We start from the raw sequence: 41,132 nt of genomic DNA, 5'->3' as shown, positions 1-41,132 counted from the left end.
GGGCAGGCCGTGCCAGCGCCGCGCCAGGATCTCGCTGGCGAGGGCGAACTGCCGCCAGGCGGCCGAGCGGCGCGTAGGGGCCGGGCTCATTTGGCGGCGTCCGGCTTGGGCGGCGTCGGGGTGCTCGCGCCGGCGCCTTCGGCGGCCTTGCTGAGCGACTTGGCGAACTCCGCGAGATCGCCGTCCGAGCAACCCACGCTGCTGGCGTCGGCCCGGGCCAGGCGCAGGCGCTCGTCGTGGCGGGCGCTCCATGCCGCGAGGGCGGCCATGGCCTGCTTCAGCGCCACGCGCTCGGTGGTCCAGAAGGCGATCATGTCCTTGCGGGACGCGTCGTCCAGGTCGGCGAGGTTGGCCTGCGTGGGCAACCAGTCTTCACCGCGCGCTGTGCCGGACTCCTTCTTGATGCGATCCGCGAGCTTGCGCTCCGATGTCATGCCCGCCTCGAAGGCCTGGGCGATCTGGGTCGCCACCGCGCTGGGCTGCTGCAGCGCGGGCGTGCGCTCGTTGAGTTCCCGGGTCAGCGCCGACTCGATGGCGATGCGCTGGCGGCGCAGGCGCGAGCCGGCGTCGTCGAGCTGCTGCTTGAGCTTGCGCCCCGTGCCGAGCTGATCCTGCGCGCGGACGAGCAGCCCCTCGGTCTCGAAGGCGAAGTCCTTGCTCGGGTCCTTCTGCGCCTTGGCGGCGCGGGTCAGGCCCAGGGCGTCGAGGCGCCGCTTGTCGGCCTCGGTCCGACCGGCTGGGGCGGTCTTCTGCGTGGCCAGCTTCAGTCCGACCAGCACCTCGTCGCGCCTCGCGCCGAAATCCATGGCGGCCTGGTCGAGGGTGTCCAGCCGCTCGACGAGGGTGTCGCCGACGCCGGCACGGCGACGCCGGTCCGGGGTGATCTCGGTCTTCTTGTAGAGGTCCGCGTCGAACAGGGCCATCGAGCAGGCCATGCGCGCGGCCGTCTTCACGTACAGCTGGTCGCGGTCCGGGATGCCCGAACTCAGGAAGCCATAGGAGGCGGTGGCGATGGCCGCCACGTCCAGGGCGCTCCAGCTCGGCCTGCGGATCTTCTTCTCGATGAAGTAGGCGCCCAGGGGCCAGAGCAGGGCGTTGTAGGCGGAGTTGATGTTGGTGTGCTCCGCGGCATGGCCGATCAGCTCGCGGCGACGCAGGTCCGTTTCCCAGAGCGCACGGCCCAGACCGCCGTGGAAGGCATCGATGTCCTCCTCGAGGGGTTGGCATTCACCCGGCGTGGCGGGATTGATCGGCGTGCACGGCGTCGTGCCCTTGCCGGCGTCGCCGCTCAGCGGGAAGCGCCGGTCCGCCTGCGGCGTCTGCACGGGTTGCAGGATCGTGCAGCCGGTCGTCAGGACCAGGCAGGCAGCGGCCAGCGAGGGTATCCCCACGTGGCCGGTCTTTCGCCGACGTTCAGACAGGCACATGACGTCCTCCCATTCTTCTTTTCGTTCGTACCCTCGTGATCTGGCGGATTCTGAGAGGTGGCCGCCCAAAGGAAATCATCTCGATTGAGGACGCGCCCTGGACATCGCGCCGATCGCCGGGCCTCGCGAGCCCGCCGTGAGCACGATCGCTGCCACCCCTAGCGCCGCCCCCGCCGGCACATCCAGCACATGGTGCTGATACGTCGTCAGCACCGACACCCCGATCAGCGCGAACCACGCATGCAGGCCCACCGCCCACGCGCCGCGCAGCACCGGCGCGAAGCGCGCCCACAGCAGCACCAGCACGCCGATGTGCAGCGACGGCGCGCGGTTGTAGGGCATGTCGCAATGCCCGAGCACCTCGAACATGAGCCCGATCAGGCCCTCCGTCGGCGGCCGCTCGAAGGTGAAGCGCAGCGGGAACGCCGCATAGCAGAGCACCGACACCACCAGCACGATGAGCAGCCGCTGCACATGGCGGCGCAGCCGCCCGGCGTCCGCGTCGATGAAGAAGGACAGCGCGAAGAAGACGCAGATCGACAAGTAGGGCACCACCGTCCAGCCCACGAAGGGAATGGCGCGTTCCCACGCGAACACGCCCGCGCCGACATCGGTGCGCAGACTGGTCAGCTGGTTGGACAGCCCATACAGCGCGATGTAGGCCGCCGAGGTCGCCACGCCGCAGGGCAGAGGGCGCCAGCGGAACGCGGTGGCTGTCTGCGTCTGCGCTGCCGTTGGCATCGGCATTGGCGTCGACGCTGGCGCTGCCGTCTGGCCGCCGCCGGACCACGGGATCGGAAAACTCATCGGGATCTCCGCCGCGGATGCCGTCATCCGCCTATCCCTGATTACGAGATCCCGACTCCAAAGCGGACATCGCCGCGCGTCATCACGGCGACTGGACGGGCTTGCGCTGGGCCGCGCGGAGCGTGCGGACCTGTTCAAGCAGGCGGTCAGCCTCGGCGTCGTTGCGCAGCGCGCGCTGGGCCTGGGCCAGCGCGCTGAGCGCTTGCGCCACCTCGGGGCTCAGCGCCGGGTCGTAGAGCAGCCGGTGCAGGCGCACGGCCTCCTGCAGCAGCGGCAATGCCGCCTCCGCCTTGCGCTGCTGCAGCAAGGCCTGACCCAGCACCAGCGTGGCGAGGGCCTGGTTGTCCCGCTGGTAGTCGGCATTCCCGCCGCGGTCGATGGCGGCGAGCGCCTGCCGCGCCTGCGCTTCTGCCACGTCGAGATGGCCCGCGTTCAGTTCGAGCCACGCGGACTCGGCCTGCTCCGTCACGGGCTCGCTCGGGGTGGGGGCGGGCGGCACCTTCCTCGCGGCGCGTTGCGCCTGCAGCCCGGCCAGCGCCTCGCGCGCCTGACCGCTTTGCACCTGCCAGCGCCGCAGCGCCAGGCTGTAGAGCCTGCCCGGCGGCTTGCCGGCAGGGGTGGCCTGTCGCTGGCGCTCCAGCAAGGTCTGGGCCTCGGCCAATCGACCGAGGCTCGTCAACGCAACGGCCCGGTCCGTCAGCACCTGCTCGTCCATGCCGTCCACCGGATGAGGTTTGCCCAGCACCACCACGTCGTCGCTGCTGACGGCCAGCGCGGCTTGCGTATGACCGTAGTTCGCCAGCGCGCGCGCCTGCCACATGCGGACCCAGCGGCGCTGCGGGAGGTCGGCCGGCGCGGTCTCGCTCCAGCGCCATGCCGGCGCCAGCGCCGTCAGGCTGTCGCGGAAGCGCCCGCCCAGGTTGAGGAAGATCGCGAGGTGCGTCTGCGTCTCCGCCACGCGCACCGCGTTGGCGTTGCGCGCGACCTCCGCCTCCATGCCCTTGCGCATGCTGGTCTCGGCCTCGGCGTACCGGCCCAGCGCACGCTGCGAATGCCCGAGGAATTCGTAGAGCAGCGACAGCTCGCCGGCGCCCAGCGGCGGATGCGCTTCGCAGAGCTGGACGGCTTCCGCGTAGGCCGCGCGCGCGCGCTCGAACGACCGGTCATACAAGGCCGCATCGCCCAGGATGTGCAGCACCAGCAGCAGGTCGGCGTTGGAGTCGCCGCGGCGGGCGATCGTCAAGGCGCGTTCGGCGAAGGCCATCGCCAGCACCGGTTCCGCGCGTCGGTTCAGCGAGGCCTGGCCGATCTCCACCTGCAATCGCGTCGGCGAGCTGTTGTCCTGCCGCGCATCCAGCAGGGCCGTGGCGTCCTTCAACTGCGCCGCGGCTTCATCGCGCTTGCTGTCCTGGGCCAGGGCGTTGGCCAGCGCCGCCATCGCCCGCACCGCCTCGTCGCTGGCGGAGCCGTGCAACTCGCGCGCCACGCCCAGGCGCTGGCGCTGCAGATCGACCTCGCGCGCGTACAAGCCCAGGTCCTGGTACATCGAGGCCAGCACCGTCAGCAGCCGCAACCGCGCGGCGGGCGCGTCCTTGAGTTCGGCGTTGATGCGCTCCGCGCCGCGGTCCAGCAGCTCGCGCGCGGTCGTGTCGCGCGCCTTCGCCGGGTCGGCCTGGTCGGCGGTGTTCACGCGGAACACGCCTTCCAGGAAGCCCTGCACGGCGCGCGCCGTGGCCGCCTCGGCCTGCGCGCGTTGTGTCTGCAGCCCGGCCTGATGTGCCTGCCACAACGCGACCGAAGCGCCGCCCAGCAGCGCCAGCGTGGCGACGGCGCCCGCCGCCACCGGCAGCCGGTGGCGCCGGACCAGCTTGGCCATGCGATACGCCCAGCCGTCGGGCCTCGCCTGGACCGGCTCGCCGTCCAGCCAGCGGCGTAGGTCCTGCGCGAAGGCATCCATCGTCGGATACCGCTCGGCGGGCGACTTCTTCAACGCGTGGTTCAGGATCGCATCGAGGTCGCCTCGCAGTTGCCGGCGCAGCGCCCGATCCGCGGCGGGATCGGTCTCGCCGGGGCCGATGGCGAGGGCGATGCTACTGGCCATCGGCACTTCCGCGGCTTCGATCACTTCTTCCAGCTCGGCCGCGCTGCCCCGCTTCAAGCGATACGGACGCACACCCGCCAGCACCTCGTAGGCCACCACGCCCAGGCTGTAGACGTCGCTGGGCGTCCCCAGCGGGTCGCCGCGGATCTGCTCGGGGCTCGCGTAGTCCAGCGTCAGCGCGCGGCCCGAGAGCTCGGTCAGCGCGGTGCGCGCCGTGCTGTCGCCTTCGAGCAGCTTGGCGATGCCGAAGTCCAGCAGCTTCACCTGGCCCTGCGGCGTCACCAGGATGTTGCTCGGCTTCAGGTCGCGGTGCACGACGAGCCGCGAGTGCGCATGCCCCACCGCCGCCATCACCTGCAGCAGCAGCACGACCCGCTCGCGCACCGGCAGCGCGTGGCTGCGGCAGTAGGCATCGATGGGTATGCCGTCCACATGCTCCATCGCCAGGAATGGTCGGCCGTGCCCGTCGACGCCGGCGTCGTACAGCCGGGCGATGTGCTCGTGCTCGAGCGTGCTCAGGATCTGCCGTTCCCGCGCGAGCCGCTCGGCGAGGCTGTCGCCCCAGACGATGCGCGGCAGCTTGAGCGCGATGCGCCGGTTCACGAGACCGTCCGCCCGCTCGGCGAGCCACACCGTGCCCATGCCGCCGCGGCCGATCTCGGTGATCAGCCGGTAGGCGCCGACGCTGCTGCCCGCGACGACGCCGTCGAACGGCCCGGCCTGGTCGGCCGGCCCTTCCGCCGGGAACAGCCGCGGCAGGGTGTCGAGGAAGTCGTCGGTCTCCACCTCGGCCTGGTGCGCGAGGAGCGCGCGCAGCGTCTCGCGATGCACGGCGTGTTCGCCGATCAGGCCTTCGAGCCAGGCCTTGCGCGAGGTGGGCGAGAGGTTGAGCGCCTCGTCCAGCAGGGCGCTGATCGCGGGCCAGTCGCCTTCGAGTTTCGAGAGGGTCGTCATGTGCTCATCCGACCCGCGACGGCGGCGTCAGTCCCGCAGCGCGTGGGCCAGCAGCAGCCGCGCCTTGTCCCAGTCGCGGCGCACGGTGCGCGAGGACAGGCCCAGCGCCTCGGCGATCTCCTCGTCCTCGAGACCGCCGAAGTAACGCATCTCGACCACGCGGCCCAGCCGCTCGTCGACGCGGGCCAGGTCCTCCAGCGCCGCATGCACCGCGAGGATCTCGTCGGATGCCGCGGGCAGGGCGCCGATGAGCTCGGAGTCGAACGTGACCTGCTGGGCGTCGCCGCCGCGGCGGTCCGTCTTCGCCAGGCGTGCCGCGTCCACGATGATCGATCGCATCACCGTGGCCGCGTAGGCCAGGAAGTGCGCACGGTCGGAGGGCGTCAGCGACTCGCGCTGGAGGAACTTGAGGTAGCACTCGTTGACCAGGGCTGTCGTCGCCATCAGGTCGTCGCCGGACCCGCGCGAGAGACGCCGGTGCGCCACCTGCCGGAGCTCGGGATAGAGCAGCTCGAAGATCCTGTCGAAGGCGTCGCGGTCGCCGTCGCGCGCCCGTCCGATCAACTGCGTCACTTCCCCCATGCCGTGCTTCCGTCCAAAACGAGGTTGGTGACGGCGATGGTAGCGCGCGCTCCGAGCGGTCCGTGCCGCCGGGCGTCCCCAAGTCCTGACAGGCTTGTGTCATCTCGTGTCACTCCGCCCGGCGCGAGGCGCGGGTCATCGGTCGCAGCAGTCGCAGCGGGGCCATCTGTTGCCCCGGTTTCAATGACCACCAGGCGGGGCTGAGCGACGGCAACCGTAACCGTACGGTGGACAGCAGGCACGCGCAGGCGCAGGCGAGCGACAGCGCCGCCACGGCGCCCGTGCGGGGCGCGAGCAGGACGAACAAGGTGCCGAAGGCCGCCTTGCCGAAGAGTCCGCCGACATAGCCGCGCAGGAAGTGCGCGGCGGCGCGGTGCCCGCCGTTGGCGTGCTCCGCCATGGCGACCGGACCGGTGATCAGCGGCAGCGAGGACAGCAGCCCGCAGGCGAAGCCGCCCAGGGCAGGGCCGAGGAGGGTCGCGATCGCGGTGAGCGCGCCGGCCGTCGTCGCGACGAACCAGGGTGAGCACCACGTCGAGCCCTCGGGCTGGGGGCAAGACCGCGGGTCGGGCCGCTGGCGCGACACGATCTCCGCACCGAGCCGGGGCATCGCGGCGAAGGTGACCGCGCAGCTGCCGAGCGCCAGCATCAGCGCGGTGCCCAGGTCGGCGCTGGCCGCCTTCGCAGGCAGCGCCATGGCCAGCGCGCCGCCCACCCCGCAGGCCAGCGCGACGGCGCCGCCGCGGTAGCGGGCGGCGCGCGCGTACCCCAGCGCGAAGACCGCCAGCATCGCGCAGGCCGCGACGCTGCCGATCGCGGCGCTGATCGCGAAGCCCATCCCTTCGTCGTACGCCAGCCAGGCCAGCGTCGGCGCCGTGATCGTCGGCAACGCGGCGACAAGACCTGCCACCCGGCGCCCGCCGTGCCGTGCCGCCGCCATCACCAGCATCACCGTGCCTGCGGTCAGCAAGCCCTTGAACAACTCGTCCATCGCGCTCCCCTTGGGGACGACGGGAGAAATCACGTCGTCCTGCCCAGGTGAACGAGATGGGCGATCGGGGATGGACAGCGCGCGGGAACCTCAAGCAAGGGACAAGGAAATCGCTCGCCGGTGTCCTTCGCGTGTCCGGCTCATGTCCGGCTCATGTCCGGAACTTCGTTCAGTGAGGGAGCAGGCGCTGCGTCGGTGACCGTTTGAAGGCTTGACGGTGTGACGACGCGGCGCCCCCCTTCCCGTCATTGCGGAGTTGCCATGTTCAGTGTTGACTGGTTCCCGGTGGAGCGGCGGCTGCAGGCCGTCCTCGTCGCCGTGCTGTGTGTCCTCCTGGTCGCGTGCGGGGGCGGCAACGATCTGGCGTCTCCCGATGGCGCGGCGCCGACGGCGCCACCCGTGGTGACGCCGCCCGTCACACCGCCTGTCGTGACCCCGCCGGTCGTCACGCCGCCTGTGCTGACCGTCACCCAGCAGCCCACCGATGCCGCGGTGGTCGCGGGCGCGCAGGCGACTTTCGTCGTCGCGGCGACGTGCAGCAGCGGCACGCTCAACATCCAGTGGCAGCGCAACGCTGGCGCCGACGGCGCCTTCACCGCCATCCCCTCGGCGACGACGCCGAGCTACGCGTTCACCAGCGCGATCGCTGACAACGGCGCGAAGTTCCGCGCCGCGCTCGACTGCGGCGGCGAGAGCGCGACCACCAGCGCGACGGCCACGCTGACCGTGACCAGTCCCGCAGTCAGCGTGCTGGCGCCGATCGCGGTGACCGGCCTGCGCCATCAGGCGCCGATCGCGTTCTCTCGCGGCATCGTGCGGGAGCGCTCGGGCAGTTACGCCTTCGTGTCCGGTAACGCGGTGCTGCGCCTGTCGGCGGACCTGCAGTCGATCACCCCGATCGCCGGCTCGGTCGCCGACATGTCAGGCACCACGGTGGACGGCCAGGGCGCCGTCGCGAAGTTCAACGTCCCGTACGGCATCACGGTCGACGCCGCCGGCATTCTCTATGTCACCGAACGGTTCGGCTACGTGATCCGCCGCATCGACACCGGTGGCACGGTGACCACGATCGCGGGCGCCGCGGGTCAGTTCGGCAGCGCCGACGGGACCGGCACCGCGGCACGGTTCTACCTGCCCAGCGCCATCGCCGTCGGTCCTGACGGGGATCTGTACGTCGCGGATCGCAGCAACCATCTGATCCGCCGCGTCACGACCGCCGGGGTCGTGAGCACCTATGCCGGCTCGGCGGGCCTGGCCGGTTACTTCGACGGCGCCGCCGGCGCGGCGAAGTTCTTCTACCCGTCCGGCCTCGCGGTCGGAAGCGACGGCACGGTCTATGTGTCCAGCGAAGACGGACGCATCCGCCGCATCCTGCGCAACGGCAACGCCGCGGGGGCCGTCCAGACCCTGGCCGGCAGCGGCAGCGGGACGGTGTCTCCGACGATGGACGGCACGGGCACGGGGGCGATCATCGTGGCTCCCCAGCAGATGGCCGTTTCCGGGAACACGCTGTACGTGCGTGACAGCGCCGGCCTGGTGCGCACGATCGACACCGCCACCGCCGTGGTCACGACGCTGGCGGGAACGGCCGGCGCGACCGTGCCGAGGGACGGCCCGAAGGGGGCCGCCACCATCGAGTCGGCGCTCAACGGGGGCGGTCTGACGCCGACCGCGGACGGCGGCTTGATGCTCACGGAAACCAACCTCTTCCTGGGGGCGGTTCGCCGGATCGACGCGAGCGGCGTGGTCACCACGCTGGCCGCCGCGTATCCGTTCGGCTTCAACGGCACGACGGCGGGCACCGGCGTGCTTGCACAGCTGCCGTTCGCCTGGTTCCCCGAGGACGCCCTCACCGACGGGCTCAGTCACTTCAGCCGCGCGGTCGCCGTCGCAGGCGCGCCCGACGGCAGCCTGGTCGTCGGCTCGATCGCGTCGCTGCGCCGCATCGCGCCCGGCGGTGCCGTCTCGCCCATCGCCGGGCTCCTCGGCGTCGGCAGCTTCGACGGCACCGGCAGCGCTGCCGACGTGTTGAACGCGAGCCAGGCGATCGTGGTTGATCCGGCCGGGGTGATCTACTTCTCCGACGTGTCGACGATCCGCGCCGTCGATGCGACCAACACCGTGCGGACGATCGCGGGCACGCCCTCGGTCTTCGGCGATTCATCGGGGCAAGGGCAGGGTGCGGTGGATGGCCTCGGGACGACCGCGCGCTTCACCAACGTGACAGGTCTTGCCCGCGCGGCCAACGGCGATCTGTTCGCGTCGGATTCGATGAACTACGCCATCCGCCGGATCGACCCGGCCGGCAACGTCACCACCTATGCCGGCGTGATGGGCCAGAAGGCCGCGATCGACGGCGCGCGCGCGACGGCGCGGTTCACGATGCCGCTGGACCTGTCCCTGGCGCCGGACGGCTCGCTGTGGCTGCTGGACGGCGGCAGGAACGAGACGCCCACGGTCCGTCGCATCGCGCCAGACGGGACCGTCAGCTCGCTGCCCGCGAAGGTCCGGCGGCTGACCGTGGACCCCGCGGGGAACGTCTATGTGATCTCCGAGGGCGGCGACCTGGCGAGCCTGGATCCGGCCACCGGCGCGATGACGGTGCTGGTCCCGCTGGGAGCCCGGCTCACCTTCGGCAGCGATCCGCGCCTGGGCGGCGACAGCGGCTGGGCGTTTACCGCGGTCGGGATCAAGCAGCTGGTGCTGATGTCGGAGCATCAGTTGATCCGGGCGACGCTGCCGTGAGCGTCCGGTACCGCTGGCTGGTCGGTCTCTCCGTGTCTGCCGGCTTGGCATCGAGCCACGCGACATTCGCGCAGTCGGCCGCACCGGCCGAACTGCTCTGCAGCATGCGCACCAGCGGCACGACCGCCACGCTTCGCGTGTCGGCGGGCATCGATCCGCTGGCGACGTCGAAGGTCCTCGTGGGCGAGAGCTTCGAGCTGCGCGCTGTCGCGTTGGCGGGCGCGTCGGGAAGCACGTCGGGTGTGGAGATGATCGACCGCGTCGTCGTCACGGTGCTGGGACGTAGCGGCGAAGGACGAGGCATCGTGCTCTCGCAGAGTCGGTGGACGACGGCGAGTCAGGAAGTCCTCGGGCAGGAGGCGCGATGGCGGCCGACGGTCTCAGGCTGGCAACGGGCCTATCTGCCGGGCCTCGGGCGGGAACTGGCCTGGGGCTGCGCCCTGGTGCGACCGGGCGCGACGCCGGAGGGTTGGGACCGCGCAGACGCCACCGGCGATGACGCACTGCCGGCCCAGCCGTTGTCCCGCGTGGCGCGGCCCGCGCCGAGCACGGCTGCGGTGCGCGTGGCGTGGATGGGCGACGTGATGCTGGCGGACGGCCCGGGTCGCGTGATCGCCAACGGCCGCGATCCTTTCGCGGCCGTCATGGGGACGATGAAGGGCGCGGACCTGCGCATCGCCAACCTCGAATGCGTGATCGCCACCGGCGGCAGCCAGGTCGACAAGCCGTGGACCTTCCGGGCGCATCCGCGCGTGCTGGACGTGCTGCGGCGTCACGTGGACGCGGTCTCGTTGGCCAACAATCATTCGGGCGATTTCGGCCCGGCGGCCTTCGCGCAGATGTTGACGCGGTTGGATCGCGCCGGTCTGCCGCACTTCGGCGGCGGGGCCGATCTGCGCTCGGCGCATCGGCCCGTCATCCTCGAGCGCCAGGGCTTGCGCATCGCCTTGCTGGGCTACAACGAGATGTTCCCCCGCCAGTTCGAGGCCGGCCCCGACAGTCCCGGCATCGCTGGGCGGACGAGGAGCAGATCGTCGCCGACATCGATGCGGCGAGAGCGCAGGCCGACGTGGTGATCCCCTTCATGCACTGGGGCGAGGAGCACAGCGAGACCTCGCACGCCCGCCAGCGCGCGCTCGCCCGGCTGATGATCCGGGCCGGCGCGGACGCGGTCGTCGGCACGCATCCGCACATCCGTCAGGACACGGAGATCATCGACGGCAAGCCGGTGATCTACAGCCTGGGCAATTTCGTCTTCGACGGCTTCAAGGATGCGGACAACAACACCGGATCGATCTTGTGGATGACGGTCACCGCTGAAGGCGTGAAGGACTGGCAGCTGCAGGAGGTTCACATCGATGCGGCCGGGCGGCCGCATCCGGGGCGGGTGGCGGCAGCGCCTTGAACGGAGGCTCGCCGCCGGGCGCACTCAGCCGTAGGCGTAGAACAGCGCCGCGAAGAAGTGGCAGACGCTGCCGCCCAGCACGAACAGGTGCCAGACGAAGTGAGCGTAGCGCAGCTTGTTGTCGAGCAGGAAGACGACCGCGCCCAGCGTGTAGCTCAGGCCGCCCGCCACCAGCAGCGCAAGACCCGGCCCCGGGGTGCGCTCGATCAGCGGCCCGATGGCGAAAACCACCACCCAGCCCATGGCGAGGTAGAGCGCCGTCGACACCAGCGGATGGCGCAGCCGGTTCAGCAGCTTGATCGTGACGCCGAAGGCGGCCGCGGCCCAGACGGCGATCAGCAGCGTCACGCCCGGCCCCGAGTGCAGCACGCCCAGCGTGAAGGGCGTGTAGCTGCCGGCGATGAAGACGTAGATGGCGGCGTGGTCCAGGCGCATCAGCCAGGCCTTCAGGCGGCCGTTGGCCAGCTTCGCGGGCAGCGCGTGGTACAGCGTGGAGATGCCGTACAGCAGGATGCCGGTGGAGGCGAAGATGGCGGCGGCCGCGACGTCCGCGGCCTCGCCGTGATTCATCGCGCGGATGACGAGGATGGGCAGGGCGGCGATGGCCAGCAGCGCGCCCAGCCCGTGGCTGATGGCATTGGCGATCTCTTCGCCCAGGGTCTGGGGACGATCGGCGGGGATGGTGCGTTGAGTCATGACCCGATGCTACTGCGTGCGGCATCGCACCGACGCGGCGGGCCGCCGGCAAGCTGCGCACCCGGGCGTATCCCCACTGGCACCGCGAAGCGGTGACAGGACGCGGCGCACCCGCTTCCTATCGTGGACGTTCCGACAACCAGGGAGCGCTCACATGAAGCCGATCGGAATCCTCGCCGTCCTCATGACTGTCATGGCCGCCATGGCTCACGGCGCCATGGCGCAGACGCCGGTGCAGCCCTTCACGCCGGGCGGCGTGGTCATCACCACGGTGGCCGACCAGCGCGAGTCCAAGGACGTCGACGGCGTCGGGCTCGTCACTTCCACCGTCACGGCAGCGGGCGTGGACAGCAACACGGGCGCGCCGTACAGGGCCTGGGCCTCCGGCCGGAGCTTCATCGGGCCGGGCACGATCCAGGCCGCCAGCGCCGCGTCCTATGCGGGCTCCCAGGTCTACGCCGCGACATTCGCGAGCGTGAGCCTGTCGGACGCGCTCACCTTCGACAGCGGCGTCGCGGGACAGGCGTTGAAGGTGACCTATCGCATCCAGGTGGTGGGCAGCGCCTCGCTGGCGCAGGACGCGGGAGGCTCCACCCGCTACGACACCACGAACGGATTCTGGAGCTGGCAGCTGGCGCAGGGCCTCAACGGCAGCGGGACCCGGATGTTCACCGGGGCCTACGCGAACGGCGACGGCACGACCTCGCCCTACCTGTATGGCGACCGGCCGCTGGGCGGCGGCGATTCGGGCTTCGGCTGGTACGAGGTCACCGCCGATGTCGTGTCGGGTCAGGCCGCCCAATTGAGCTTTGACATGCGCACGACGCTGTCATCGCCGACCATCGAGGGCGGGCTGTCCGGAGGCGGGCACGTCGACGTCAACGCCTACTGGGGTGGCATCCGCTCGGTCACGACGGCCGATGGCGACAGCGTCGCGTACGCGCTCAGCGCCGACAGCGGCTTCGATTACACGCGCTCGTATGCGATCGCCGTGGTGCCGGAGCCGGCGAGCATCGTGTTGATGGGGCTTGGCGCGTTGGCGTTGATCGCCGGGGGATACGTGCGACGTCGGCGGTCCGTCAGCAAGTAGACGAATCGAGTGAGGCAAGCGCGCTCATCGCGGGGACGCCGTCATCAGTGCTTCATACGCCTTCCGCTTGAACCTCAATCCATACGGATGCGCGTAGCCGAAGTAGCGCTGCGTCAGCAACACCGCTGCGACGTTCAGGCGCGGATTGATCCACCACAGCGTGCCCGCGAGGCCGCCCCAGCCGACTTCCCCGGCCGCCTCGGCGGGCTCGCCCCGATCGGCGAAGGCGCGCACCGCGGAGCCCAGTCCGAACAGCCGGCCCGGCGTCTGCGGCGCGTCGTCGAAGCGCACGTGCAGCCCTGGCGCGAGCTGGTTGCTGAACATCATGTCCAGCGTGGCGGGTTTGAGCAGTGTCGGACCGCCGGGGATCAGGCTCTGGATCAGGCGGATGGAGTCGTCCAGGGTGCTCACGAGTCCGCCGCCGCCGGACTCCAGCGGCGCGCGCTGGACATAGGCGCCGGGATAAGGTTTGTCGTCGACGCGCGGCAGGCCGGGCTTGTCGGGGTCGTTGAAGTCCGCGCCCTCGTAGAGCACCGTCAAGCGGTCGCGCTTCGAAGGCGGCACCCAGAAGTCCGTGTCCACCATGCCGAGCGGCTCGAAGATGTGCCGCGCCAGGAACTGGCCGAAGCGCTCGCCGCTCACTACCTCCACCAGGCGCCCCAGCACGTCCATGGACACCGAGTACTCCCACTGCGTTCCGGGATGGAAGATCAGCGGCAGGTCGGCCAGCGCCGTCATCATGCCGGCCAGGTCGCGGCGGTGGTCGAGGACGCGGGCGCGGTTGTAGGCGTCGAACATCGGCGAGCCGGGATCGAAGACGCCGTAGGTGAGGCCCGAGGTGTGCGTCAGCAGGTGGCGCGCGGTGATCGGGGTGCGGGCGGGCTCGGTGTCCGACAGGTCGCGCGCGCCGGGGCGCAGGACGCGGCGGTTGGCGAGCTCGGGAAGATGACGGTCGACGGGATCGTCCAGGCCGAGCCGCCCCTGTTCCACGAGCAGGAGCACGGCGCAGGCCGTGATCAGCTTGGTGCTGGAGAACATCCGGAAGAGATGATCCTCCCGCAGCGCGATGCCGGCCTCGCGGTCCGCTTCGCCGTAGCAGAAGCGATCCACCACCGTGCGCCCGCGCAGCAGCGCGGTCGCCACGTTGGGCAGGAACTGCTGGTCGACCTCGGCGCGCAAGGCGGCGTGGAGGGCGTCGAAGGGGCGATCCGTCATCTGGGTTTCCCGGCGTTGAAGCGGGGACTGTAAAGGCCGCCGCGTCCTTCCCCGGCATCAACACCTGACCCCGTGCGGACTTGGATCGCCGCCATGATTCGCAACGCGTCCTTGGCGGGCGGCATTCCGAACGCGCGCCCGTACTCGCGGCTGAACTGCGTCGGACTTTCGTATCCCACCTCGTGCGCGACCGAGGTGACGTTCCCGCCCGTGGCGACCAGCAGCTTGCGCGCCTGCAGCAGGCGCAGCTGCTTCTGGTACTGCAGCGGACTCAGCGCGGTGACCGCCTTGAAGTGCCGATGGAAGGCGGAGACGCTCATCGCGGCGTGCTCGGCGAGATCCTCCATCGCGAGCGGCTGGTCGAACTCGCGGCGGATGCGCTGGATGACGCGGTTGATGCGGGCCAGTGCCGTGTCCGGCGTGGCGACGTCGCGCAGCATCCAGCCCATGGGGCCCTGCAGCACGCGGTAGAGGATCTCGCGCTCGAAGGCGGGCGCGAGCGCGGGAATGTCGCCGGGGTGGTCCATCAGCCGCAGCATGCGCACCCAGGCGTCGAGCAGCTCGGGCGTCACCGCCGCGATCGAGAACGCACGTGGGTCGCTCGCGGCAGCGGCAGGATCGGGCAGGTCGGAGAGCAGGTCCGTCAGCACGCCCGCGTCGAGTGTCAGGGCGACGGCCAGGTAGGGCGAGCCGTCAGCCGCCGGCCTCACCGTTCCGGCCGCGGGCAGGTCCACCGACATGACGAAATAGGTGGCCGGGTCGTAGTCCAGCGCCTGATCGCCCACCACCAGGGTCTTTCCTCCCGTGAGGATGAGGTTGACCATCGGGTCGTAGACGGCCGCCAGCTCGTGCTCGGGAATGCGGCCCTGGACCATGAAGACGCGCGGGATGCCCGTTTCCGTCGGGCGGTTCCGCGCCCGGCCGGCCAGGGACCGGAGCTCGTCGAGTGGCTGCTGCATGGCGGCATTGGACCCTGCCTCTACGTCGTGGCGCAAGCCGGAAAGCAGGATTGGGCAGGAATGAGGCAGGAACCGTTGCGACAGGCGACGGCCATTTTTCTATCGTTCAGTCACCCCGTCCACTGAACTTCTGGAACCTGGAATGAGCATGAGCAACAACACCCGCGCCGCCACCACCGCCGACACCATCGTCACCACCGGCGACGTCGTCGTCATCACCGGCGGCAGCCGCGGCATCGGCGCGAGCACGGCCCGGGAGGCGGCGCGCCGCGGGTTCGGCGTGATCCTCACCTACAACGCCAGTCCCGATGCGGCGCACGCGCTGGTGCGCGACATCGCTGACCGGGGAGGCAAGGCCGTCGCGCTTCGCCTGGACGTCGCCGCCGTCGAGGCCTTCGGCGCTTTCCGCGCCGAGGTGGAACAGGCGCTTGCGACCGTCTGGGAAACGACGCATCTGGCAGGCCTGGTGAACAACGCCGGCTACGGCCTGTTCCAGCCGATCGCCGGCGTCACGCAGGCCCAGTTCGACGGCCTCCTCAAGGTGCACCTCAAGGGCCCGTTCTTCCTGACGCAGACCCTGCTTCCGCTGCTGCGCAAGGGCGCGAGCATCGTCAACCTGACCAGCGCCACGACGCGCGTCGCGACCGCCGGCGTGGCGCCCTACGCGGCGTTCAAGGCGGGCCTGCAGGTGCTCACGCGCTACATGGCCAAGGAGTTCGGCGAGCAGGGCATCCGCGCCAACTCGGTGTCGCCCGGCGCGATCCGGACCGAGCTGGGCGGCGGCCTGAACGACGAGTTCGAGGCGCTGCTGTCGTCCCAGACAGCGCTGGGCCGCGTGGGCGAGCCGGAAGAGGTCGCACGCGTGATCGCCTCGCTGCTGAGCGAAGACGGCGGGTGGATCAACGCGCAGGACATCGAGGTCTCGGGCGGCTACGTCGTCTGACGTGCGATCGCCACGTACATTCCGTTCCCCGTCCGATTCCTTCCTGGAGGCCCTGTGCTGGACCATGTCTTCCTGTCCGTGAGCGACACCGATCGCGCCGTCCGTTTCTACACCGCGAGCCTCGCGCCGCTGGGCATCGTCGACCGCCTCGACTACGACGGGCGCAAGGGCCCGCCGGGCCATCCCGATTTGAAGGGCTTCGGCGCCCACGGGCGCATGTTCTTCTGGCTGCGCCAGGGCACGGCGAACGCTCAGTCGACCCACGTCGGTTTCGTTGCCGACAGTCGCACCGCCGTCGATGCCGCCTACGCCGCGGCGATGGCGGCCGGCGCGACCGACAACGGCGCCCCCGGTGCGCGCCTTCACTACGACCCGCGCTACTACGCGGCCAACGTGTTGGACCCCGACGGCCACAGCCTGGAGTTCGTCTACAAGCCTTGGCAGCATCCGAACGGTTCGTGATCCAACGGACGCGGCAGGTCCGCCGCGCGCCGGATCAGACCAGCAGCAGCCCCAGCACGTGCTCGTCGACGTAGTGCGCCTGATCGGCGCGCTTGTAGAAGTCGCGGAGCGTTCCTTCCACCACGAAGCCGAGCCGCTGGTAGAAGGCCAGCGCCTGGGCGTTGTCGGTCTCGGCGTAGAGCTCGACGCGGCGGATGCCGGCGTCGCGGAAGTGGCGCAGGGCGTCGTCGATCATGGCGTGGCCGACGCCCCGGCCGTGGCGGCGAGGATCGACGGCCAGCGTGCCCAGCAGGAGCACGTGGTTCACGCGGCCGGGATAACGCGTCGCCCGGTAGAAGCCGGCGATCTCGCCGTCCACTTCCCAGATCCAGAAGGCGCCGCTGCGCACGAGTTCCTCGAAGATCGGCACGAAGGACGCGAGGTCCATCGGCTCGTAGGTCAGGTAGGGAACGACCTGGGGATGCGAGTAGATCGCGAAGACTGGTTCGAGGTCTTCGGATCGGGCGAGGCGTCGCGCGGGACTGGTCATCGGGGACTCTGCGGATTCAGACGTGACCTCAGTGTCCCTCAGCTGGAAGCGGCCGCAGTCCGCCTCAGCCCGCTTCCGGCAGCTTCGCGATGACCTTGATCTCGAACTGGAAACCCGCCAGCCAGGTGACGCCGATGGCGGTGGCGGTCGGGTAGGGCGCCTCGCCCCAGAACTCGGCGGCCACTTCCCAGGCGCGCTCGAAACGCGTGTGCGGGTCCACCATGAACACCGTCACGTCGATGACGTCGGCGAAGCTGCAGCCGGCTTCCGCAAGGATGGCATTGAGGTTCTTGAAGGCAAGACGTACCTGGGCATCGAGGTCCGGTTCGGGAGAGCCGTCGGACCGGCTGCCGACCTGGCCCGAGACGAAGAGCAGGCCGTTGGACCGGATGGCGGGCGAGTAGCGGTGCAACTCGTAGAGGGCGTGGCGGTCGGGCGGGGAGACGACGTCGCGGGTGGTCATGAAAGGCATTCCTTCAGGGTGATTGCAGATGCAGTCACTGTAGGAATTCGACGGTCGCCGATAAACAGGCGGTTCGCACAATCACTGTTTGGGGATGCCAAACAATGGAAGGCGTGGCAGGGCACGCAGACCATCGCGGCGACGCCCGGAGATCCAGATCGCCTCTCCCTGCGTATAGGGAGCGTCCTCCGCTTCCGGGCGTCTCCATGGATCTCGATATCTCCTCGATTGCCGTCCGGCTCGCCGAACGCGGCCTGCTGCCAGAGGCCGCCGTGCGGCTGGGCATCCGCCGCCTGCTGCGCCAGCGCCTCGACGAATCGCATCACCACGAATACGAAACCGCCGCCGCGTTGACGCAGGCCTTCCTGGCGTCTCTGCGCGCCGCGCCGCTGGCCGTGCAGACCGAGAAGGCCAACGAGCAGCATTACGAGCTGCCCGCTTCGCTGTTCGAGGCCATGCTCGGCCCGCAGCGCAAGTACAGCTGCTGCTGGTGGCCGGAGGGCGTCGACACGCTCGAAGCCGCCGAGGAAGCGGCGCTCGAAGCGACCGTCGCGCGCGCCGGGCTCGCCGACGGGCAGACCATCCTCGAACTCGGTTGCGGCTGGGGCTCGCTGAGCCTGTGGATGGCGGCACGTTTCCCCGCGGCGCAGATCCTGGCCGTGTCCAACTCCGCGTCGCAACGCGCCTTCATCGAGGGCCAGGCCCAGGCGCGCGGACTGCGCAACCTGCGCGTGCTGACCTGCGACTTCAACGCGTTCGGCGAGGACGGCAGCCTCGACCGCCGCTTCGACCGCGTCGTGTCGGTCGAGATGTTCGAGCACCTGCGCAACTGGCCGCGCGCGTTCCGCAAGGTCGCCGGATGGCTGCGCGACGACGGCCGCTTCTTCATGCACGTCTTCGCCCACCGCGAGGCGCCTTACGCCTTCGAGGTCCGCGACGCCACCGACTGGATGAGCCAGCACTTCTTCTCCGGCGGCATGATGCCCAGCGACGACCTCGCGCTGCTGTGCCAGGACGACCTCGCGCTGCTGCAGCGCTGGCGCTGGGACGGGCGCCATTACGCGCGCACCGCCGCCGCCTGGCTGGAACGCTTCGACGCGCATCGCGCCGCGCTGTGGCCGGTCTTCGAGTCCGTCTACGGCGTCGCCGACGCGCCGATGTGGTGGCAGCGCTGGCGCCTCTTCCTGCTGTCCGTCGAGGAACTCTTCGGCTACGACCGCGGGCAGCAGTGGTGGGTCAGCCACTACCTCTTCGCGCCGCGGCGTTGAGGCCGTCCCCATGGCCTTCCTCGACGCGCTCCCCGCCACGCCCGCGCTGGCGCTCACCGGCCTGCTGATCGCCGTCGCGATCGCGGTGCCCACCTGGCTCGCGAGCATCCCGCTGCGCGATGCGAGCCTCGCCGATCGCGTCTGGTCGGCGTTCATCGCCGTACCGGTCGCGTGCTACGTGTGGCAGGCCGGCGGCGATGCGCGCGCGTTCGTCATGCTGGCGATCACGCTCGCGTGGGCGCTGCGGCTCGGCCTCTACGTCACGGTCCGCAACTGGGGCCATGGCGAGGACCGTCGTTATCAGGCGATCCGCGCGCGCAACCAGCCGCACTTCGCGCTCAAGAGCCTGTGGCTCGTGTTCCTGCTGCAGGCGGTGCTCGGGTGGATCGTCGGCTGGCCGATGCTGGTGGCCACCGCGTCGGAGCGGGCGCCTTGGGGCGCGTGGGATGGCTTCGGTGCCGCGCTCGCGGTGGGCGGGCTGCTGATCGAGACGATCGCCGACGCGCAGCTCGCGCGGTTCCGACGCGATCCCGCCAACCGCGGTCAAGTGATGGACGCCGGCCTGTGGCGGTACTCGCGCCATCCCAACTACTTCGGCGAAACCTGCGTCTGGTGGGGCCTCGGCGTGATGGGGCTGGCCGCCGGCGGATGGGCAGGCGCATGGACACTGGTCTCGCCGCTGCTGATGACGATCCTGCTGTTGAAGGTCTCCGGCGTCACGCTGCTGGAGCAGGACATCGGCGAACGTCGTCCCGCGTATCGCGACTACATCGCCCGCACGAGCGCCTTCATCCCGTGGCCACCGAAGCGCGGGGCGGCGCGATGAACGCGGCCTCGTCGCCGCGATCTTTTCCCATGGCCGCCCGCGTCGCGGCCTTCGTCAGTCTGGTGGCCATCTGCAGTCTCGGGCTCGCAGCAACGGCGAGGGCCGACAGCTGGAACTTCGACGTGCGCCTGGACGGCAAGCCGATCGGCACGCATCGCTTCATCGTCGATGGGCCGGCCGAGGCGCGCGTGGTCACGAGCACCGCGGCGTTCGACGTCAAGCTGCTCGGCATCACGGTTTTCCGCTACCGCCACGAGGCGCGCGAGCGCTGGCGCGGCGATTGCCTGCAGGAGATCCGCAGCAGCACCGATGACGATGGGAAGCCTGTCCAGGTCGACCGTCGCCTGGATCCCGCAGCGCTGGCTGCTTCCACCGCGACCGGCACCGCCGGCGAGTCGACCTGCTTCATGAGCTACGCGTACTGGCATCCGGCGTTGATCCGTCAGCAGCGATTGCTGAATCCCCAGACCGGTGAGATGGACGAGGTCCGCATCGAGCGCCTGCCCGATGCATCGATCCCGGTTGGCGGGCGGGACGTCGATGCATCGCGGTGGCGCATCACGTCGACGGCTACGTCGACATCGACATCGACATCGACATCGTCCGGCAAGCCCGCGTCGGCCCGTCAGGTGCTCACACTGTGGCGCGATCGCGCGGACGGGCGCTGGATCGGCCTCGACGCGCAGGTGAAGGGCGATCGCGCGTTGACCTATCGCCTGCCTTGATCCGGAGATCCTCATGAGCTTTCGCGACGACCCGATTCCCACGCGCGCGCCGGCCTGGCGCTGGCCGCTGGCCTATGTCCTGACGCTCGTCGTTTTCCTGGCGATGGACGCGGTCTGGCTGAGCCTCAGCTCGGGCGCGTTGTACCAACCCGCCATCGGCCATCTGATGGCGCCGGCCATCGACTGGCGCGCCGTGGCGGTGTTCTATCCGCTGTATGTCGGCGGGCTGGTGTTCTTCGCGGTGGCGCCGGCCCGGTCGGGCCGGCCGGTCGTCGGCGCGCTCGGCCGCGGCGCGCTGTTCGGCGTCCTCGCCTATGCGACCTACGACTTCACCAACCAGGCCACGCTGCGCGACTGGCCCTGGCACGTGACGTTCATCGACCTCGTGTGGGGAACGACCGTCAGCGGGGTGTCCGCCGCGGTCGCCTCGGCGCTCACCGCCGTCACATGCCGACGAGCGATCCGAACCAGCGGGCGATGAGCCCGTCGAAATGCAGGCGGCCGTCGACGGCCGCCACGCAGATGCACTCGCTGCCGTCCTGCACCACCGGTTGATGGTGGACGTCGTCGTCGGCGAGGTCGAAATCCCCCGGCCCGAACAGCGCCCGGCCGTCGTGGAAGCGGCCGTAGATGATCTGCGTCAGCTCGGTGCCGCGGTGCGTGTGCTGCGGCAGGTACTTGCCGGCGCCGATGCGCAGCAGGAAGACGTTGGCCTCGGGCGCGTCCGGCACGGTCACGCGGCTCCAGCGCATGCCGGGGCCCAGCCAGCGCCAGCGCGTCGCGCTGCAGCCCGCCAGGGCCTTCGGCCAGACCGCGCCGGCCGGCAGCGGCGGCGGCGCCGGGACCTTGCGCGGCGTCGGCGTTCCACCGGCCCGTTCGGCCTGCTCGAGCTGATCGATGCGACCGAAGGCCCGCGCCAGCGCGTCCGCGCGCATCGGAGCCTCCGGTTGTTCATCGAGCACCGCGCCGCCGAGCGCGCGCAGCATCGCCACGCGCTCCCGGCAGGCCGGGCAGAGCTCCAGGTGGGTCTGCGTCACCAGCCGCAGGCCGATCGGCAACGCGCCGCTGACAAGCGACAGCAGCAGCTCGTCGGCGGGGTGATGGCGGATCTCGAGGGGCGGCAGCATGGTCGGGGAGGGCAGCAGGAATCGGGACATCACAGATCGATCAGCCGGCGCAGGTGCGCCACGGCCAGCCGGATCCTGGACTTGACGGTGCCCAGCGGCAGGCCGAGCTCGGCCGCGATGCGGGCGTGCGGTTCGTCGTCGTAGAAGGACAGGCGCAGCACCTGCGCCTGCTCGGGCGGGAGCTGGTTGAGCGCCTCGCGCACACGGCGCGCCTGACGCGTCGCGTCGGCGTGTTCGGCGACGCCGGGCTGGTCGGCTTCGAGCCGGTCGAATTCGAAACACTCGTCGCCGGCGCCGTCCAGCTGATGGCGCCGCGCGGCGTCGATGCGCAGCCGGCGCGCGATGGTGAAGATCCAGGTCGACACCGCCGCCTGCGCCGGATCGAAGAGCGCCGCCTTGCGCCACACCATCACCAGCGCGTCCTGCGCCAGGTCCTCGGCGGCGCCGTCGGTGCTGCCGGTGCGGATCAGGTAGCTCTTCACCCGGGGCGCGAAGTGCGAGAACAGCCGGCCGAAGGCCTCCCGGTCCCGCAGGTCCGCGACGCGGTGCATGAGCGCGGGCCAGTCGTCTCCGGGCGGGGACGGCGGCGCGCTGCGGTCGGGATCGATCGGGACGATCTTCAAGTGACGGGCTTTCGGCGCGGAGACGGCGGTCGACACAGAGATCGCCCCGACATTCAACGGCACGGACAGGGACAGGGACGCGGCCCCCGGCTGGATGGCCGGGGCCGAGGGAAGTTCGTCGCGTCGCAGGGTGCCCATGGACGCTCTTACGCGGCGAACGGCGTGCCGGATCATCGCTCGACTCGGCGCGGGTCGCCATGCGGGCGAATTTCGCCCGGGCGGCGGGGGGCCTTCACGGGGGAGGAATCCAAAACGCGGACCCACGCGTAGAAGCGCCAAACAGTCAGACAACCGAACAACCAGAAAGTACTGGACGCGCCCATGGACCGCCCCGACGACCGACCCAGCCCGCCGACGCCGCTCCTCGACGAAGGACGGCGGTTGCGGGTGGCTGTCGTCGGCGCGGGCATCTCCGGTCTGTCCTGCGCGTGGCTGCTGTCGCAGCGCCACGAGGTCCAGGTCTTCGAGGCCGACGGGCGTATCGGCGGCCACAGCCACACGGTCGACGCCCCCTGCGGCTCGCTGCAGGTGCCGGTGCCGGTCGACACCGGGTTCATCGTCTACAACGAGCCGGCCTATCCCAACCTGAGCGCGCTGTTCCGCCACCTGGACGTGCCGACGCGGGCGTCGGACATGTCCTTCGCCGTGAGCCTGAACGGCGGCGGGCTGGAGTACGCGGGCACCGACCTCAATGGGCTCTTCGCCCAGCGCGGCAACCTGATCCGGCCGCGCTTCTGGGGGATGCTGCGCGACCTGATGCGCTTCTACCGCGAGGCGCCCCGGGACGCCGCCGAGTGCGGCGATCTGCCGCTCGACGACTACCTCGACGCGCGCGGCTACGGCCGCGCCTTCCGCGACGATCACCTGTACCCGATGGGCGCGGCGATCTGGTCGTCGTCGGCGGCGGACATCGGGCGTTATCCGGTGGCCGCGTTCGTGCGCTTCTGCGAGAACCACGGGCTGCTGAAGCTGACCGACCGCCCGGTCTGGCGGACCGTCGACGGCGGCAGCCGCGAGTACGTGCGGCGCCTGGTGCGCGGCTTCGAGGACCGCGTCCACCGCGACGAGCCGGTCATCGCCGTTGCCCGCGAGGCCGACGGCGTGCGGCTGCGCACGCGGCGCGGCGCGTGGACGGCCAGCTTCGACCACGTCGTGCTGGCCACGCACGCGGACCAGTCGCTGCGCATGCTGACGGCGCCGACGGCGGCGGAGCAGCGCTTGCTCGGTGCCTTCCCCTACACCCGCAACCTCGCGGTGCTGCACCGCGATCCCGCGCTGATGCCGCGTCGGCGGGCCGTGTGGTCGAGCTGGAATTACCTGGCCGGGCAGAGCGACGACACGTTCCAGTTGCCGCCGACGGTGACCTACTGGATGAACCGGCTGCAGCCGCATCTGCCGCAAGGGCGCGATGCGTCGCCGCTGTTCGTGTCGCTGAACCCGTCCGTGGCGCCGCGGCCCGAGCACCTCATCCGCACCGACGTCTACGAGCATCCGCGCTTCGATGCCGGCGCGATCGCGGCGCAGCGCGAGCTCTGGTCGCTGCAGGGGCGGCAGCGCACCTGGTTCTGCGGCGCCTACTTCGGTTCCGGCTTCCACGAGGACGGCTTGCAGGCCGGGCTCGCGGTGGCCGAGGCGCTGGGCGGCGTGCGCCGGCCGTGGACCGTCGCGGGCGAATCGGATCGCATCCACCTGCCGCGGGCGGTGTCCGCATGAGCACCCGGCCGGACGCGGACCTGCATTCCGCGATCTACCGGGGTCAGGTGATGCATCAGCGCTTGAAGCCGCTGCGGCACCGGCTGCAGTACCGGATGTTCTCGCTGCTGCTCGACATCGACGAACTGCCCGCGCTGCACGCGCGGCTGCGGTGGTTCTCGGTGGGGCGCTTCAATCTCTTCAGCTTCCGGCCCGCCGATCATGGCGACGGCACGGCCACGGACGTCCCTGGTCTTCGTGCCCACATCGACGCGCGTCTGGCGCTGGCGGGCCTGCCGATCGGCGGCGCGATCCGGCTGCTCGCGATGCCGCGCCTGCTCGGCTACGCCTTCAATCCGCTGAGCGTCTGGTTCTGCGACGCGCCCGACGGCACGCTGCGCGCGATCGTCTACGAGGTCAACAACACCTTCGGCGAACGGCACAGCTACCTGATCGAGGTCGACGAGGCGCAACGCGAGGCCGCCATCGTCGAACAGCGCAGCGGCAAACAGCTCTACGTGTCGCCGTTCCTCGGCATGGCCTTGACCTACCGCTTCAGGATCGAACCGCCGCGTGAGCGGCTGTCGATCGGGGTCAGCGTTCACGAGAACGGCGGACATGAGCGCGGTGAACCCGAACGCGAACGCGGGGGCGACCGTGGCGATGACGGCGCGGCGGTGCTCAACGCACGACTCGACGCGACCCGCGTGCCGTTGAGCGACGGCGCGCTGCTGCGCCTGCTCGTGACGCATCCGTTGTTGACGCTGAAGGTCGTCGTCGGCATCCACTGGGAGGCGCTGCGACTCTGGCTGAAGGGCGCGCGCCTGCATGAACGGCCCGCGGCTCCGGACCGCCCGATGACCATCATCCGCGCCGATGGCTCCACCCGAATTGAAACGACGCCCCATGCATGACGAGAGCTCGTTCATGACCGCGCCCGCGGTCCTCGAGATCGCCCCCGCGACCCTGGGCGGCGATCGTCTCGGCGCACGCCATGAGTCGCTGCGGCGCGTGCTGTCGCGCATCCAGCTGGGACGGTTGGCGCTGACGCTGCCCGATGGGCGCTGCGTCGAAGCCGTCGGTCCGTACCCCGGTCCGGTCGCGGCGCTGCACCTGCATCGCTGGCGACCGGCGATCCGCCTGCTGCTGCAGGGCGATCTGGGCCTGGCGTTCTCCTACCGGGACGGCGACTGGAGCACGCCCGACCTGACGGCGCTGCTGTCCTTCGGGATCGCCAACGAAGCCGCGCTGGGCACCGTCGCCGAGACGCGCGGGCCGGCGCGCTGGTTCTCCCGCCTGCTGCATCGCGCGAATGCCAACACGCGCAGCGGCAGCCGGCACAACATCGCCGCGCACTACGATCTCGGCAACCGCTTCTACGAGCGGTGGCTGGACGACAGCATGCTGTACTCGAGCGCGATGTACGAGGATCAGCACGAGGAACACGGGGAGGCGCTGCCCGACATCGACGTCGATTCGCTGGAGGGGGCCCAGGCGCGTCGCCTCGATCGCATCATCGAGCTGCTGGACCTGCGCGCAGGCCAGCGCGTGCTGGAGATCGGCTGCGGCTGGGGCACGCTGGCGGCGACGCTGGCCAAACGCTGCGGTGTGGAGGTGGTCGGCGTGACGCTGTCGACCGAGCAGTTGCGTTTCGCGCAGGCGCGCGCCGAGCAATGGGGCGTAGCGGACCGGGTCGACCTGCGGCTGCAGGACTATCGCGACGTCGAAGGCCGCTTCGACCGGATCGTGTCGATCGAGATGATCGAGGCGGTGGGCGAGGCCTACTGGCCCGTCTACTTCTCGACCTTGCGCGACCGGCTGAAGCCCGGCGGCCTGGCCGTGCTGCAGGCCATCACGATCGACGAGCAGCATTTCGAGCGCTATCGCGCGAATCCGGACTTCATCCAGCGCTGCATCTTCCCCGGCGGCATGCTGCCGACGCCGGAGCGGATGGCCGAGGAGGCGCGCAGGGCGGGACTCGGCTTCTCGACGCAGGCGCGCTTCGGGCGCGGCTACGCGGCCACGCTGGTCGAATGGCGCCGCCGTTTCCTCGCCGAATGGCCGGCCATCGAGGCGCAGGGCTTCGACCTGCCGTTCAAGCGGCTGTGGGAGTACTACCTCTGCTACTGCGAAGCCGGCTTCCGCTCCGGGCGGGTGGACGTCGGCCTGTACCGCCTGGCCCCGGCGAGTTCCTACAAGCTGTAACTTCCAAGGCGGCCCGCTGGGCCGGTGACGCCGGCTTGGGTAGCATGTCCAGGCCGATCCGGTACCTCCAACTCCAGCCTTCCAGCCGCCCAGGCTCGCGCCCCGATGTACGACCGTCCGTTCACAGCCCATTCCCTCGACGTCGCCATTTCCGAACTGCTTGCCGCCACCGCGGATGGCTTCGATCCGGACCTGGACGCCCGGATCACCGGCGTGCTGAAGGGCCTGCGCGAGCAGCTCGACATGGACGTCGTGTTCGTCTCGGAATTCCAGGACGGGGAGCGCGTGTTCCGCTTCGTCGACGGTGCGTCGGCGATCGACGTGCAGGTCGGTGATTCGGCGCCGCTGGAGCAGAGCTATTGCCAGCGCATCGTCGAAGGCCGCGCCCCGGAGCTGATGACCAACGCCGGCGCCGTGGCCGCGGAGTTGAAGCTGCCACCGACGCCGGTGCCCATCGGCGCGCATCTGAGCGCGCCGGTCGTGCTGTCGGACGGCCGCATCTTCGGCACGGTCTGCTGTTTCAGCCTCCAGCCGAATCCGGGGCTGCGGTCCGAGGACCTCTCGCGCCTGAAGGGTTGCGCGCGTCTGGTGGCGCGCAAGGTCGAGGCGCAGGACTTCCTGGACACGCTGCCGTTCGAGAACGATTGAGCGGTCATCGGGGTCCTGTCATCGGGTTTCGGTCAACGGGGTCCGGGGTCAGGACTTGAGGTCCGACTGCGGCGTTGCCCAGCGATAGAGCTGCTCCTCGAATCCGGCCAGCGCGACGACGCGCAGCAGGATGTCGAGTTCCTCGAGTACCTGGACGATCACCGCATGGTCGTGGGCCTGCCGGGAGGTGGAGTCGTCGGGACGCATGACTTCCACGTGCTGTTGCAGCAGGTGGATGCGGTCGCAGAGGCCGTCGAAGGCGGCGCGTGTCGTGATCTTGCGGTTCAGCATGATGAGCTCATGAGAAGGACAGGTTGATCCGCGCGATCGGGTGGGCGAGATGTCGAAACACGTTGGGAAGCTCCGTGTGGCCGTCCTCGCGGAGAGGCCCATCTCGCCCCATGAACACGCGGAATTGGGGGCGAAAGTGGCCGCTCTCTCGGGGTGGCCTGCCGCTTCCTTGGAGGTGCTTCGAACACCTGGGACCTATCGTCGCGAATGACGGCGATTCGCGCCATGACTGACTTCAGTGCAAGTCGAAGGTCCGATGCCTGGGATCAGTAGGGGCGCAGACTTGGATCCGGGAGGACTCGCCGATGGCGGCCCTCGCAGGGCTTGAACGCCGTGCTCACAGCGGAGCGCTCACTGCAACTTGTGATCCTCGCCCTTCGCCTCCTGCATGGCCTCGGGCTCGAGCTCCTCGGCGGAGCGGTTCAGATGGATGAACAAGCCCCAGCCGGTGAGCAGCGCACCGACGGCGAAGACCATCGCCGCGGCGTGGAGCAGGAGCGTCGAGTCCGAATGCGCCGCGCGGAAGGTGGCCACCAGCGCTTCAATGGCGAGCGCGACGACGATGACCACCATGAACCGCGACAGGAAACGCCGCACCCGCGTCGGCGCGCTGATGTGGGCCGTGCGGATGACCTCTTCCTCGGTGATCGTCTGGGCGATCTGCAGCGCGACCACCGCGGCGGCAAGCACGCCCATCGCCTCGATGACCAGTTGCGCGGCCTCGTCGTTCCAGTCGAGGTGGAGCGCCATCCAGGCCTCCTTCGCCGCGATGGCCAGGAGCAGCAGCGCCATCGCCGTGAAGAGCAGCGCCAACGCGCCGTGCACGACGGAGAAGCCGCGCAGGAGCAGCGGGACGGTGTCCTCGTCGGAGGAGGTCGGCTTGCTGTCGGGGGAGGGGGCGCTGGGCTTCATCCCACGACAGTAGGCGCCGCGCAGGCTGAAGTCTGTAGGAAGGGCGGCCATCCGGGTGACGGACGCGGTGTGATTCGCAACGGATCGTCCCGCATACTAGCCACCGGTCGGTGTCGCGGAACGGTAGACGCACTGCGCCAGCAGTCCCCGCCAGGGGTGCAGGTTTCGACACCTGCCTCCGACCCCACACAAGAAGGAATTGCGCAGTGAAGACGATCGACGAGATGTTGAACCTGGACCTGATCACGGTGGCGCAGCACCAGGAGATCGATGCGTGGATCGCGAGAGCCAGCTCGCCGGAAGAGATCCTGCAGATGCCGGCCGAGCTCTGGCAGGCCGTCGAGCGCGCCAGCGAAGCGATGGGCGTGGACGTGGACCTGATGCGCCCGCCGGCGTTGGACGCCGGCGGTCACGCGGTCGAGTAAACCTCAGCGCTTCAGGCTGGCCGACAGCTCGGCCAGTCTGGCGAACTCCGCGCGGTGGCCGTACCGGTCCTCGCCGCGCGCGCCGCGGGCCAGCGGCACGAACTGGTCCGGGCCGTAGTCGCCGATCAGCGTGCTGCCCCGCAACCACTGGCCCCAGGCGGCCACCGCCACGGCGAAACGCGTGTCGGCGTCCTGCGCGGCCAGCGCCGGCATCGTCGTGGGCTTCACGACCGGCAGTTCCACCAACTGGCTGGTCTCCTGGCCCGGCGGCTTGTAGCGCAGCTTGATCCACGCCAGTTCGCCGTTCTTTCCGACACGCGGCGTTTCCTTGGCGGCCTTGTCCTCGCTGCCGTAGCGCAGCGGATCGAGGTTGCTTCTCGCGCCTGCGGGCACGAACTCGTACAGCGCCGTGACCTGGTGACCGGCGCCGATGTCGCCCGCGTCGACCTTGTCGTTGTTGAAGTCTTCGCGCTTGAGCGCATGCAGCTCGTAGCCGATCAGCCGGTACTCCTGCACCGTCGCCGGGTTGAACTCGACCTGCAGCTTCAGGTCCTGCGCGATCGTGGCCAGCGTCGAGGTCATCTCGTTGACCAGCACCTTGTGCGCTTCCTGCAGCGAGTCCAGGTAGTGGTAGCTGCCGTTGCCGGTGTCGGCCAGCTTCTTCATCAGCGCTTCGTTGAAGTTGGACTGGCCCACGCCCAGCGCCGTCAGCGTGACGCCGCTCTTTCGCTCACCCTCGATCATCTTCCTGAGCGTCTCCTGGTTGGTCTCGCCGATGTTCAGGTCGCCGTCGGTGGCCAGCAGCACGCGGTTGATGCCTTCCGGGATGAAGGACTCGCGCGCCTGCGCGTAGGCGAGCTTCAGCCCGCCCGCGCCGTAGGTGCCGCCGCCGGCCTGGAGCTGGTCGATCGCGTCGTTGATCGCCGTCTTGCGGTCGCCCGGCGTCGGCGGCAGCGCGACGCGCGTGCCGCTGGCGTAGGTCACGACGCTCACGCGGTCCACCGGACGCAGCTGCGCGGTCAGCAGCTTCAGCGCCGACTTCACCAGCGGCAGCCGATCCTCCGGCCCCATCGACCCCGACACGTCGACCAGGAACACCAGGTTCGCCGGCGGCAGGCTCGCTTTCGCGATGTCCTTGCCCTTGATCGCGATGCGGATCAGGCCGCGCTCGGCGTTCCAGGGCGACGCCAGCACCTGCGCGCGGACCTTGAACGGATCGCGCTCGCCGGCCTCGGGGCCGGGTGCGTCGAAGCCGAAGTAGTTGACCAGTTCCTCGACCCGCACCGCGTCCTGCGGCGGCAACTGGCCGCGGTTGATGAAGCGGCGGACGTTGGCGTAGCTGCCGGTGTCGACGCTGGCGCTGAAGGTGGAGACCGGCTGTTCGGTGGCGCGCTGCCAGGGGTTGTCGGAGAAGGCGGTGTACTTGGCGGTGGAGACCGGCGGGGGCGGTGTCCATTGGGGCGCATAGGCGGGGGCACTGACCGCCGCGCGTGCCCGGTAGTCCGCGACCGCGGCAGGCGCCGCCGGGGAGGGCGTGGGCGGCACGCGAGCGGGGTAGACCGGATCCGGCATCGCAGGCGTGGTGGCGACGGGCGAGGTCGACCGGGTCTCGGCGGGCGCCTGCTGCTCGACGGGCGAGTTGCCGGCCTGCCGCGGGATGGTCGAGCAGCCGATGAGCGTGGCGACCGCGGCTGTCAGCAGGACGGCCTGTGCGACCGCGGATCGGGACGGAAATGACATGGTTTCTCCCTCTGTGGTGCGACCGGCCGACGCCTCTGGCGCCGTCCTGGCCGGATGCGGATCATCCTCGCGACGACCTGCTCGACGGTCAACGGGCGCGAGGGGGGATGGTTGACAGGCCGCCGTCCCCGTGGAGGGGGAGAGCGAAGACCCCTCCGGCGCGTGTAAACTCCCGCCCTTCACCGTATTTCCGACGCTGCTCCAGGCAACCGGTCGCCCATTCGGGTCCGAGGCCGGCGAGTCTGTGACTTCGGGCAGGTGTTTTTCAGTTCATTTACCGGAGCCAACATGGGCAACAAGATCATCACCGAAGCCGATCGCAAGGCTTCCCCCCGTCCCGTCGCACCGAACGGCGTGACCGTCACGTCGCATCGCGGCCAGAAGAGCAGCCTCGAGCGTGGTTCGCACACCCGCTCGAAGAAGAACCCGGGCAAGCGTCCGCACTCGGGTTGAGGTCGCGGGGAGCCTCTCCCCATCGATCCGACAACAGGCCCATGCCCTCCGGCGGGGCCTGTTTTGTTTTCAGCGAGGCTCATGGATTGCGCTCATGACCTGACCCTCGCGCCGCTGCCCGATCAATCGCCATGATCCGCATCAACGAACTCCGCCTGCCCCTCAACCACCCCGAGGAGGCGCTGCGCCCCGCCGTCGTCGAACGGCTTGGCATCCCCGACGCGCAGCTCACCGCCTTCACCGTCTTCAAGCGCAGCTACGACGCCCGCAAGAAGACCGCGATGGTCCTGATCTATTCCGTCGACTGTGAAATCAACGGAGGCAGCGATGCCGCCGCCGAAGCCGCGCTGCTCGAGCGCCACGCCGGCGACACGCACATCAAGCCTTCGCCCGACACCGACTACCAGTTCGCCGGTCATGCGCCGGCCGACTTCTATGCCGCCAGCGACACCGACGCCGGCGAACGCCCGCGTCCCATCGTCATCGGCTTCGGCCCCTGCGGCCTCTTCGCCGCGCTGATCCTGGCGCAGATGGGCCTGCGGCCCATCGTGCTCGAGCGCGGCAAGCAGGTCCGCGAACGCACCAAGGACACCTGGGGCCTGTGGCGCGAAAGCGTGCTCGACCCGGAATCGAACGTCCAGTTCGGCGAGGGCGGTGCCGGCACCTTCTCCGACGGCAAGCTCTACAGCCAGATCTCCGATCCGCGCTTCCTCACGCGCAAGGTCCTGACCGAGTTCGTCAAGGCCGGCGCGCCCGAGGAGATCCTCTTCGTCAGCAAGCCGCACATCGGCACCTTCCGCCTGGTGAGCATGATCATCAAGATGCGCGCGGACATCGAGAGCCTGGGCGGCGAGATCCGCTTCCAGCAGAAGGTCACCGATCTGCTCATCGAGCCCGGTGCCGACGGCCAGCGGCACGTGCGCGGTGTGACGCTCGCCTCGGGCGAACAGCTGCGCGCCGACCACGTCGTCATCGCGCTGGGCCACAGCGCGCGCGACACCTTCACGATGCTCCATGAACGCGGCGTCCACATGGAGGCCAAGCCGTTCTCCATCGGCTACCGCATCGAGCATCCTCAGTCGATCATCGACAAGGCCCGCTTCGGCCCGAACGCCGGTCATCCGATCCTCGGCGCGGCGGACTACAAGCTGGTCCACCACGCGGGCAACGGCCGCTCGGTCTACAGCTTCTGCATGTGCCCCGGCGGCACCGTGGTCGCGGCGACCTCCGAGCCGAACCGCGTCGTCACCAACGGCATGAGCCAGTACTCGCGCAACGAGCGCAACGCGAACGCGGGCATCGTCGTCGGCATCACGCCCGAGGATTACCGCCAGGATGGCAAGAAGGACGGCAGCACCGTCAATCCGCTGGACGGCTTCGCGTTCCAGCGCTTCTGGGAGTCGCGCGCCTATGAGCTCGGCGAGGGCAACTACCTGGCGCCGGCCGCGCTGGTGGGGGACTTCGTCAAGCGCCAGCGCAGCACCGCGCTGGGCAGCGTCGAGCCGAGCTACAAGCCCGGCGTCACCATGACCGACCTGCAGCAGAAGGGCAACGGCAGCCTGCCGAAGTACGCGCTCGACGCGATCCGCGAGGCGCTGCCCGCCTTCGAGCGCCAGATCCGCGGCTTCGCGATGAACGACGCGGTGCTGACGGGCGTCGAGACGCGGACGTCCTCGCCGCTGCGCATCACGCGCGGCAAGGACTACCAGAGCCTCAACGTCCGCGGCCTGTACCCGGCCGGCGAGGGCGCCGGCTACGCCGGCGGGATCATGTCCGCCGGGGTGGACGGCATCGAGGTGGCCGAGGCGGTGGGGAAATCGCTGCTGGGCCTCTGATCCGTTACAGAGGCAGGGCCGCCAGTTCTTCCGGAGCCGACGCCCGGCGCGCGGTGGCACAATTCCTGGCACTCTCGCTGCACGTCATGGCTACCACCTCTCTCAAGAAGTCCGATCCGCAGAAACCCGTCAAGGCTTTGACGGTCAAGGGCACGGCCATGGCCGTGTTCTCGGGCGGCATGGCGCTTGTCGACACATCGAGTGGAAGGTTCATCCCCGTCAAGCGCACCAAGCGCGACGAGCAGACCAGCAGCTTGATGAAGAAGGTCGGTGAGGCGCTGGAGAAGCCGGGGGTGTCGCGCAAGACGGTGTTCCCGCCGGGGGCCAACATCAGCTTTGTCTACTCCGCCGATCCCAGCGATCCGTCGATCCTCGTGCGGAAGTCCGCCGACGGCAAACGCGAGCGAGGGCGCCTGGTCCACGGCCGTTTCCAGGCGCTGACGAACAAGTGACAGGGCAAGTCCCGCCGTCTTTGTCCGGGCTGCTCAAAGGCCTGGGAAAAGGGCAGACGAAACCCATGGCCATCGTGCTGGCCGGGCATAACGGGTCGGGCAAGTCCACGCTGTGGCGCGACAAGCTGGGTCCGACCTTGCAAATGCCGCTGATCAACGCGGACAACCTGACCTCGTCCATCCTGCCCAATGAATCGCCGCTACCGGCGTGGGCGCAGAGGCTGCGCAACGACGACGACCGCTGGGCTCGCCTGTCGCAGGAGGGTGTTCGCGCCTTCAAGACGCTCGTCATGCGCGATGGCTTGCCCTTCGCGTTCGAGACGGTGTTCTCGCATTACGTCGAACATGCGGACGGGCGGATCGAGTCAAAGGCGGACGACATCGCGGAGATGCAGAACGAGGGCTACTTCGTGGTGCTGGTCTTCGTCGGCCTTGCGCACGTGAATCTGTCCGTGACGCGTGTGGCGCAACGTGTCGAACAGGGTGGGCACAACGTGCCGCTCCGCAAGCTTCAGACGCGATTTCCGCGCACGCGTGCGGCGATCGGCCACGCAGCACCGCTGGCCGATGCGACGTTGATGTTCGACAACAGCCTCGATGGCCGGCTCGGCTTCTCACTGGCGCGCGTTCAGCGTCGCGAGGAGGTGCTGTTCGATGTCCGCGCCGCAGGGTCCAGCGTCCACCCGCACATCAAGCGATTGGCGGGTGGATGGCTCGACATCGTGTGTCCGACAAATCAGGAGCCCGCTCCCGCGGACTCCTGAAACACGAGGGGCGCAGGCGTCAGATCGCCTGCCAGAGCGTCGCTGACACCGGCGGATTCCAGCCCGCGCCGGCCCAGGCCGTGTGCGCTTGCAGGCAGCGGTACTGCTTGCCCTGGTAGCTGACGATCTGCCCGGTGGTGTAGCTCGCGCCTTCGCTCCACGTGGTCGCACCTGGCGGCGTGGTCGGAGGCGTCGTCGGCGGCGTCGTCGGCAGGATGACGTCCAGCGCGTAGCTTGCGCCCGAGTTGGCGTTCTGCAGGTAGACGTCCATCACCGTCGCGCCGCCCGGCACGACGACGCTGCCGCCTTGCAGGGTGCCGACCTTCACGTAGCCCGAGGTCTGGTTGACCTTGGTCGCGAGCTGGCCCAGCCATGCGGCCTTGGTCGTCGCGGCGGTCAGCGACACCGGGATCGTCTCCAGGTCGTTGCCCGCGCTGTTGAACACGCGCAGCTTCACCTGGCTGCCCGATGGCAGGTCCTGCGCGGCCGAGACCTGACCGATCTGCTTCAGGCCGGAAGGCGTCCCAGGCGGCGTCGTGCCGCCGCCGAAGTCCACGTCCGAGCAGGCGTAGAACGCCTCGGTGCTGTCCGCCCGCTGCCAGGCCGAGAACAGCACGTGCTTGCCCGTGCGTCGCGGCAGGCTCAGCTTCATCGTGTAGGTCTTGCCCGATGCCGCCGTGACGATCTGGTCCGGGCCGAGCTGCTGGACCTGCTCCAGGTCCGACCAACGCAGCGGCGAGGTCGTCGGGTTCCAACCGTCTCGCGTCAGGAAGAAGGTCCAGTTCAGCGAGCGGTGCGGCGCGGTGGCGTTGTAGCGGTACTCGTACTTGCCGTCGGCGCCCGGGGAGTAGGCCGTGCTCGGCCAATCGGCGCGGGCCAGGTCGAAGCCCTTGAACTTCTCCTGTCCACCGGCGCAGATCTTGAGGTCGGGCACCACCGCCTTGTGGTTGCCGTTGGCGGCCGCCTGGTTGACGCCGTTCCAGTCGTAGATCGCCTGCTCCCCGCCGAACGCGATCGCGGCCTGGCAGGCCGGCAACGACGGGTTCTTGTAGCAGTTGTACTGGCGCGAGATCGGGAACTCTGGCGCGCCGTGCGCGAACACAGCGCTGGGTGTCAGCGCGGCAGTCATGGCGGTCGAGAGCGTGGCCAGTGCGGCGGCACCGGCGGATCGGGCTCGGAAATTCATTCAGGTCTCCTGAAGTGTTGAGATGAGCACCTTCAGTGCGATGGGCCCGACATCGCACCAAAGAAGTACCACCATAGGACCTGATGAATACCAAAACAAGCCAAACAACGGTAACGGCCGTCGCTGAAGATTTTCCAGCTTTCGTTTCAGGCGAAGGGATTATCATGAACGACCGCAGTCTTGCTCTCTGAGCGAAGGCTACAGTTCAACCCAGCTGCCGCCACACCATGCGCCTCGACCTCACCACCTTGAATCTCGTGCTGGCGATCGAACAGACTCGATCCATCACCCGCGGGGCCGAGCGCGAACATCTGGCACTCGCCGCCGCCAGCAAACGGATCTCGGACCTGGAGACGCGCCTGGGGGTGCAACTGTTCGAGCGCCGCGCCCGCGGCGTCGAGCCCACCGAGGCCTGTCGCGCGCTGGTCCGCCACATCCGCTCGCTGCATGCCTCGCTGCATGCGCTGGAGAGCGAGGTCGTCGAATTCGCCCGCGGCATCAAGGGCCACCTGCGCATCGCGGCCAACGCCGGCGCAATCGCGGAAGCGTTGCCGCCGGATCTGGCCGCGTTCTCGCAGGCCCATCCGCAGATCCGCATCAGCCTCGAGGACCAGACCAGCGCCGAGGTGCAGGCCGCCGTCGCCGAAGGCCGCGCCGATGTCGGCGTCTTCACGACGCCGCTGCTGGACAACCGGCTGCAGACCTGGTCCTACCGCACCGGCCGTCTCGCGGTGCTGGTGCCGGCCGGCCATGAACTCGCGGGGCGCGAGTCCGTCAGCTTCGACGACCTGCTCGATCACGACCTCGTCGGCCTGCACGGCGGCGCCGCGGCGCAGGAATTGATGATGCAGGAAGCCATGACCCGCGGTCGCACGCTCAAGGCGCGGCTGCAGGTGCGCGGCTTCGACGCGATCGCGCAGCTGGTCGAGGCCGGCCTGGGTGTGGCCGTGCTGCCCGACGCGCCGTCGCGCCGCTTCGCGCAGGTCTTCGACGTCAAGCGCCTGACGCTGGATGAAGCCTGGGCCCAGCGCGACTATGTTCTGGGGGTGGCCCGCCAGGAGCGCCTGCCGACCGTCGTCCAGCGTTTCGTCGACGCGCTGTGCCCGGCCGCCAAGGAGGCCGCCGCCGCGGGGGCCTCCGCCGCCCCGGCCATTCCCGTTTCCAAGGCCGGCTCGAAGTGAGCCGTCCTGTCCGCAGCCGATTGAGCAGCTTTTCCCTGAAGTGATGGAGAGCCATCCCATGACCGCCAACATCTCCAACGCCGCGAACGCCGCTCCGGCCGGTTCAGCGCGTACCCTCTACGACAAGCTCTGGGACGAGCACGTGGTGCACACCGAGGAGGACGGCACGTCCGTCCTCTACATCGACCGCCACCTCGTCCACGAGGTCACCAGCCCGCAGGCCTTCGAAGGCCTGGACCTGGCCGGCCGCAAGGTCTGGCGCCTGTCGGCCAACCTGGCCGTCAGCGACCACAACGTGCCCACCACCGACCGCAGCCAGGGCATCGCCGATCCGGTGTCGCGCCTGCAGGTCGACACGCTGGACAAGAACTGCGACCGCTTCGGCATCACGCAGTTCAAGATGAACGACAAGCGCCAGGGCATCGTCCACGTGATCGGGCCGGAGCAGGGCGCCACGCTGCCCGGCATGACCGTCGTCTGCGGTGACAGCCACACGTCCACGCACGGCGCCTTCGGCGCGCTGGCGCACGGCATCGGCACCTCCGAGGTCGAGCACGTGCTGGCCACGCAGACGCTGCTGGCCAAGAAGGCGAAGAACCTGCTGATCAAGGTCGAGGGCCAGGTCATGCCCGGCGTCGGCGCCAAGGACATCGTGCTGGCGATCATCGGCCGCATCGGCACCGCCGGCGGCACCGGCTACACGATCGAGTTCGCCGGCAGCGCCATCCGCGCGCTGTCGATGGAAGGCCGCATGACCGTCTGCAACATGGCGATCGAGGCGGGCGCGCGCGCCGGCCTGATCGCCGTCGATGACACGACGATCCAGTACGTCAAGGGCCGTCCGTTCACGCCGACCGGCGTCGAATGGGACCAGGCCGTCCAGTACTGGCGCACGCTGCACACCGACGCCGGCGCGAAGTTCGACGCCGTCGTCGAGCTCGACGCCGCGCAGATCCGTCCGCAGGTCACCTGGGGCACTTCGCCCGAGATGGTCCTGTCCATCGACGACCGCGTGCCCGATCCCGACAAGGAGAAGGACGCCGTCAAGCGCGGCGCCATCGAGCGCGCGCTGCAGTACATGGCGCTGGAGCCCAACAAGGCGATCAACGACATCCGCATCGACAAGGTCTTCATCGGCAGCTGCACCAACAGCCGCATCGAGGACATGCGCGAGGCCGCGGCCGTCGTGAAGCGCCTGGGCGGCCGCGTCGCCGGCAACGTCAAGCTGGCGATGGTGGTGCCGGGCTCCGGCCTGGTGAAGGCGCAGGCCGAGGCTGAGGGCCTGGACCAGATCTTCAAGGCCGCCGGCTTCGAATGGCGCGAGCCGGGCTGCTCGATGTGCCTGGCCATGAACGCCGACCGGCTGGAGCCGGGCGAGCGCTGCGCCTCCACCAGCAACCGCAACTTCGAAGGCCGGCAGGGCGCCGGCGGCCGCACCCATCTGGTGAGTCCCGCGATGGCCGCCGCTGCCGCGATGGAAGGCCACTTCGTCGACGTCCGCCGCATCGCCTGAGCCCCCAGGACCGACAGTACCGACAGGACACCCGCCATGGACAAGTTCACCGTGCACAAGGGCCTCGTGGCCCCGATGGATCGCGAGAACGTCGACACCGACGCGATCATCCCCAAGCAATTCCTGAAGTCGATCAAGCGCAGCGGCTTCGGCCCGAATCTCTTCGACGAGTGGCGCTACCTCGATCACGGCGAGCCGGGCCAGGATCCGGCCAGCCGCAGACCCAACCCGGACTTCGTGCTGAACCAGCCGCGCTACCAGGGCGCCTCGGTGCTGATCGCGCGCAGCAACTTCGGCTGCGGCTCCAGCCGCGAGCACGCGCCGTGGGCGCTGCAGCAGTACGGCTTCCGCGCGCTGATCGCGCCCAGCTTCGCCGACATCTTCTTCAACAACACCTTCAAGAACGGCGTGCTGCCGATCGTGTTGCCGGAGCGCCAGGTCGCGCGGCTGTTCGACGAGGTGTTCGCGTTCCCCGGCTACCAGCTGACGGTGGACCTGGAGCGGCAGGTCGTCGTCAAGGCCGACGGCGAGGAACTGCCTTTCGACGTGCAGCCCTTCCGCAAGTACTGCCTGCTCAACGGTTTCGACGACATCGCGCTGACGCTGCGTCACGCCGACAAGATCAAGGCCTTCGAGGCCGAACGCATCGCCACCAAGCCGTGGCTGAACAACCGAATTACTCGCTGAGGACCTTATGAAGATCGCAGTCCTGCCTGGTGACGGCATCGGCACCGAAATCGTCGCGGAGGCCGTCAAGGTCCTGAACGTGCTCGACCTCCCGTTCGAACTCGAGACCGCGCCCGTCGGCGGCGCCGCCTACGAGGCCTCCGGCCATCCGCTGCCCGAGGCGACGCTCAAGCTCGCGCAGGACGCGGACGCGGTGCTGTTCGGCGCCGTCGGCGACTGGAAGTACGACAAGCTCGAACGCGCGCTGCGCCCCGAGCAGGCCATCCTCGGCCTGCGCAAGGCGCTCGGCCTGTTCGCCAACTTCCGCCCGGCGATCTGCTACGAGCAGCTCACCCATGCGTCGAGCCTCAAGCCCGAGCTGGTCGCCGGCCTGGACATCCTGATCATCCGGGAGCTCACCGGCGACATCTACTTCGGCCAGCCCCGCGGCCGCCGAACCGCCGTCGACGGCCACTTCCCCGGCAGCGAGGAAGCCTTCGACACGATGCGCTATTCGCGTCCCGAGATCGAGCGCATCGCCCACGTCGCCTTCCAGGCCGCGCGCAAACGCAACAAGAAGGTGACCTCGGTCGACAAGGCCAACGTGCTGGAGACCTTCCAGTTCTGGAAGGACGTCGTGACCGAGGTCCACAAGGACTATCCGGACGTCGAGCTCGACCACATGTACGTCGACAACGCCGCGATGCAACTGGTGAAGGCGCCCAAGAAGTTCGACGTCGTCGTCACCGGCAACATGTTCGGCGACATCCTGTCGGACGAGGCCGCGATGCTGACCGGCTCCATCGGCATGCTGCCCAGCGCCTCGTTGGACAAGAACAACAAGGGCCTCTACGAACCCAGCCACGGCAGCGCGCCGGACATCGCCGGCAAGGGAATCGCCAATCCGCTGGCTACAATCCTTTCCGCTGCCATGATGCTCAAGTTCTCCCTCAACCAGCCCGAAGCCGCCGCTCGTATCGAGTCGGCGGTTCAAGCCGTGCTGGCCCAGGGTCTGCGTACCGCGGACATCTGGAGCGAGGGCACCCAGAAGGTGAGCACCCGCGAGATGGGTGATGCCGTCGTTGCCGCCATTGCTTCCAGCAAGGGCATGGGCACGTCCGCCATTACCACGACGACCAAAACCATCAAGAGCTAGTCCGCTCCGGTTCGTCTCGCCCCACCTCACACACCCGGCGAAGCGAGCCGGGCAGGCTCCCAGGGTGTGTGACGGTGTTTGGGCGATGCCCGGCCAGCAGTGCCGGGCCTTTCAATGAACGAAGGTACGCAAATGACGACATTGGTTGGTTTGGTGGGATGGCGCGGCATGGTCGGCTCGGTGCTGATGGACCGCATGGCGCAGGAGCGCGATTTCGACCTGATCGAGCCCCTGTTCTTCAGCACCTCGAACGCCGGCGGCACCGCCCCGTCGTTCGCGAAGAACGAGACGGCGCTGCAGAACGCCTTCGACCTCGAGCAGCTCAAGCGCTGCGAGATCATCATCACCTGCCAGGGCGGCGACTACCCCCGCGAGGTCTACCCCAAGCTGCGCGCCGCGGGCTGGAACGGCCACTGGATCGACGCCGCCTCCACGCTGCGCATGGCCGACAACGCCGTGATCGTGCTGGACCCGGTCAACATGCCGGTCATCAAGAACGCGCTGGCCAAGGGCGGCCGCGACTGGGTCGGCGGCAACTGCACCGTCAGCTGCATGCTGATGGGCGTGGGCGCGCTGTACAAGGCGGGTCTGGTCGAGTGGATGTCCACGCAGACCTACCAGGCCGCCTCGGGCGGCGGCGCGCAGCACATGCGCGAACTGCTGACCCAGTACGGCACGCTGAACGCGGAAGTGAAGGCGCTGCTCGACGACCCCAAGAGCGCCATCCTGGAGATCGACCGCAAGGTCATCGCCAAGCAGCGCTCGCTGTCGGCTGAAGAGATCGCCAACTTCGGCGTGCCGCTGGGCGGCTCGCTGATTCCCTGGATCGACAAGGACCTGGGCAACGGCACTTCCAAGGAAGAGTGGAAGGGCATGGCCGAGACCAACAAGATCCTCGGCCAGGGCGAGGGCTTCGGCACCGCCGCCATCCCGGTCGACGGCTTCTGCGTGCGCGTCGGTGCGATGCGCTGCCACTCGCAAGCCCTGACCCTCAAGCTGCGCAAGGACGTGCCGCTGGACGAGATCGAAGCCATGATCGCCGCGGACAACGAGTGGGTGAAGGTCGTGCCCAACACCCGCGAGGCCACGATCAAGGACCTGACCCCCGTCGCCGTCACCGGCACGATGACCATCCCGGTCGGTCGCATCCGCAAGCTGGCGATGGGGCCGGAGTACGTCGGCGCGTTCACCGTCGGTGACCAGTTGCTGTGGGGCGCGGCAGAACCGCTGCGCCGGATGTTGCGCATCCTGCTGGATCGTTGATCGGTCCGGCGCCGGCGCTGGCCGGCTGTCGCTGGCGGCGTGCCGGTCATCTCCTTCGGGATGCCGGCTGGCGTACGGCACGAAGAAAGCGGTGGCGCTGCCACCGCTTTTTTTCATCCTCATTAGGGATTGCCAGGGGCGCGTCGCGTTGCCTTCAAGCGACAAGGCCGTAACCACCTGTGAATCAAGACTAGCTCATCGTTGTTATTCATGAGCTACCTCAGCAACGATGCGTATATGCTTGCCACCGTTGTGATTTTCTACCGCGGGAATGGGTGGGAGCCTGCCCGGGCGCATCAGTCGCACAACAACAATACGTCAGACAGGCGGTCCTTTGGATGGGCCGCCTTGTTGCTTTGGGGGACGCCTTGAAAAAACATGCGAGCGCATATGCGCGATTTGCGCTGAGCCAGGTGGCCGCGGTCACCGCGTTGGGACTGGCGGCGGGTTCCGCCTACGGCCTGGGGCTTGGAAAACTGACGGTGCAATCGGCGCTCGGCGAGACGCTGCGCGCGGAGATCGACGTCAGCAGCCTCAGTCCCGAGGAGGCCAGCTCGCTCAAGCTGCGCGTCGCGCCGCCTGAGTCCTACCGGGCGTCGGGTCTGGACTACAACGCGGTGCTGGCCAGCACGCAGGTGCAACTGGCCCGTCGCCCCGACGGCCGGCCCTATCTGCGCCTGACCAGCGACCGCTCGGTCCAGGAGCCGTTCGTCGACGTCATCCTCGAGGTGAACTGGTCGAGCGGCCGCCTGACCCGCGAGTTCACGCTGCTGTTCGATCCGCCGAGCAACCCCAACGTCGCCCGTTCGAGC

41 protein-coding genes are annotated in these 41,132 nt (G+C 69.4%); 25 read left to right on the top strand and 16 right to left on the bottom strand.

The window, feature by feature from the left end:
- Positions 1-86 precede the first annotated feature (86 nt).
- The 5 genes from VF536_RS18150 to VF536_RS18130 all read right to left on the bottom strand — a co-directional run bounded on the left by VF536_RS18150 (position 87) and on the right by VF536_RS18130 (position 6,862).
- The gene (locus VF536_RS18150) at positions 87-1,427 is read right to left on the bottom strand and encodes a hypothetical protein (RefSeq protein WP_331616265.1); all 1,341 of its coding nucleotides are present in this window, start codon (positions 1,425-1,427) and stop codon (positions 87-89) included.
- Between the two features lie 75 nt (positions 1,428-1,502).
- Positions 1,503-2,234 (bottom strand): hypothetical protein, encoded by a 732-nt coding sequence (locus VF536_RS18145; RefSeq protein ID WP_331616264.1) that lies wholly within the window; start codon positions 2,232-2,234, stop codon positions 1,503-1,505.
- 82 nt (positions 2,235-2,316) lie between these two features.
- Positions 2,317-5,289, bottom strand: coding sequence for a serine/threonine-protein kinase (locus VF536_RS18140; protein WP_331616263.1), 2,973 nt, complete (start codon positions 5,287-5,289; stop codon positions 2,317-2,319).
- A gap of 27 nt (positions 5,290-5,316) precedes the next feature.
- On the bottom strand, positions 5,317-5,871 hold the full coding sequence (locus VF536_RS18135; RefSeq protein WP_331616262.1) for an ECF-type sigma factor: 555 nt from the start codon (positions 5,869-5,871) through the stop codon (positions 5,317-5,319).
- A gap of 109 nt (positions 5,872-5,980) precedes the next feature.
- Positions 5,981-6,862 carry a hypothetical protein gene (locus VF536_RS18130; protein ID WP_331616261.1) on the bottom strand — a complete coding sequence of 294 codons (882 nt, stop codon included), beginning with the start codon at positions 6,860-6,862 and terminating at the stop codon, positions 5,981-5,983.
- A 261-nt stretch (positions 6,863-7,123) separates the two neighbouring features.
- Between VF536_RS18130 and VF536_RS18125 the strand changes: the two genes are divergently transcribed.
- Genes VF536_RS18125 through VF536_RS18115 form a run of 3 tightly spaced genes read left to right on the top strand, consistent with a single transcriptional unit; the run spans position 7,124 to position 11,012 of the window.
- Positions 7,124-9,607, top strand: coding sequence for a hypothetical protein (locus tag VF536_RS18125; protein ID WP_331616260.1), 2,484 nt, complete (start codon positions 7,124-7,126; stop codon positions 9,605-9,607).
- Positions 9,604-10,683: a CapA family protein gene (locus VF536_RS18120; RefSeq protein WP_331616259.1), complete on the top strand. Its 1,080-nt coding sequence runs from the start codon at positions 9,604-9,606 to the stop codon at positions 10,681-10,683. The genes VF536_RS18125 and VF536_RS18120 overlap by 4 nt, the downstream gene beginning before the upstream one ends.
- A complete protein-coding gene (locus tag VF536_RS18115; RefSeq protein WP_331616266.1) occupies positions 10,638-11,012 on the top strand; it encodes a CapA family protein in 375 nt (124 codons plus the stop codon). The genes VF536_RS18120 and VF536_RS18115 overlap by 46 nt, the downstream gene beginning before the upstream one ends.
- A gap of 24 nt (positions 11,013-11,036) precedes the next feature.
- On the opposite strand, the gene trhA is transcribed toward VF536_RS18115, so the two are convergent.
- Positions 11,037-11,708, bottom strand: a complete 672-nt coding sequence (gene trhA, locus VF536_RS18110; RefSeq protein ID WP_331616257.1) for a PAQR family membrane homeostasis protein TrhA — start codon at positions 11,706-11,708, stop codon at positions 11,037-11,039.
- 154 nt (positions 11,709-11,862) lie between these two features.
- On the opposite strand from trhA, the gene VF536_RS18105 reads away from it, so the two are divergent.
- Complete coding sequence (locus VF536_RS18105) at positions 11,863-12,798, top strand: PEP-CTERM sorting domain-containing protein (RefSeq protein WP_331616256.1); 936 nt, start codon at positions 11,863-11,865, stop codon at positions 12,796-12,798.
- Positions 12,799-12,822: 24 nt separating this feature from the next.
- On the opposite strand, the gene VF536_RS18100 is transcribed toward VF536_RS18105, so the two are convergent.
- Both VF536_RS18100 and VF536_RS18095 read right to left on the bottom strand, forming a co-directional pair.
- Positions 12,823-14,013 carry a serine hydrolase domain-containing protein gene (locus VF536_RS18100; RefSeq protein ID WP_331616255.1) on the bottom strand — a complete coding sequence of 397 codons (1,191 nt, stop codon included), beginning with the start codon at positions 14,011-14,013 and terminating at the stop codon, positions 12,823-12,825.
- Positions 14,010-14,972 (bottom strand): AraC family transcriptional regulator, encoded by a 963-nt coding sequence (locus VF536_RS18095; RefSeq protein ID WP_331616254.1) that lies wholly within the window; start codon positions 14,970-14,972, stop codon positions 14,010-14,012. Before VF536_RS18095 ends, VF536_RS18100 begins: the two co-directional genes overlap by 4 nt.
- Before the next feature lie 148 nt (positions 14,973-15,120).
- Here VF536_RS18095 and VF536_RS18090 point away from each other — a divergent pair, with 148 nt between their 5' ends.
- Together VF536_RS18090 and VF536_RS18085 are read left to right on the top strand one after the other, a co-directional pair.
- Positions 15,121-15,915: an SDR family NAD(P)-dependent oxidoreductase gene (locus VF536_RS18090; RefSeq protein ID WP_331616253.1), complete on the top strand. Its 795-nt coding sequence runs from the start codon at positions 15,121-15,123 to the stop codon at positions 15,913-15,915.
- A gap of 54 nt (positions 15,916-15,969) precedes the next feature.
- Positions 15,970-16,377, top strand: coding sequence for a VOC family protein (locus VF536_RS18085; protein ID WP_331616252.1), 408 nt, complete (start codon positions 15,970-15,972; stop codon positions 16,375-16,377).
- Between the two features lie 34 nt (positions 16,378-16,411).
- Here VF536_RS18085 and VF536_RS18080 read toward each other — a convergent pair whose 3' ends face one another.
- Positions 16,412-16,906 carry a GNAT family N-acetyltransferase gene (locus tag VF536_RS18080; protein WP_331616250.1) on the bottom strand — a complete coding sequence of 165 codons (495 nt, stop codon included), beginning with the start codon at positions 16,904-16,906 and terminating at the stop codon, positions 16,412-16,414.
- Positions 16,907-16,970: 64 nt separating this feature from the next.
- On the bottom strand, positions 16,971-17,369 hold the full coding sequence (locus VF536_RS18075) for a RidA family protein (protein WP_331616249.1): 399 nt from the start codon (positions 17,367-17,369) through the stop codon (positions 16,971-16,973).
- Positions 17,370-17,575: 206 nt separating this feature from the next.
- On the opposite strand from VF536_RS18075, the gene VF536_RS18070 reads away from it, so the two are divergent.
- Genes VF536_RS18070 through VF536_RS18055 form a run of 4 tightly spaced genes read left to right on the top strand, consistent with a single transcriptional unit; the run spans position 17,576 to position 20,669 of the window.
- Positions 17,576-18,637 carry a cyclopropane-fatty-acyl-phospholipid synthase family protein gene (locus tag VF536_RS18070; RefSeq protein ID WP_331616248.1) on the top strand — a complete coding sequence of 354 codons (1,062 nt, stop codon included), beginning with the start codon at positions 17,576-17,578 and terminating at the stop codon, positions 18,635-18,637.
- 10 nt (positions 18,638-18,647) lie between these two features.
- Positions 18,648-19,463 carry a DUF1295 domain-containing protein gene (locus tag VF536_RS18065; RefSeq protein ID WP_331616247.1) on the top strand — a complete coding sequence of 272 codons (816 nt, stop codon included), beginning with the start codon at positions 18,648-18,650 and terminating at the stop codon, positions 19,461-19,463.
- Between the two features lie 29 nt (positions 19,464-19,492).
- Positions 19,493-20,188 carry a DUF6134 family protein gene (locus tag VF536_RS18060; RefSeq protein ID WP_331616246.1) on the top strand — a complete coding sequence of 232 codons (696 nt, stop codon included), beginning with the start codon at positions 19,493-19,495 and terminating at the stop codon, positions 20,186-20,188.
- Between the two features lie 13 nt (positions 20,189-20,201).
- Positions 20,202-20,669: a DUF2177 family protein gene (locus VF536_RS18055; RefSeq protein ID WP_331616245.1), complete on the top strand. Its 468-nt coding sequence runs from the start codon at positions 20,202-20,204 to the stop codon at positions 20,667-20,669.
- Here VF536_RS18055 and VF536_RS18050 read toward each other — a convergent pair.
- Together VF536_RS18050 and VF536_RS18045 are read right to left on the bottom strand one after the other, a co-directional pair.
- Positions 20,632-21,345, bottom strand: coding sequence for a ChrR family anti-sigma-E factor (locus tag VF536_RS18050; RefSeq protein ID WP_331616244.1), 714 nt, complete (start codon positions 21,343-21,345; stop codon positions 20,632-20,634). The two genes, VF536_RS18055 and VF536_RS18050, sit on opposite strands and share 38 nt — an antisense overlap.
- Positions 21,345-21,938, bottom strand: coding sequence for a sigma-70 family RNA polymerase sigma factor (locus VF536_RS18045; RefSeq protein WP_331616243.1), 594 nt, complete (start codon positions 21,936-21,938; stop codon positions 21,345-21,347). Before VF536_RS18045 ends, VF536_RS18050 begins: the two co-directional genes overlap by 1 nt.
- 321 nt (positions 21,939-22,259) lie before the next feature.
- Between VF536_RS18045 and VF536_RS18040 the strand changes: the two genes are divergently transcribed.
- From VF536_RS18040 to VF536_RS18025, 4 genes are all read left to right on the top strand, one after another.
- Positions 22,260-23,651 (top strand): NAD(P)/FAD-dependent oxidoreductase, encoded by a 1,392-nt coding sequence (locus tag VF536_RS18040; protein ID WP_331616242.1) that lies wholly within the window; start codon positions 22,260-22,262, stop codon positions 23,649-23,651.
- A complete protein-coding gene (locus VF536_RS18035; protein ID WP_331616241.1) occupies positions 23,648-24,544 on the top strand; it encodes a DUF1365 domain-containing protein in 897 nt (298 codons plus the stop codon). Before VF536_RS18040 ends, VF536_RS18035 begins: the two co-directional genes overlap by 4 nt.
- A gap of 13 nt (positions 24,545-24,557) precedes the next feature.
- Entirely contained in the window at positions 24,558-25,835 is a 1,278-nt protein-coding gene (locus VF536_RS18030; RefSeq protein WP_331616240.1) for a cyclopropane-fatty-acyl-phospholipid synthase family protein, read from the top strand.
- Between the two features lie 105 nt (positions 25,836-25,940).
- The gene (locus VF536_RS18025; RefSeq protein ID WP_331616239.1) at positions 25,941-26,483 is read left to right on the top strand and encodes a GAF domain-containing protein; all 543 of its coding nucleotides are present in this window, start codon (positions 25,941-25,943) and stop codon (positions 26,481-26,483) included.
- A gap of 48 nt (positions 26,484-26,531) precedes the next feature.
- Here VF536_RS18025 and VF536_RS18020 read toward each other — a convergent pair whose 3' ends face one another.
- Complete coding sequence (locus tag VF536_RS18020) at positions 26,532-26,774, bottom strand: hypothetical protein (protein ID WP_331616238.1); 243 nt, start codon at positions 26,772-26,774, stop codon at positions 26,532-26,534.
- Between the two features lie 351 nt (positions 26,775-27,125).
- Positions 27,126-27,566, bottom strand: a complete 441-nt coding sequence (locus VF536_RS18015; RefSeq protein WP_414710407.1) for a hypothetical protein — start codon at positions 27,564-27,566, stop codon at positions 27,126-27,128.
- A gap of 326 nt (positions 27,567-27,892) precedes the next feature.
- Between VF536_RS18015 and VF536_RS18010 the strand changes: the two genes are divergently transcribed.
- Positions 27,893-28,111, top strand: coding sequence for a hypothetical protein (locus tag VF536_RS18010; protein WP_331616236.1), 219 nt, complete (start codon positions 27,893-27,895; stop codon positions 28,109-28,111).
- Positions 28,112-28,114: 3 nt separating this feature from the next.
- Here the strand turns inward: VF536_RS18010 and VF536_RS18005 are convergent, their stop codons facing one another.
- Complete coding sequence (locus VF536_RS18005; RefSeq protein WP_331616235.1) at positions 28,115-29,851, bottom strand: VWA domain-containing protein; 1,737 nt, start codon at positions 29,849-29,851, stop codon at positions 28,115-28,117.
- A gap of 288 nt (positions 29,852-30,139) precedes the next feature.
- Between VF536_RS18005 and VF536_RS18000 the strand changes: the two genes are divergently transcribed.
- The 4 genes from VF536_RS18000 to VF536_RS17985 all read left to right on the top strand — a co-directional run bounded on the left by VF536_RS18000 (position 30,140) and on the right by VF536_RS17985 (position 33,355).
- Positions 30,140-30,304, top strand: a complete 165-nt coding sequence (locus VF536_RS18000) for a hypothetical protein (RefSeq protein WP_331616234.1) — start codon at positions 30,140-30,142, stop codon at positions 30,302-30,304.
- A gap of 131 nt (positions 30,305-30,435) precedes the next feature.
- Positions 30,436-32,139 carry an NAD(P)/FAD-dependent oxidoreductase gene (locus VF536_RS17995; protein WP_331616233.1) on the top strand — a complete coding sequence of 568 codons (1,704 nt, stop codon included), beginning with the start codon at positions 30,436-30,438 and terminating at the stop codon, positions 32,137-32,139.
- A gap of 86 nt (positions 32,140-32,225) precedes the next feature.
- Positions 32,226-32,591, top strand: a complete 366-nt coding sequence (locus VF536_RS17990) for a hypothetical protein (protein ID WP_331616232.1) — start codon at positions 32,226-32,228, stop codon at positions 32,589-32,591.
- A 65-nt stretch (positions 32,592-32,656) separates the two neighbouring features.
- Positions 32,657-33,355 carry a zeta toxin family protein gene (locus tag VF536_RS17985; RefSeq protein WP_331616231.1) on the top strand — a complete coding sequence of 233 codons (699 nt, stop codon included), beginning with the start codon at positions 32,657-32,659 and terminating at the stop codon, positions 33,353-33,355.
- Positions 33,356-33,374: 19 nt separating this feature from the next.
- Here VF536_RS17985 and VF536_RS17980 read toward each other — a convergent pair whose 3' ends face one another.
- Positions 33,375-34,541: a lytic polysaccharide monooxygenase gene (locus tag VF536_RS17980; RefSeq protein ID WP_331616230.1), complete on the bottom strand. Its 1,167-nt coding sequence runs from the start codon at positions 34,539-34,541 to the stop codon at positions 33,375-33,377.
- 227 nt (positions 34,542-34,768) lie between these two features.
- Between VF536_RS17980 and VF536_RS17975 the strand changes: the two genes are divergently transcribed.
- The 6 genes from VF536_RS17975 to VF536_RS17950 form a co-directional block, all read left to right on the top strand.
- Positions 34,769-35,722: a LysR family transcriptional regulator gene (locus VF536_RS17975; RefSeq protein WP_331616229.1), complete on the top strand. Its 954-nt coding sequence runs from the start codon at positions 34,769-34,771 to the stop codon at positions 35,720-35,722.
- Between the two features lie 58 nt (positions 35,723-35,780).
- Positions 35,781-37,235 carry a 3-isopropylmalate dehydratase large subunit gene (leuC, locus tag VF536_RS17970; protein ID WP_331616228.1) on the top strand — a complete coding sequence of 485 codons (1,455 nt, stop codon included), beginning with the start codon at positions 35,781-35,783 and terminating at the stop codon, positions 37,233-37,235.
- Between the two features lie 36 nt (positions 37,236-37,271).
- Positions 37,272-37,922: a 3-isopropylmalate dehydratase small subunit gene (leuD, locus tag VF536_RS17965; RefSeq protein ID WP_331616227.1), complete on the top strand. Its 651-nt coding sequence runs from the start codon at positions 37,272-37,274 to the stop codon at positions 37,920-37,922.
- A 7-nt stretch (positions 37,923-37,929) separates the two neighbouring features.
- The gene (leuB, locus tag VF536_RS17960; RefSeq protein ID WP_331616226.1) at positions 37,930-39,057 is read left to right on the top strand and encodes a 3-isopropylmalate dehydrogenase; all 1,128 of its coding nucleotides are present in this window, start codon (positions 37,930-37,932) and stop codon (positions 39,055-39,057) included.
- 132 nt (positions 39,058-39,189) lie between these two features.
- Entirely contained in the window at positions 39,190-40,320 is a 1,131-nt protein-coding gene (asd, locus tag VF536_RS17955; protein ID WP_331616225.1) for an aspartate-semialdehyde dehydrogenase, read from the top strand.
- Positions 40,321-40,733: 413 nt separating this feature from the next.
- On the top strand, positions 40,734-41,132 hold a 399-nt coding region (locus VF536_RS17950; protein ID WP_414710406.1), incomplete at its 3' end, for a type IV pilus assembly protein FimV.

The organism is Roseateles sp. (assembly GCF_036486225.1).
Classification (GTDB): Bacteria; Pseudomonadota; Gammaproteobacteria; order Burkholderiales; family Burkholderiaceae_C; genus Roseateles.
Note: the sequence above shows the minus strand (reverse complement) of the source record. Positions and strands in the feature narration are given on the sequence as shown.

What these genes read in the sequence shown, in the direction of transcription:
- VF536_RS17990 (WP_331616232.1), top strand. Translation starts at nt 32,226, where the DNA reads ATGGCTACCACCTCTCTCAAGAAGTCCGATCCGCAGAAACCCGTCAAG.
- leuD (WP_331616227.1), top strand. Translation starts at nt 37,272, where the DNA reads ATGGACAAGTTCACCGTGCACAAGGGCCTCGTGGCCCCGATGGATCGC.
- VF536_RS18065 (WP_331616247.1), top strand. Translation starts at nt 18,648, where the DNA reads ATGGCCTTCCTCGACGCGCTCCCCGCCACGCCCGCGCTGGCGCTCACC.
- asd (WP_331616225.1), top strand. Translation starts at nt 39,190, where the DNA reads ATGACGACATTGGTTGGTTTGGTGGGATGGCGCGGCATGGTCGGCTCG.
- VF536_RS18125 (WP_331616260.1), top strand. Translation starts at nt 7,124, where the DNA reads ATGTTCAGTGTTGACTGGTTCCCGGTGGAGCGGCGGCTGCAGGCCGTC.
- trhA (WP_331616257.1), bottom strand. Translation starts at nt 11,708, where the DNA reads ATGACTCAACGCACCATCCCCGCCGATCGTCCCCAGACCCTGGGCGAA.
- VF536_RS18040 (WP_331616242.1), top strand. Translation starts at nt 22,260, where the DNA reads ATGGACCGCCCCGACGACCGACCCAGCCCGCCGACGCCGCTCCTCGAC.
- VF536_RS18025 (WP_331616239.1), top strand. Translation starts at nt 25,941, where the DNA reads ATGTACGACCGTCCGTTCACAGCCCATTCCCTCGACGTCGCCATTTCC.
- VF536_RS18005 (WP_331616235.1), bottom strand. Translation starts at nt 29,851, where the DNA reads ATGTCATTTCCGTCCCGATCCGCGGTCGCACAGGCCGTCCTGCTGACA.
- VF536_RS18135 (WP_331616262.1), bottom strand. Translation starts at nt 5,871, where the DNA reads ATGGGGGAAGTGACGCAGTTGATCGGACGGGCGCGCGACGGCGACCGC.
- VF536_RS18130 (WP_331616261.1), bottom strand. Translation starts at nt 6,862, where the DNA reads ATGGACGAGTTGTTCAAGGGCTTGCTGACCGCAGGCACGGTGATGCTG.
- VF536_RS18105 (WP_331616256.1), top strand. Translation starts at nt 11,863, where the DNA reads ATGAAGCCGATCGGAATCCTCGCCGTCCTCATGACTGTCATGGCCGCC.
- VF536_RS18060 (WP_331616246.1), top strand. Translation starts at nt 19,493, where the DNA reads ATGGCCGCCCGCGTCGCGGCCTTCGTCAGTCTGGTGGCCATCTGCAGT.
- VF536_RS18020 (WP_331616238.1), bottom strand. Translation starts at nt 26,774, where the DNA reads ATGCTGAACCGCAAGATCACGACACGCGCCGCCTTCGACGGCCTCTGC.
- VF536_RS18035 (WP_331616241.1), top strand. Translation starts at nt 23,648, where the DNA reads ATGAGCACCCGGCCGGACGCGGACCTGCATTCCGCGATCTACCGGGGT.
- VF536_RS17975 (WP_331616229.1), top strand. Translation starts at nt 34,769, where the DNA reads ATGCGCCTCGACCTCACCACCTTGAATCTCGTGCTGGCGATCGAACAG.
- VF536_RS18150 (WP_331616265.1), bottom strand. Translation starts at nt 1,427, where the DNA reads ATGTGCCTGTCTGAACGTCGGCGAAAGACCGGCCACGTGGGGATACCC.
- VF536_RS17985 (WP_331616231.1), top strand. Translation starts at nt 32,657, where the DNA reads ATGGCCATCGTGCTGGCCGGGCATAACGGGTCGGGCAAGTCCACGCTG.
- VF536_RS18100 (WP_331616255.1), bottom strand. Translation starts at nt 14,013, where the DNA reads ATGACGGATCGCCCCTTCGACGCCCTCCACGCCGCCTTGCGCGCCGAG.
- leuC (WP_331616228.1), top strand. Translation starts at nt 35,781, where the DNA reads ATGACCGCCAACATCTCCAACGCCGCGAACGCCGCTCCGGCCGGTTCA.
- leuB (WP_331616226.1), top strand. Translation starts at nt 37,930, where the DNA reads ATGAAGATCGCAGTCCTGCCTGGTGACGGCATCGGCACCGAAATCGTC.
- VF536_RS18090 (WP_331616253.1), top strand. Translation starts at nt 15,121, where the DNA reads ATGAGCAACAACACCCGCGCCGCCACCACCGCCGACACCATCGTCACC.
- VF536_RS18000 (WP_331616234.1), top strand. Translation starts at nt 30,140, where the DNA reads ATGGGCAACAAGATCATCACCGAAGCCGATCGCAAGGCTTCCCCCCGT.
- VF536_RS18095 (WP_331616254.1), bottom strand. Translation starts at nt 14,972, where the DNA reads ATGCAGCAGCCACTCGACGAGCTCCGGTCCCTGGCCGGCCGGGCGCGG.
- VF536_RS17995 (WP_331616233.1), top strand. Translation starts at nt 30,436, where the DNA reads ATGATCCGCATCAACGAACTCCGCCTGCCCCTCAACCACCCCGAGGAG.
- VF536_RS18015 (WP_414710407.1), bottom strand. Translation starts at nt 27,566, where the DNA reads ATGGCGCTGCTGCTCCTGGCCATCGCGGCGAAGGAGGCCTGGATGGCG.
- VF536_RS18070 (WP_331616248.1), top strand. Translation starts at nt 17,576, where the DNA reads ATGGATCTCGATATCTCCTCGATTGCCGTCCGGCTCGCCGAACGCGGC.
- VF536_RS18140 (WP_331616263.1), bottom strand. Translation starts at nt 5,289, where the DNA reads ATGACGACCCTCTCGAAACTCGAAGGCGACTGGCCCGCGATCAGCGCC.
- VF536_RS18080 (WP_331616250.1), bottom strand. Translation starts at nt 16,906, where the DNA reads ATGACCAGTCCCGCGCGACGCCTCGCCCGATCCGAAGACCTCGAACCA.
- VF536_RS18075 (WP_331616249.1), bottom strand. Translation starts at nt 17,369, where the DNA reads ATGACCACCCGCGACGTCGTCTCCCCGCCCGACCGCCACGCCCTCTAC.
- VF536_RS17980 (WP_331616230.1), bottom strand. Translation starts at nt 34,541, where the DNA reads ATGAATTTCCGAGCCCGATCCGCCGGTGCCGCCGCACTGGCCACGCTC.
- VF536_RS18030 (WP_331616240.1), top strand. Translation starts at nt 24,558, where the DNA reads ATGACCGCGCCCGCGGTCCTCGAGATCGCCCCCGCGACCCTGGGCGGC.
- VF536_RS18050 (WP_331616244.1), bottom strand. Translation starts at nt 21,345, where the DNA reads ATGTCCCGATTCCTGCTGCCCTCCCCGACCATGCTGCCGCCCCTCGAG.
- VF536_RS18055 (WP_331616245.1), top strand. Translation starts at nt 20,202, where the DNA reads ATGAGCTTTCGCGACGACCCGATTCCCACGCGCGCGCCGGCCTGGCGC.
- VF536_RS18145 (WP_331616264.1), bottom strand. Translation starts at nt 2,234, where the DNA reads ATGAGTTTTCCGATCCCGTGGTCCGGCGGCGGCCAGACGGCAGCGCCA.